Source organism: Pseudomonas sp. NPDC085632 (genome assembly GCF_044541255.1).
Classification (GTDB): domain Bacteria; phylum Pseudomonadota; class Gammaproteobacteria; order Pseudomonadales; family Pseudomonadaceae; genus Aquipseudomonas.
This window is the reverse complement of sequence record NZ_JBITSX010000009.1, coordinates 15,762-73,432: the sequence shown is the minus strand read 5'-3', so window position 1 is coordinate 73,432 and position 57,671 is coordinate 15,762. Positions and strand designations below refer to the sequence as shown.

Below are 57,671 nucleotides of genomic sequence, written 5' to 3'. Positions count from 1 at the left end.
GCGAAACCAGTGTTCCTGGCCGACATGCAGGCCGCTGGCCTTGAAGTGGAACCACTGAAAATGAGCGCTGCGGGTATCCGGGCGAATGGCCAGAACCGGATTGAGCGGGTTGCTGATGTCGATGACTTGGATGTTGCCGCTGTCGAAGTTGGCGCTGATGTCGAACGAAGATTTGGCCACGGTCATAATCGATTCCTGAATATGATTTTTATGGCCGTTACTGTACACGCAGGCAGGGCTGAAACCGAGGGGAATTGCGGGGTGTGGCGGGGGGCGTCCTCCATGACGCGCAAGCAGCTTAGAGACTGTGCGATTGATTCTCAAGTGCTAATTGTCATTAGTTTGCCCCAATGTGGCGGGGTCCGGCTTGCCAAGCGATATTCTTTTGATATTATCCGCGCCATCGAATTTGCAGCACCTGAAGACTTCATTAGCCTGAAGCCACAAGCCCGAAAAACGGGCAAAAAAAAGACCCGGCAAAAAGCCGGGTCAAAAACCGTGATTAGCCTGATGAGGAGATAGTCCAGAAGACCGACCTAAGGTCTCTGGTCCATCGACTGATCTCGCGACCAGCTGCTTGCAATAATAATCATTATCATTTGCAAGTCAAATGTTTTTATCTGCGCGATGGGAAAATTCTTTCCCGTCCGTCCGCACTCCCGTTCCTCAGGCTTCATCGCCATCGAGCGAATGGTCGACCATCGCCCGCGCCATATCCACCATGTGCACCACTGAAAACGCCAGATCGCGACTTGCGCCTTGCAGGTTTTCGGCTGCCTTGAACGCAGTGGCCGCTGCACAGCGCAGCAAGTCCGACGCATGCACCAGAGCTTCTTCGCCACTGAGATGGCGCCTGACATCGAAAAAACGTTCGTCGACCGCCGGTTCTGACACAGCTGGTTTCAAGTAATAGTCCAGCGCTCGCTGCGCCGCCGCATTCCCTTGGGGCGAGGTGAAGGTGGTGTCCATTTGCAGGTCGGGCAAGTCTTTGCTGCTGATATTCATGATGAAGAGGCACTCCTTGGTCGATTGAAAATCCGTGCCTTCAGAATAGTACTCTGTGTAGTTGTGACCAGAATTTAAATACTACAATATGTGTTTTGCTGGCCGAAGGCGTCGACGTAAGGTGCTGCACATGGATAAATGGATTGAGTTGGTCAAGGCCAAGATGAGTGAACTCAAAATCACTCAAACAGAGCTCGGAGAGCGCGTCGGCATGTCCCAGGGCGGGATCGGCCATTGGCTGAACAAGCGTCGCGAACCCGGCATCACTGAAATGAACCGCGTGTTGCAGGCGCTGGGCATGGATTTCCTCGAAGTGGTGCTGGTGATCCGTGAACCGCAAGCAATGGCGGAAGACGAGATGCCGCTGGCGCAGAAGTACAACCCGTACTTCCGTTACCCTGTCAGCGATTGGCAGACGACGTGCGAGGTGCGCGAAAACGATCCGGCGTCCTACGCCAAGGCGTCCGGCAAGCAGCGTTTCGAACTGACGGATTACCACGCGCGTGGCCCGGCGTTCTGGTTGACGGTGACAGGGGATTCAATGACCGCCCCCAGTGGCCAGAGCATCGCCGAAGGCATGCTGATTCTGGTCGACCCGGCAGCGGAGGCGGTGCCAGGCAAACTGGTGATCGCCCAGTGGTCCGACAGTCCTGAAGCGATTTTTCGCAAACTCGACGAAGAGGGCGGCCAGCGTTACCTGGTGCCGCTCAATCCGACGTGGCCGAAGGCCCTGCTGACCGATGAGTGTCGAATCATCGGTGTTGTGGTTCAGGCAACGGCGCGTTACTAGTCAGATCGATCCTCGCCAGGCGTAGGATCGATCCTTACATTCACACTTCTTCCAGTTCAACCAAAGCGCTGCCTTCGCCAACCATTTCACCTTCCTGGCAATACAGTGCTTTGATCACCCCGGCATGCGGCGCACGGATGCTGTGCTCCATCTTCATTGCTTCCAGCACCACCAGTTGAGCACCGGCCTCGACCGATTGCCCGGCCTCGACCAGCACACGGACAATGCTGCCATTCATCGGCGCAGTCAGGCCACCCTGATGACTGTGACTGGCTTCGACGGCACTGATCGGGTCATGCATCTCGATGCGCCGCAACTCACCTTCCCATTGCAAATAAAGCGAATCACCTTGGCGGATAGCCCGCAACGTACGACGTATGCCCTCGTGCTCGACGATAAGTGCTTCGCCGGCCAGTCTGGCGTGGTCAGCGGCACGCAACGTCAAAGCGCGATCCTGCCCCTCACAACTCAAATGCAGGGTGATTTCCCGTGGCAGTCCCGCACGCAAACCGCTGTTGAGTGACCATGGCGAAGCAGGGTCATCCTGGCGTGCCAACTGCGGCAGGCTCTGCGCCACCGCCTGAGCAGCCGCGTTCCAGAACGCATCGCTCAACGCGCTCGGAGCAGGCAGCAACTGCTCCTGATAACGCGGAATAAACCCGGTATCCAGTTCTCCCGACGCGAACGCAGGATGCCCGATGATCCGCCGCAAAAAGTTGATGTTGGTTTTCAAACCGCCGATCGCAAACTCGTCGAGCATGCTCAACAAGCGCAACCTGGCCTGCTCACGGTCCTCGCCCCAGGCAATCAGCTTGCCAAGCATCGGGTCGTAGAACGGCGAAATTTCATCGCCTTCTTCGACCCCGCTATCAACGCGGCGCCCCGGCCCTTGCGCCGATTCGCGATACAACGCCAAACGCCCGGTCGCCGGCAGAAAATCATTCGCAGGGTCTTCGGCGTACAAGCGCACTTCAATCGCATGACCGTTTAATGGCACTTGATCCTGGGTGATCGGCAATGCTTCACCACGGGCAACGCGGATCTGCCAGGCGACCAGGTCCAGTCCGGTGATGGCCTCGGTTACAGGGTGCTCGACCTGTAGTCGCGTGTTCATCTCCATAAAGAAGAATTCGCCGCGCGCATCCAGCAAAAACTCCACCGTACCGGCGCCGACATAGCCGATTGCTTGCGCTGAACGCACGGCCGCTTCGCCCATGGCGCGGCGCAGTTCCGGGGACAGGCCCGGTGCCGGTGCTTCTTCGACGACTTTCTGATGGCGTCGTTGAATCGAGCAATCACGCTCGTTGAGGTACAGGCAGTTGCCATGTTGATCGGCGAACACCTGGATTTCCACGTGACGCGGTTTGAGCAGGTATTTCTCCACCAGCATCCGCGAATCGCCGAACGACGACTGCGCTTCACGCTGAGCGGAGGCGAGGGCTTCGGCCAGTTGGCTGACGTCCTCGACTACTTTCATGCCTTTGCCTCCGCCGCCGGCCGTGGCTTTCAGCAGCACCGGATAACCGATGCGTTCGCAGGCATCGCGGAAGGTGTCGAGATCCTGTGCTTCGCCGTGATAACCCGGTACCAAAGGCACACCGGCGGTTTCCATCAACGCTTTGGCCGCGGACTTGCTGCCCATGGCATCGATGGCGGAGGCGGGCGGGCCGAGGAAAATCAGCCCGGCGGCTTCGATGGCGCGGGCGAAGCCGGCGTTTTCCGAGAGAAACCCGTAACCCGGATGAATCGCCTGAGCGCCGCTGGCCTTGGCCGCTGCGATCAATTTGTCGATTTGCAGATAACTGTCGGCCGCTTTGCTGCCACCGAGGTCGACGCGGATGTCCGCTTCACGACTGTGCCGCGCCTCACGGTCGGTGGCGCTGTGCACCGCAACGGTGGTCAGACCCAAGGCTTTGGCGGTGCGCATCACGCGGCAAGCGATTTCGCCACGGTTGGCCACCAGCAGGGTGGTGAGAACGGGTGCGCTCATCAACGCGGCTCCTTGGTGGTGGTTGCGGCTTGCCAGCTCGGCGGACGTTTTTGCAGAAAGGCGCGCAAGCCTTCCTGGCCTTCAGGGCTGACGCGGATACGGGCGATGGCATTTTCGGTGTAGCGACGCAACGCAGGTGTTAACGCGCCATTGCCGACTTCACGCAGCAAATCCTTGCTGGCGCGCATGGCGGCGGGGCTGTTGAGTAACAGGTTGTTGATCCACTGTTCGACTTGTTGATCAAGTTCGGCGGCTGGATAGCTCTCGGACAATAAACCGATTTCCCGTGCGCGTTGGCCGCCAAAACGTTCGGCGGTCAGCGCATAACGCCGCGCCGCGCGCTCGCCGATAGCCTGTACAACGAACGGGCTGATGACCGCCGGCGCCAGGCCGATGCGCACTTCCGACAGGCAGAACTGCGCATCATCGGCGCCAATCGCCATGTCGCAGCAACTGATCAGCCCCAATGCGCCGCCAAACGCCGCACCTTGCACCACGGCGACGGTGGGAATTTTCAGTTTGGCGAGGTTGTACATCAGTTCCGCCAGTTCGCGGGCGTCATCGAGATTGGTGTGATAGTCGAGCTCGGCCGATTGCTGCATCCACGCCAGGTCAGCGCCAGCGCTGAAATGCTTGCCACGGCCGCGCACCAGCAGGAAACGCAGGCTGGCGTCGCTGGCGACTTTGTCCAATGCAAGGATCAGTTCGCGGATCATCTCGGCGTTAAACGCGTTGTTCTTTTCGGCGCGGTTGAGCCACAGCGTCGCGAAACCCCGTGGGTCGCTTTGCAGTTCGAGGGTGTTGAAGTCGCTCATGAGATTCTCCCGATCACATCCGGAACACGCCGAAGCGGCTCGGTTCGATTGGCGCGTTCAGCGACGCGGACAGGGCCAGGGCCAGCACATCGCGGGTTTGCGCCGGGTCGATGACGCCGTCGTCCCACAGGCGTGCGCTGGAATAGTAAGGGTGACCCTGCTCTTCGTATTGGTCGAGAATCGGTTGTTTGATCTCGGCTTCCTGCTCGGCACTGAACGCCTGACCGCTACGCTCAGCCTGTTCGCGTTTGACTTGTACCAATACGCCGGCTGCCTGTTCGGCGCCCATCACGCCGATGCGCGCATTCGGCCACATCCACAGGAAACGCGGATCGTAAGCGCGCCCGCACATGCCGTAGTTACCGGCGCCGAAGCTGCCGCCGATGATCACGGTGAATTTCGGCACTTTCGCGCAAGCAACGGCTGTTACCAGTTTCGCGCCGTGCTTGGCGATGCCGCCGGCTTCGTATTTCTGGCCGACCATGAAGCCAGTGATGTTTTGCAGGAACAACAGCGGAATGCCGCGCTGGCAGGCCAGTTCGATAAAGTGCGCACCTTTCTGCGCGGCTTCGGCGAAGAGGATGCCGTTGTTCGCCAGAATCGCGATCGGATAACCGTGCAGGTGTGCAAAGCCACAGACCAGCGTGGTGCCGAACAGCGCTTTGAATTCATCGAACACCGAACCGTCGACCAGTCGCGCAATCACTTCGCGCACATCGAACGGCTGTTTGGCGTCGGCCGAGACCACGCCATACAACTCATCGCTGGCGTACAGCGGCGCAATCGGAGCGCGCTGTTGCAGTTCACCGAGCTTGCGCCAGTTGAGGTTGGCGACGCTGCGGCGGGCGAGGGCGAGGGCATGTTCGTCGCTCTCGGCGTAATGGTCGGCGACCCCGGAAATCTTGCAGTGCACATCGGCACCACCCAGATCCTCGGCGCTGACCACTTCACCGGTCGCGGCTTTCACCAGCGGCGGGCCGGCGAGGAAAATCGTCGCCTGATTGCGCACCATGATCGCTTCATCCGCCATTGCCGGCACATACGCACCGCCGGCGGTGCAGGAGCCCATGACCACGGCGATTTGCGGAATGCCCATCGCGCTCATGTTGGCCTGGTTGAAGAAGATCCGCCCGAAGTGCTCACGATCCGGAAACACTTCGTCCTGACGCGGCAGGTTGGCGCCGCCGGAGTCCACCAGATAAATACACGGCAGACGGTTCTGCTGAGCGATGGTTTGTGCGCGTAGATGTTTTTTCACTGTCAGCGGGTAGTACGACCCCCCCTTCACCGTCGCATCATTGGCGACGATCATGCATTCGACGCCTTCAATCCGACCAATCCCGGCAATCACACCAGCGGCAGGAACCTCTTCGCCATACACGGCGTGGGCGGCCAATTGGCTGATTTCCAGAAACGGCGAGCCTGGATCGAGCAAGCGGTTGATGCGCTCACGTGGCAGCAGTTTGCCGCGCGAGGTGTGGCGTTCCTGGGCTTTCGCGCCGCCACCCTGCGCCACTTGGGCGAGCAGGGTATGCAGGGCGTCGACCTGTTTGAGCATCGCCGCACTGTTGGCGGCGAACTCCGCTGAACGGGGATTGAGCTGAGTGTGCAAGGTAGCCATGGCCAGCTCCGTTTAGCGGGTTTCGTTGAACAGTTCGCGACCGATCAGCATGCGACGGATCTCACTGGTGCCGGCGCCGATTTCGTACAACTTGGCATCACGCAACAGACGACCCGCCGGGAATTCGTTGATGTAACCGTTACCGCCGAGAATCTGGATCGCATCGAGGGCCATTTGCGTGGCGCGCTCAGCGGTATAGAGGATTACTCCGGCGGCATCCTTGCGCGTGGTTTCGCCACGTTCGCAAGCCTGGGCAACCGCATACAGATAGGCGCGACTGGCATTGAGTTGGGTGTACATGTCGGCGACCTTGCCCTGGATTAGCTGGAACTCGCCGATACTTTGGCCGAACTGCTTGCGGTCGTGGATGTACGGCACGATCAGGTCCATGCACGACTGCATGATCCCGGTTGGGCCGCCGGACAGCACGACGCGCTCGTAATCGAGGCCGCTCATCAGCACTTTCACACCGCCGTTTAGCACGCCGAGTATGTTTTCTTCCGGCACTTCAACGTCATCGAAGAACAGCTCGCAGGTGTTGGAGCCGCGCATGCCGAGCTTGTCGAACTTGTTGCTGCGGCTGAAGCCTTTCCAGTCGCGCTCGACGATGAATGCGGTGATGCCGTGGGGGCCTTTTTCCAGATCGGTCTTGGCGTAGATAACGTAGGTGTTGGCGTCAGGGCCGTTGGTGATCCAGGTTTTGCTGCCGTTGAGGACGAAGCGGTCGCCGCGTTTGTCGGCGCGCAGTTTCATTGAAACCACGTCGGAACCGGCGTTTGGCTCGCTCATCGCCAGCGCGCCGACATGTTCGCCACTGATCAGCTTTGGCAGGTATTTGGATTTCTGTTCGTGGTTGCCGTTGCGGTTGATCTGGTTGACGCAGAGGTTGGAGTGCGCGCCGTAGGACAACGCCACCGAGGCCGAGCCACGGCTGATTTCTTCCATCGCCACCACGTGTGCCAGGTAACCAAGGCCAGCGCCGCCGTACTCTTCCGGCACGGTGATGCCGAGCAGGCCCATGTCGCCGAATTTGCGCCACATGTCGGCGGGGAACAGGTTGTCGCTGTCGATCTGCGCGGCGCGCGGAGCGATTTCCTTGCCGACAAAGGACTGAACCTGATCGCGCAGCATGTCGATGGTTTCACCGAGGGCGAAGTTCAGGGATGGATAGCTCATGGGGCACCTTTTGGCTTTTTTGTAGGGTGGGGAGGGCGGTCACTCGGCTCTCACCTTTACGTTAACGTAAGCTCGCGGCGAATGACTGTCAATCACCCTTTACGTTAACGTCAACTTAGGCGAGAGTAAGGGCAGTTCAAGATTGAAACGGAGTAGACCTTGGGGGAGCGAGCTTGCTCGCGAAAGCGTCAGATCGGTCAACATGGATGTTGAATCCGCTGGCCTCTTCGCGAGCAAGCTCGCTCCCACAGGCGTTAAATCCGGCAAAACCCACTAATAAAGACAATAGGGGTCGTCATGGATCAACCCAGTGCAAACCCGCAGCGCAGCTATACCCGTGGTTCTCAGGACAAAGCCTTGCTGGCGATGACCATCGGGCAGAAGTTCGATCAGACCGTCGCGCAATATCCCGACGGCGAAGCGCTGGTGGTGCGCCATCAGCAGTTGCGTTATTCCTGGCGACAACTGGCCGATGCGGTGGATCTGCACGCCAGAGCGCTGCTCGCTCTGGGTTTGCAAGCGGGGGATCGCCTCGGTATCTGGGCACCGAACTGCGCGCAGTGGTGCATCACGCAAGTCGCCACTGCAAAAATCGGCGTGATCCTGGTCAACATCAACCCGGCCTACCGCAGTTCCGAACTTGAATACGTACTTAAACAATCCGGCTGCCAATGGCTGGTCTGCGCCGGGGCATTCAAGTCCTCCAACTACCACGGCATGTTGCAGGGACTGGTGCCGGAACTGGCCGAGCAATCCATCGGCCAATTACGCAGCGAACGTCTACCGGAATTGCGCGGGGTGATCAGCCTCGATGCGCAGCCACCGTCAGGTTTTCTGCCGTGGTCGCAATTGGCCGACCTTGCAGCCAGCGTTTCCCTCGAACAACTAAACGAACGCAGCAGCAGCCTGCACTTCGATCAACCGGTGAACATTCAGTACACCTCCGGCACCACCGGTTTTCCCAAGGGCGCGACCCTCAGCCACTACAACATCCTCAACAACGGTTACATGGTCGGCGAGAGCATTGGCCTGACGCCGCATGACCGGCTGGTGATCCCGGTGCCGCTGTATCACTGCTTCGGCATGGTCATGGGCAACCTCGGCTGTATCACCCACGGCAGCACGATGATTTACCCCAACGATGCCTTCGATCCATTGCTGACCCTGCAAACCGTCGCCGCAGAAAAAGCCACCGGCCTCTACGGCGTGCCGACCATGTTCATCGCCATGCTCGACCAGCCACAGCGCGGCGAATTCGATCTGTCGAGCTTGCGCACCGGGATCATGGCGGGTGCCACGTGCCCGATCGAAGTGATGCGCCGGGTCATCAGCGAGATGCACATGAGCGAAGTGCAAATTGCTTACGGCATGACCGAAACCAGCCCGGTGTCACTGCAAACCGGGCCGAACGATGAGCTGGAACTGCGCGTGACCACCGTCGGCCGCACGCAGCCACAACTGGAAAGCAAGATCATCGACGAAGCCGGAAACCTCGTGCCACGCGGCACCATCGGCGAGCTGTGCACTCGCGGTTACAGCGTGATGCTCGGCTATTGGAGCAATCCGCAGGCCACCGCCGAAGCCATCGATGAAGCGGGCTGGATGCACACCGGTGACCTGGCGAGCATGAACGAGGAGGGTTACGTCAACATCGCCGGGCGCAACAAGGACATGATCATTCGTGGCGGCGAGAATGTTTACCCGCGTGAGCTGGAAGAGTTTTTCTTCAACCATCCGGCCGTGGCGGATGTTCAGGTGATCGGCATACCGTGTTCGCGTTACGGCGAGGAGATTGTTGCCTGGATCAAATTTCACCCCGGCCACAACGCTTCCGAACTGGAACTGCAAACCTGGTGCAAGGAGCGCATCGCGCACTTCAAGACGCCACGGCACTTCAAGTTCGTCGAAGAGTTTCCGATGACGGTGACGGGCAAGATTCAGAAATTCAGGATGCGTGAAATAAGTATCGAAGAGTTAAAAACAATCGAACGGTAACCACCATCCCTGTGGGAGCTGGCTTGCCAGCGATGGCGTCAGGTCAGCCAGCATCTATGTCGATTGGTCTACCGCAATCGCTGGCAAGCCAGCTCCCACAATGTTTCGTATGATTTTTTAAGGAATCACAGAAAGCACAAAGGGGAGCCGAGGCTCCCCTTTAATTTTGTCGTCGCGTGCTCTTTTTTATTATTGAGGGTCGGTCTGTTGTTGTTTTTGGCAACCGTGGCCCTTTACCGCTGTTTTTGGCGACCCCCATCCGGGGTCAAGAGCAAACGTATTTTTTTGAGCGCTGATCTGCTTTCTCGCTAAGCGATCCAACCGATTCGGGAGCTACCTGAAGGTAGTTTTATTGTTCTCTGCCCGGTTGCGGGTCACTCCTGAGAGCACCCTGAAAAGCACACCTTCTCCAAAAAAATCTGTTAGCTGCGTCTCTGCCGTGTTGTTTTTGTTATGTCAGAGTCGGTACGTCTTATTTTTATTGGTTTGCTGCTTTTTATTCTTGTTATGCCATAGAGATAGCATTACGCGTGCCAACTTTAAAAAAACCTTATAAATCAATGATTTGAAAATTTTCAGGATTTTTCGATCAGGCGAAACCAGACAATTTGTTTCCGTGTTACTCGCTTCAGCCCACATTCCAGACTCATCGGTAACACCTTCCCCCTCACTGTGCGCTGCGAGCCTTGGCTACGCGCGAACCGTTCGGACGACCCAGCACCGCGCTGATCTGCTGACCCGCGGCAATCAAGGTGTCCAGGTCGATTCCTGTCTCGATGCCTAGGCCGTTGAGCAGGTACACCACATCTTCAGTCGCAACGTTACCGCTCGCGCCTTTGGCGTACGGGCAGCCGCCAAGGCCCGCGATAGAGCTGTCGAATACTGAAATGCCTTCAAGCAGACTGGCATAGATATTGGCCATGGCCTGACCGTAGGTGTCGTGGAAATGCCCGGCAAGCTTGTCGCGCGGAACCTGCGCCGACACCACTTCAAACAAGCGGCGAGTCGCGCCCGCCGTGCCAGTGCCGATGGTGTCGCCCAGCGAAACCTCGTAGCAGCCCATCGCATACAACTCGCGCGCGACCATCGCCACTTGCTCTGGGGCGACCGTGCCTTCGTACGGGCAACCGAGCACACAGGACACGTAACCGCGCACGGTAACGCCATGCTGTTGCGCTGCCTCCAGGATCGGCGCAAAGCGCGCCAGGCTTTCGCTGATCGAGCAGTTGATGTTGCGTTGCGAGAAGGCTTCGGAGGCAGCGGCGAACACCGCGACTTCCTTGACGCCAGCGGCGATGGCGTCTTCGAAGCCGCGCAGGTTCGGCGCGAGAGCACCGTAGGTCACGCCGGGTTTGCGCTGGATTTGTGCGAACACCTCGGCGGAACCGGCCATTTGCGGCACCCATTTGGGCGAAACGAAACTGCCGACTTCTATATAGCCAAGGCCGGCGGCGCTGAGGGCGTCGACCAGTTGCACCTTGTCGGCGACGCTGATCGGCTGGGCTTCGTTCTGCAGGCCATCGCGCGGGCCGACTTCAATCAGGCGTACTTGGGAGGGGAGGGACATGGGCTGACCTGCTGATTATCTTGAATTCATGGATAACCCTGTGGGAGCGGGCTTGCTCGCGAATGCAATCTGTCATTCAACATCTATGGTGATTGACCCGGCGCATTCGCGAGCAGGCTCGCTCCCACAGGGGATTTGTTTTGTTTGTCAGATCGCCTGCTGGCTCTTGAGCGTTTGCTCCAGCGCCTGCACGCAACGCTCTTCGGCGGTATCCAGCTCGAGCTTCATCTGCTCAATGTCGAGCAACTGCTGCTCCAATTGTTCGCGGCGCTCAGTGATTTTCGCCAGCATGCTGTTGAGCTGTTTGGTGTTACCGCTGGACGGGTCGTAGAGTTCGATCAATTCGCGGCATTCGGCCAGCGAAAAACCGATGCGCTTGCCGCGCAGGATCAGCTTCAGGCTAACCTTGTCGCGGGGCGAATAGATGCGTTCCTGGCCACGGCGCTCAGGGCTGAGCAGGCCTTGCTCTTCATAAAAGCGGATCGCCCGGGTGGTGATGTCCAGCTCGCGGGCGAGGTCGGAGATGCTGTAAGTCTGGCTGCTCATGGAAGCGCTCGAAAAAAGGTCTTGGCGCTAAGCTAATGGCAGGTTGACGTTTACGTCAAGCAAGAAAAAGATCGCAGCCTTCGGCAGCTCCTACAGGGGCATGGATTCCAAATGTAGGAGCTGCCGAAGGCTGCGATCTTTTGATCTTTCCTTACACCACCTGCTTATCGAGCTTCTTCTCCTGCGCCGTCACCTGCTGGCACAACTCGATCATCTGTTCGCGCATCCAGCGATTCGCCGGGTCCTGATCGGTGCTTTCATGCCAATACAAATGCGTCTCCACCGGCGGCACATCATTCACTGGCAGATTAAACGCCTGCAGCTCATGGCGACGGGCAAAGCGCTCCGGCACGGTCATCACCATATCCGTCTGCTGCATCACCTGCGACGCCATCAGATAGTGCTGCGAGCGCAAGGCAATCTTGCGCTGAATGCCCATTTTGCCCAGCGCCAGATCGACATACCCCAGGCCACTGCGCCGGCTGGAAATATGGATATGCGTCAGCGACAAATAATCATCCAGTGAAAGCTTTTCCTTGCCCGCCATTGGATGACCTTTGCGCATCGCGCAGACGTAACGGTCTTCCATCAGCTTGACGTGGCGCACCTGCGGGTCGGTGTTGAGCGGCGCATCCACGGCGAAATCCAGACGCCCGGCGGCCAGTTCCTTGGTGGTTTCGCGACGTTTTGACAGGAAACTTTCGATGATCACCGTCGGCGCCAGGCGGCGCAGACGCTGGAACAGCGGCGGTAGAATCACCGCCTCGGTGAGGTCGGTCATGCTGATGCGGTAGGTCTTCACCGCTTGCGCCGGGTTGAAAATGCGGCTTTCCTGAACCGACACGCGCAGCAGCGACAGCGCGTTGCGCACCGGGCCGATGATGTTCTGCGCCATCGGCGTCGGCACCATGCCCTGCGCCGTGCGCACGAACAGCGGATCGTTGAAGGTCTCGCGCAACCGTGCCAGAGCGTTGGACACCGCCGGCTGGGTGATGCCGACAATCTGCCCGGCGCGGGTCAGGTTGGCTTCGGTGTAAATCGCGTCGAAGACGATGAAAAGGTTGAGGTCGACCTTACTCAGATTCATAACGCGGCTTCTCTTGTTATTTAGGGCGGTGTTTTGGGGGCTGGCAATCAGCCGATCATATATCGGTGATGAATGTTTATACACGCCGAGAATAGGCTAGGTAAATTATCAACGCTGTTCTAGCATCGATTGCATGACTTGAACAACCTCTGCCCAAGAAGGTAATTGATCATGGATTTCGCTTATTCGCCCAAGGTGCAAGAACTGCGTGAGCGCGTGACCGCGTTCATGGACACTTACGTTTACCCGGCCGAAGCCGTGTTCGAACGCCAGGTTGCCGAAGGCGATCGCTGGCAGCCGACGGCGATCATGGAAGAGCTCAAAGCCAAGGCCAAGGCTGAAGGTTTATGGAATCTGTTCCTGCCGGAATCGGAACTCGGTGCCGGCCTGAGCAACCTCGAATACGCGCCATTGGCAGAAATCATGGGCCGCTCGCTGCTCGGTCCGGAGCCGTTCAACTGCTCGGCGCCGGACACCGGCAACATGGAAGTGCTGGTGCGCTACGCCAACGAAGAACAGAAACAGCGCTGGCTCGAACCGCTGTTGCGCGGCGAAATCCGCTCGGCGTTCGCCATGACCGAACCCGACGTAGCTTCTTCCGATGCCACCAACATGGCCGCCCGCGCCGAGCGCAATGGTGACGAGTGGGTTATCAACGGCAAAAAATGGTGGACCTCCGGCGCCTGCGATCCGCGTTGCAAGATCCTTATTTTCATGGGCCTGAGCAATCCCGATGCACCGCGTCACGCTCAGCACTCGATGATCCTCGTGCCGGTCGATACCCCCGGGGTGAAAATCGTCCGTCCGTTGCCGGTGTTCGGTTACGACGATGCACCACACGGCCACGCCGAAGTACTGTTCGACAATGTGCGCGTACCGTACGAGAACGTTTTGCTCGGTGAAGGTCGCGGTTTCGAAATCGCACAGGGTCGTCTTGGCCCAGGCCGCATTCACCACTGCATGCGTTCAATCGGCATGGCGGAACGTGCATTGGAATTGATGTGCAAACGCTCGGTGAGCCGCACTGCATTCGGTAAGCCGCTGGCACGACTGGGCGGCAACGTCGACAAGATCGCCGATTCGCGGATGGAAATCGACATGGCACGTCTGCTGACGCTGAAAGCGGCGTACATGATGGACACCGTCGGCAATAAAGTGGCGAAGAGCGAAATCGCGCAGATCAAAGTGGTTGCGCCGAACGTCGCGCTGCGGGTGATCGACCGGGCGATCCAGATGCATGGCGGGGCTGGGGTGTCGAACGATTTCCCGCTGGCCTACATGTACGCCATGCAACGTACTTTGCGCCTGGCCGATGGCCCGGACGAAGTGCACCGTGCGGCGATCGGCAAATTCGAGATCGGCAAGTATGTGCCGAAGGAAATGCTGCGTAGCGAACGCTGATCCAGCACCGCGTTATCGTTCATCGCTGGCAAGCCAGCTCCCACAGTGTCCGAGTCGTACACAAAATTCATGTACGCTCAAAAAACCTGTGGGAGCTGGCTTGCCAGCGATGACGTAAGCAGGTTCAACACATCAACATCAGGCTTAATACACCCAAACCTCAACCCGCCGATTCTTGATCCGTCCCTCATCCACATTGTTCGCCGCCACCGGCATCAACGCGCCAAAGCCGCGAACCTCACGCAGCACCACGCCGTTCTTCACCAACTCACGCCGCACCGCCATCGCCCGCAGCTTCGACAGCAGATCTGCCCGTGCCGGGTCATCTTTGGCATCACCAAACCCAACCAATGTCACCGAGCGTTCAGTCTTGTCATGACGCTTTATATAGTCGAACACTCGTGCCAGATCCTGGCGCGCCTTGTTATCGAGATTCGCGCTGCCTTCTTCAAAGCGGAAGTTCACGGTCAGACGCTGGGCGTGACGGCTGAGGGATTGATAGCCCTCGGGCATCAGCGCGTTCGGCGCGACGGTCATCGCATGCACGGTCTGACTGATAAAGCCGCTAGCCGCCACAATCGCCTGACCCTGACGGCTTTGCGCAAACGCCACCAACGCCTGCGCCCAAGGATTGTTGCTGTCGGGTGGCAGATAGAAGAACAAACGCCGTGACAGCGGATAGTCCTCGGTGGCTATCAGGCTATTCAGCGGCAGCATCGATTGCGACGCGCCATCGGCAATCGCCACGGCTTTGGCCTGACGTACGTAGGGCAAACCGATGAAGCCAATGCCTTGCGGATCCGCGCTGACGGCGTCGGATAATTGCTCGCTGGATTCAAACCGTTTCGCGGCGCTGTTCAGACTTTTCCCACGCCTGCTAAGGACCAGTTCCTTAAACGTGTCGTAAGTACCGGACTGATCATCGCGCGCATATAAATGAATCGCACCGCCACGCCCGCCAAGATCCTCCCAGGTTTTCACTTCGCCGGCGAAGATCCGCGCCAGTTGTTCGGTGTCCAGTTGTTGGAGGGGATTGTCGGGATGAAGGATGATCGCCAGACCGTCGATGGCGATGACCTGTTCGGCGGCGGGGTTTTTCAGATCGCCCAGCGATTGCAGGGCCTGCAATTCACTGTCCTTGATCTCGCGAGAGGACGCTGCCAGATCGGCGCTGGCATTTTTCAACGCGGTGAAACCGGTACTGGAACCGTGGGCGGCGACTTCAACGATCACGCGTTTGCCTTGAGCGGTCTGCCCGACGATGCGCAATTCATTGGCGGTGTCCGGGGTTTCGCGGTGGATTTTCAGCAGGCCTTGTTCCTGCAGCAACCCTTCAACCAGCGCCGGGCCGAGTTCGGCGCCGATGGTGTTGGAACCTTGAATGCGCAGCGCGGGGCCGTTTTCAGGAAGGGGCAGGGCAGCGGCGGAAACCGATAGCCACGCACTCAAGAGAAACACGCACAGAACACGCAGGGTCATGCCGGCACCGAATCAAGCCAAGGGGATTGCCGGGGAGATTAAGTCAGGCGCATGACCAAAAGATGACAGATCAAAAGATCGCAGCCTGCGGCAGCTCCTACAGGGAATGCGTACCAATGCAGGAGCTGCCGCAGGCTGCGATCTTTTGCTTTTAGCTCAATTCAAGCCAGATCGGCGCATGGTCGGAAGGTTTTTCCATCCCGCGCAATTCATAGTCGACACCGGCGGCCTTCACCCGTGGCAACAAACCATGAGAGGCCAGAATCACATCAATCCGCAGGCCACGCTTCGGCTCATCCTCAAACCCACGGCTGCGGTAATCGAACCAGCTGAACATGTCGGTCACGTCCGGGTTCAGGTGGCGATAACTATCCGTCAGACCCCAATCCTTCAGGCGTGCCATCCACTCGCGCTCTTCCGGCAGGAAGCTGCACTTGCCGGTTTTCAGCCAGCGCTTCATGTTGTCCGGGCCAATGCCAATGTCGCAGTCTTCCGGGGAAATGTTTACATCGCCCATCACCACCACGGGCTGTTCGTTGTGGAACTGGCTTTCCAGCAACGCTTGCAGATCGCTGTAAAAACGCTGCTTGGCGGGGAATTTGGTCGGGTGGTCGCGGCTTTCACCCTGCGGGAAGTAGCCGTTCATGATCGTCACCGGCACGCCATTGGCGTCGGCGAAGGTGCCCCAGATAAAGCGGCGCTGGGCGTCTTCTTCGTCGGTGGCAAAACCTTTGTGGATCGCAATCGGTTCCTGACGCGACAACATCGCTACGCCGTAGTGACCTTTCTGGCCGTGGAAATACACGTGGTAGCCGAGGGCGCGGACTTCTTCGAGCGGGAATTGGTCGTCGTGAACCTTGGTTTCTTGTAGGCCGATGACGTCCGGCTGATGTTTTTCGATCAGCGCTGCCAGCTGATGCGGACGGGCGCGCAGTCCGTTGATGTTGAAGGAAACGATCTTCATGGTCGGCAGTCCTGGCAAAAGGGCGATGCTAGCTGACAGGGGGGAAATGGGCCAGTGTGGGAGAAATCATTTTGGTCTGTGGGATTTTTGTTGCATGGGCCGGCCCCATCGCTGGCAAGCCAGCTCCCACAGTGATTGCGGCGTCCACAAAACCTGTGGGAGCTGGCTTGCCAGCGATAGCGTGCTCCCAGTCGATGAAGATCCAAGGTTGGTCTATACCTGTGGGGAACTGTCCCACCGCCAAAAGGTTCGTACCAACAAGAGCGCCGCCACTTGGACGCGCCCCGGGGAGAATCACCGTCATGCCTGAAACCCAGACCGCCATCGCCGACATTCATATGCTCGACCGCGGCTATTCCCGCGAAGCCCGCTCGCTGCTCTATCAGGCGTATCGCCACGAGCCGACCTTCGGCTACCTGTTCGAAGCCGAGCGCCCCGGCTATGAACAACGCGTGCGGGCGACGGTGCGTGAGCTGGTCAAGCAACATTTTCTGCAGGACTTGCCCGCCATCGGCCTGCTGGTCAACGACCGCCTGATCGGCATCGCTCTGATCGCGCCGCCACAACGCCGTTTGGGCATCACTGAAAGTTGGGCCTGGCGCCTGCGCATGGTGCTCAGCACCGGTTTCCGCTGCACCCGCCGCTATCTCGAATACCATGATGCGGTTTCCGCCTGCGTGCCGACTGATTCGGTGCACATGCTGCCGCTGCTGGGGATTCACCCACAATTTCAGGGCAAGCACTTTGGCGAACAACTGCTGACGGCCGTGCACAACTGGTGCGCGGTCGACGAAACCTCGCAGGGCGTGGTACTCGACACCGGCAACCCGCGTTACCTGGAATTCTATAAAAGGCAGGGTTACCAAGAGATCGGCGAAGTTGCCGTCGGCCCGGTGCGCGAACATGTATTTTTCCACGCCAATCCGCAGGTGTTACAAACTGCAACAGCATGACAATCGAACTTCTTGGGAAATTTCCTGTTCTATCACGCTCCCAAGCCCGTGATAGCATCCGCGCCTATGAAGTTTCCAGGAAGATTTACCAGTGGCGTGCTCATGCTGTTAACCAGCTGCGCGGCGCTGGCGCAAAGTGAATTGGATGTGCGGATCAAACCGTCCAACGATGAACTCAAGGCCAATATAGAAGGCTATATCGGCAGCCTCGGCGATCGTGACGAAGAAGCCCTGCAGCGCTTCAGTCGCGGTGCCGAAGAGCAGGCGCGCAAAGCGGCCCAGGCGTTGGGCTACTACCAGCCGCAGATTGAAAGTGACGTCAAGGGCGGCAACAAGCCGCGTCTGGTGCTGAACATCGATCCCGGCGAGCCGATCCGCCTGCGCAACGTCACCATCCGTGTCGACGGCCCGGCTGCCTCCCTCAAATCCTTTCGTGTGCCGAAAAGCGACGTGCTCAAGTCCGGCGCGGTGCTCAATCATGGGCGTTATGAAGACGCCAAAAGACTTATTCAGAATCAGGCCTCGCGCTTCGGTTTCTTCAGTGGCCATTTCACCCGCCAGAAACTTATGGTCGACCCGCGCGCCGGTGTCGCCGACGTTGAATTGATCTACGAAAGCGGCCCACGTTATGCGCTGGGGAAGGTCAAATTCGAAGGCGACACGCCGTTTGACGAAGACCTGCTGCAACGCATGGTGCCGTTCAAGGAAGGCGAACCGTATGACTCCGAGCTGATCGCCGAACTCAACCGCGACCTGCAATCGAGCGGCTATTTCGAAGGCGTGCGCGTCGATGCCGCACCGACCACGGCGAAGAATGATGTGATCCCCGTGGACGTCAAACTCGACACGCGCAAGCCGCGCACCATGGGCCTGGGCCTGGGTTATTCGACCGACGTCGGCCCGCGCATCAAAGCCAACTGGACACGCCACTGGGTCAACCCGCAAGGCGACAGCTATGGCTGGGAAGCCGAGCTGTCGGCGCCACGGCAAAACGTCGGGCTGTTCTACGACATTCCGCTCGATCCGCCACTGACCGACAAATTGCGTTGGGCCGGCGGCTATCAATTCGAAGACATCGACGGCTCCGACACCTTGAGCAAACTGCTGACCTTCGGCCCGGAATGGCACAGCAAATTACCGAGCGGCTGGCAGCGGGTGATTTCGCTGAAATGGCAGCGCGAAGAATATGAACTCGGCGACGACTCCGGCCTGAGTACCTTGCTGATGCCCGGCATCAGTTACTCGTATCTGAAAAGCGACAACCGCATCGACCCTCACAACGGCTATCGCCTGAGCTTCGAAAGCAAAGTGGCGAAGGAAGGCCTCGGTTCCGATAACAACCTTCTATATGGTACGGCGCTGGTCAAAGGCTTGACCACGGTATTCGACAAGCACCGCTTCCTCGGTCGCGTGCAGGTCGGCGGCAGCGCCACCAACGGCTACAACTCGGTGCCACCGTCACTGCGTTTCTTCGCCGGTGGCGATCAGAGTGTGCGCGGTTACGACTACCAGAGCCTGTCGCCGAAAAACTCCGATGGCGACCGAATCGGCGGCCGTTACATGGTCGCTGGCAGCGTCGAGTATCAATACTCGATCGCCGAGAAATGGCGCGTCGCGACTTTCGTCGATCAGGGCAACTCCTTCAACAAACTCGAACTGCCGAACCTCAAGACCGGGGTCGGCATTGGTGTGCGCTGGGTCTCGCCGGTGGGGCCGATCCGCCTCGACCTGGCCCACGCACTCGACGACGATGGCGGCATCCGGCTGCACTTTTCCATGGGGCCTGAGCTGTGAAGCGTGGTTTGAAAATAACGGCACTGACGCTGTTGGCGCTGGTGTTGTTGATTGTATTGAGTGTCACTGCCGTACTCGGCACGGCGGCCGGCAGTCGCTGGATGCTGGGCCTCGTGCCGGGCCTCAGTGTCGAGAATTTCCAGGGTCGCCTCGGCGGGCAATGGAGCGCCGATCATCTGGTGTGGCAACAGGACAGCAGTCGCGTCGAACTGAACAAGGCGATTTTCGCCTGGTCGCCGCTGTGCCTGACGCGCATGACCCTGTGCATCGAACAGCTCAAGGCTGATCAGGTCATTTTGCAGTTCCCGCCGAGTGCAGAAACCACCGAAAGCGGCCCGATCAAACTGCCGGATCTGCAATTACCAGTGGCTATCGAGCTGGGCGACGTGCAGGTCGGCAGTCTGTTGTTCAATGGCAGCGAACAGCTCAAGGGCTTGCAACTGGCGGCGCACTGGACTGCGCAAGGCATGCAGATCGACAGCGTGAAATTGCAGCGCGACGACCTCAGCCTGAACCTGTCCGGCACACTCACGCCGACCGGCAACTGGCCGCTGAACATCGCCGGTGACCTGACGTTGCCATCGCCGGGTACTGGGCCGTGGACACTGGCGTTGAAGATCGACGGCGACCTGTTGAAAACCCTCAACCTGCACGCCGACAGCCGGGGTTACCTCGACGGCCAGTTGAGCGGCGAACTGCAACCGCTGGCGGAAAACCTGCCGGCCAAAGTGCGTATCACCAGCGATGCGTTCAAACCGAGCACTGACCTGCCGGACACCCTGCAGCTCAATCAACTGCTGCTGACCGGCGAAGGCGACCTGAAAAACGGTTATCAGCTCAACGGCAACGCCACGCTGCCCGCCGACAAAGGCCCGGTGGCGCTGTTGCTCAAAGGCAAAGTCGACGCCAGCGGCGCGCAGATTGCCGGCCTCGACCTGACGGCCAACGACAAGCAGAGCCTGAAGCTCACTGGCAGCGTCGATTGGAGCAAAGGCCTCAGCGCGCAAGCCAATATCAACTGGCAGGATTTCCCGTGGCATCGGCTCTATAACGAAATCGACGAGCCCCAAGTCGCCTTGCGTACGTTTACTGGCGAAGTCTCCTACACCGACGGTCAATACCTCGGTAACTTCGACGCCGCACTGGATGGTCCGGCCGGCGCGTTTACCCTGAGCAGTCCGTTCAGCGGCAGCCTTAAACAGATCGCTTTTCCGCAACTGAAAATGCAAGCCGGGCAGGGCAAGGCAGAAGGTCACGTCAACGTGCAGTTCGCCGATGGCATCGCCTGGGACACGGCGCTGGATCTGTCGGCGCTCAACCCGGCGTACTGGGTCGCCGAATTGCCGGGTACGTTAGCGGGACCGCTGAAAAGCACAGGCGAAATGAAGAACGAGCGCCTGAGTCTGACCGCCGACCTCGACTTGAAAGGCAAACTGCGCGGTCAACCGGCGATCCTCCGGGCCAAGGCTGACGGCGCCGGCGAGCAGTGGAACCTGAATGCCCTGCAAATCCGCCTCGGCGACAACAGCATCAACGGCAAGGGCAGCCTGCAACAGAAACTCACCGGGCAGATCGATATCAAGCTGTCGCGTCTGGCCCAGCTCTGGCCGCAACTGCGCGGGCAAGTCATCGGTCAGGTCAACGTCGCCGGTACGTTGAAGGCGCCGCAGGGCAAACTCGACCTGCAAGGTTCGCAACTGGCCTTCCAGGACAATCGCCTGCAAAGCCTCAACCTCGATGCCACCCTCGACAGTGCGCAGCGGGCAAAGATCGATCTGAAGGGCAGCGGCATTCAGGCCGGCGACACCAACCTGGGTGTGCTGACCGCGAGTGCTCAGGGCGACATCAAGAACCAGAAACTCAACCTCGACCTGATCGGGCCGAAGCTGAAACTTGCCCTTGGTCTGGACGGCAATCTGGACAAAGGCAACTGGCGTGGGCGCCTGGCCAGCGGCGACATTCAGGCCGGCGGCCAGGACTGGAAACTGCAGAATCCGGCCAAACTGGAACGTCTGGCTGACGGCAAGATCAACTTCGGCGCGCATTGCTGGATGTCCGGCGATGCCAGCCTGTGCGGTGAAGATCAACGGCTGATGCCGGAGCCGAAACTGCGCTACCACCTCAAGCAGTTCCCGATCGAAAGTCTGGCGCAATGGTTGCCGAAAGATTTTGCCTGGAAGGGCAAGCTCAACGCCGATCTGCAACTGGACCTGCCGGCCAGCGGCCCGAACGGCGTGGTCAGCATCGACGCCAGTGGCGGCACCTTGCGCATGAAGGAAAAGGATCAGTGGCTGGACTTCCCGTACCAGACGCTGAAACTTACCAGCAAACTGACGCCGAAACGCGTCGATACAGAACTGAATTTCGTCGGCGGCAAACTCGGCGAACTGATGGTGCAGGCGCAGCTCAATCCGCTGCCGAAAAACAAACCGCTGAGCGGTTCGTTCCGCCTCAGTGGGTTGGACCTATCGGTCGCGCGGCCATTTGTGCCGATGGTTGAAAAACTCACCGGACGCCTGAATGGCAGCGGGACGATTTCCGGCGGACTGCTGGCACCGTTGGTCAACGGCACCGTGCAACTCAGTGACGGCGAAGTGTCCGGCGCCGAGTTGCCGATGGAGCTGCAGAACCTGCAACTCACCGCCCTGATTGCCGGCGAATCGGTACGCCTCGACGGTGGCTGGAAAAGCGGTAAGAGCGGGCAGGGCAGCCTCAACGGTAACGTCGCCTGGGGGCAGGCGCTGGTGGTCGATCTGGCGTTGAAGGGCACGCAGTTGCCGGTCACCGTCGAGCCGTACGCCAAGCTCGAAGTGGCGCCGGATCTGAAGATTTCCATGGCCGGCGACGAGCTGAAAATCGCCGGCAAAGTGCAGGTCCCCAAAGGCGAAATCACCGTGCGCGAATTGCCGCCGTCAACGGTGAAGGTTTCCGATGACACGATCATCGTCGGCGCACAGACCGAAGAGGGCAAACCACCGCTGGCGATGAAAATGGACATCGACGTGATTGTCGGTGAAGACAAACTCGCGTTCGCCGGTTTTGGTCTGACCGCCAACGTCAAGGGTCATGTGCACATCGGCGACAACATGGACACCCGTGGCGAGCTGTGGCTCAACGATGGCCGCTACAGTGCCTACGGCCAGCGTCTGTCGGTGCGCCGCGCGCGGCTATTGTTCGCCGGTCCCCTCGATCAGCCGTATCTGGACATCGAAGCGATCCGCCAGACCGACGACGTCATCGCCGGTATTCGCCTGAGCGGCAGCGCCGAGCAGCCGACCACACAGATCTTCTCGGAACCGGCGATGAGTCAGGAGCAGGCCTTGTCCTATCTGGTCCTCGGCCGTCCGCTGAGCACCAACGGCGAAGACAACAACATGCTCGCGCAAGCGGCGCTGGGGTTGGGCTTGATGGGCAGTTCCGGGGTCACCAGCAGCCTGGCCAAGGATCTGGGGATTCAGGATTTCCAGCTCGACACCGCAGGCAGCGGCGATGCCACCAGTGTGGTGGCCAGCGGCAATATTACCGAGAAGCTCAGTTTGCGTTATGGCGTGGGCGTGTTTGAACCGGCAAGCACCATTGCGCTGCGCTACAAGCTGAGCAAGAAGGTTTACGTGGAAGCGGCCAGTGGCGTGGCCAGTTCGCTGGATATTTTCTACAAGCGCGATTTCTAAAGCGCGTGCTTGCCTTGCCAGCGATGGCGTCGTCTCAGTCAGTCGCTGTCGCGCGGCACACTAGCGATACCCGCTCATAGTTCAGCGCCTTATTGCGCTCCGGCAGTGTGTAAGGCGCTTCACAGCGCTGGCCTTGCCAGACGATGACGAGGCTGCCGGCGTCGTCCTCGACTAGCGCCAGTGCCTTGCCGCTCGGGTCGGAGATTGCCAGTTGCTTGCCCGTGCCATCTTCAAGGGAAGCACCAAACGGAATCGCTCGGTGCTGCGCATCGAACAAGGCAAATTGCACGCGGCGCCCGGTCTTGCTTGCATAGCGTGCCAGCACCACTGCACCACGGCGCGGCACCACTTGCCGGGTCGCATTATCGATTTCGATATCGGCGCCCAGATCACGGGTGTCGAGGTTGATCCAGTTGACCCGATAGGGTTGCGCATTGGGCACCACGGCATAGCCATTACGCCCGGTTTTCGCCCCGGAGAAACTGCCGATCTTTACTCCGGAGACGCCTTCGACCTGCGCCAGCGCAAATGTCTCACCGACGGTTTGCCCGAGGTTGATCCCGCCGCCGTGGCCGACGACCGAGCCGGCCAGATTGAGATTCTGCGAGCTATAGCCGCGCCCCTGGCTGTACCCGGCGCTGATGTCCATCACCGATGTTCGCGTGCTGATATTGGCCGAACCGCTGCTGCCTCCGGTGCTGCTGTTGCCGCCTTGCACCGAGTAATAGGTGTCGCTGTCTTCCGTCAGGTAGCCGTTGATCCCGACCTGAGTGCTGTCGGTGGCTTTCTGTGTACTCGCGGAGACGAACGCCCTCGGCGCGCGAGGTTTCGAACCCAGCGGGAACGACAGTGACAGGTTGACGAGAGTGTCGTTGTTCGACGGCCCATAGTTGCCGACATCCTTGGTGTAGGTGGCGCCGAGGTTGTAGCTGACATCACCCCAATAGTTGCTGTAACCCGCCGACAGACTTTGCGATCCGCCGCGGCCCCAATAGCGCTGGTCACTGGCATTCAGGTAGACGCTGCCATATTGCTGATCACGCCCCAGGCTCTGGTTGACGGTCAGGTCGGTGCGGGTTTTCGAGTTGCCCGTGCGTTTTTCGCCCTCGTGGCTCAGTTCCTCGACGTGGTCGGTGAGGGTGCGATAACCCTCGGTCGAATAGCGATAGGCGGCGAGGGTGAAGCTGGTGTCGGTGCCGGTAAAGGTCTTGGCGTACAGCGCCCGCAAGCTGTTGCCCTTGACCGCTTGGCCAAAGGTACGACTGGCGGAATGGGTGACGTCGAGCGACACGGCACCAATCGGCGTATTGCGCCCCGCGCCCACGGACAACGCCTGGAAATCCTCGGTCACCTGCACGCCGACGATGCCGGACAAGTTGCTGCTGATGCCATAGGCCAGCGTGCTGCTGACAAACTGCGGCGACTGTAGATCGTCGCTGTTGCTGTTGTAGCGGCCAGCGGAGAAGCTGTACTTCAGTTGACCTTGACGGACCATGATCGGCAGGCTGGAAAACGCCTGCACCGTCACCCGGCGCTGACCGTCGGCCTCGATAATCGTCACCTCCAGATCACCGTTGGAACCGCTCGGATAGATATCGCTGATTTCGAACGGCCCCGGCGGCACGTTGGCGCTGTAGAGCATGTAGTTGTTCTGACGAATTTCCACAGTCGCGCTGGACTGCGCAATCCCGCGAATCACTGGCGCATAGCCGCGCTCGCTGTCGGCGCGCATGCCGTCGTCGGAAGCCAGTTTCAGGCCGCGATAGCGCACGCTGTCGAACAGGTCGGCATCGGAGAAAATATCCCCGGCGCTGAACTGGCCCTTCAGCGCGGTCAGGTCATGTTGCAGATAGCTGCGGTTGCTCTTGAACGTACTCGGCTGGTCGGTGCTGCTGTTGAAGTTGGACTCGTTGCGCAGGCGCCAGCCACCGAAGTTGATGCCGTTGCGCAGGCCGACGTTATTGGAAATCGTGTTGGCGGTCTGCGTGCTGTTACGGTTGCTGCTCAGCTGATAGTTGATGAATGCAGCAGGCACGCCTTCGTCCCACAGCTCCGGGTCAACGTAACCCCGCCGACCGCGTTCCATGGCGCTTTGCGGCACGCTGACCAGCAGGCGCAGGCGCGGCACGTCGTAACGCACGCTGGCATGCTCGATCAATGCGGGCAGGTCGAGGCAGGCGTGCGGATCGTCAGCATCCAGTTTGCCGCTAGCCTGCAACTTGGCGATGTCGACGCCTAACTGCTGGACCATTTCCAGGGTCAGGCAGGCCTGGATCTTGCCGCTGCCGGGGTGGCGTCGGAAGTCGATGTCGCGACGACCGACCAGCGTGTCGTTGCTGTAGAGGTCAACCCGGTAGTTGCCGGGGAGTACGCTGTTGCTGGCGAGCAGCGATTGCACATCGACGGTGGACGCGGCGCCTTGCAGAAACGACGTGTTGAACTGTTCATCGCCGTCAGCCTGGCACGCCGTGCTGATAGCCGAGGCGATCAACAACGATGCCAGGCCGTCGCGTTTGAGTAAAAACATGCAGGAACCCTATATCACCTCCGATACGAACTAACGGAGCGAAGAGAAATACAGTGAAAGTGCGCGATCAAAGCGACTCGCGAGTTATGGAGATTCGTTCTTTGGACGAGCGCGGGTTTCGGCGCTGTTGGAAAGTTGCGCGGTAAAACGATCTTGAGCGCCATAGTCATTAATACTGCTGAACAACAAAGTTGGCGTGTTCGTCGAGTGAAGTTGTTTCAGGGCGAACTCTTTGCGTTCGCCGGGGGCGATCATCATCGAATCAAACGGGTGCTCGCTGAGTGCGCCGGATTGCAGGGTGATATCGGCAATCGACACGTGATAAAGACCGGGGTTGTTCACCACCAGCACGCTTTTGCCGGCGCGCTCGGCCAGGCGCCAGGTCAACTCACCCGGTGCAAGGTAGGCGTTGTTTTTCAGGCCCGCGGGGCGGAAGAACACCTTGATGCGCTGACGTACGGCGAGCTGCAAGGTGTTCTCGGTCTTCGCGGTCTGGGGGATTTCCTGCACGTTGAGCCAGACTACTGATTCGCGGTCGGTCGGCATGCCGGTGCCTTCGTAGATGACCCGCAGTATTTGCTGTTCGTCGCCGCTGACGCGCACTAACGGCGGTGTGACTGCAAACGGCACGGAAGCGGTTTCGCTGGCATCGGTGTCGATCCAGGACTGGATCAATACGTCTTCACCGCTGTTACGGACGGTGATGCCGGCTTCCTTGTGCTGGCCGTCGAAGATCAGGCGGGTGCTGCTCAGGGAAATGCCGGCCGTGGCCTGAGTGACCACGAACAGGCCCAGCAGGCCCGCGCAAAATGACAGTGAGTGACGATAAAACATGATGGCTACCGCGCAGATGATTGAAAGCACGGGGCCGCGAGGCCCCGCACCGGGCTCGAAAGTTCGCGCGGGTTATTCGTATTGGAGGGTGAACGGCAGGGTGGCATCGCCACGACCGGCAACAGCCAGTTTCGGGTCAACCGTAGTGACGTAGGCGGCCGAAAATTTCAGCGTGGTATTGCTGTCCTGCAGGGTGTTTTCGATCTTCGCGGTGGCTGGCGAGCTCAAGTCGATCACGGCGCCATTGGCGTCGAGCAAGGCGATACCGATACCTTTTGCAGCCCCCAGGCCGCTGATCAGTCGCAGCACTTTAGTGCCAGGTTCGATGCCCGAACCGGCGCCTTTGGTCGGTTCGAAGAGCATCGCAACCTTGGTGCCAGCGTTGCAGTTGATCTTCATGTCGAAGTTTTCGACGCTCAAGGTGCCGTTGCCTTTCGGCGCAGTCGCGGTGCCCATGTCTTTGATCGACACTTCACCCATGGCGACCGAAATGGTCTTGTCCTTGCCGGCGCTTTCAACCGAACAGGCGTCGTTGTTGATGGTGCCGGTGAAGTTGATGGTGCCGCTGCCCGCCTTGGTTGGCGTAACCGGTGGGTCGGCTGCCAGGACATTGCCGGCCGCAGCGAAGATCGAAAGGGCGAGAAGCGTTCGGGACAACTTTTTCATGTTGCTTTTTCCATTGGTTGGGGAGAAGACAACACAATAAAACGCGCATTACCGTTGGAACATCAGACGATCCTTAGAAGTTCGGAGGATTTCGGAAAGTGTCTTTTAGTTAATTGAACAAGTTGCGTTCGATGCAGTAAGTCATCAACTCCTGATCACTGCTGACTTCCAGTTTGCGCATTGCCGAGACTTTCTGCGTACTGATGGTCTTCGCACTTCTGTTCAAGTTGCGGGCAATGTCGTTAACGCCCTGGCCCTGAACGAACAAACGCAGGATTTCATGTTCCTTGGGCGACAGCCTGGAAAAACGTTCGTCCAGATCAGCACCGTCGTTTACCACTGACGTCGGTGCGGGGGCCTGCCAGCGAACCGGGCTGCCTTTGGCAATTGCTTTGAGAGCGGTGGCTATTTCGTCGTGCAGCTGGTTTTTCTGAATGACCGCCAGCACCCCCAGCTCCTGCAGGCGCGTGAGGATCAAGGGGTTGGAGATCATGGTCAGCACCAACACCCGAACCTTGGGAAAATGCCGCGTCAGGTATTCCACCAGTTTCAGGCCGTCACCGTAGGGCGACTCGGCGGGCATGTTGAAGTCGGTGATCAACAAATCCACAGGCCGGGTCTCCAGCAGCTTGATCAGCTCATCGGAGCCAACGGCTTCGCCCACCACGCGAAAGCGTTGATCACGCTCGACCAGTTCCCGTACCCCCAGCAGCACGATGGGGTGATCATCGGCAATGACAACGTTGAAGGTTTCCATGAGTGATTTATCCAGAGTGAAGTTATTCGAGGGAGTCGAGCAAATCATTCAGCCGCGCCAGGTGTTGGCGTACTTCCACGGCCAGCGCGGGCGTCACGGCCATGCCGGTCAAGCGACATTCCAGTTCGACGAACGCGCTGGCCAAGATGTTGATCTGCACCGCTCCCAGAGCCCCTGCCATGCTGTGCAGTTGCTGCGCCACGCTGTTGGCGTCGGCCGCATCCAGTGCCGTCAGGGTGGTCTGAATGTCCTGACGCAGGGTGGTGACAAACAATTCGCGCATTTTCGCTGAAAGCGCCGGCGGGGCGTCGATAGTCGGCGCCAGGGCGATTTTGCAATGCTGCTCCAGTTGCGCGCGCAACGTCGCGAGGTTCAGCGGCTTGACCATCCACGCGTTCATGCCGACGGCGGCACAGCGTTCGCCTTCTTCGCGCAGGGCATTGGCGGTGACGCCGATGATCGGCAGCGTAGTGTCCTGTTGGCGCACTGCCGCGGCGAGTCGGTAACCGTTCATGACCGGCATGTTGACGTCGGTCAGCAGCAGATCGAAACGGCCGGGCACCCACTGTGCCAAGGCCTGTTCGCCGTTCACGGCGACGATCACCGAGCAGCCCAGTGCTTCCAGCTGTTCCTTGATGATCGCCGCGTTGATCACATTGTCTTCGGCCACCAGCACCTGCAGATTCAGTGGGCGGGTCTTAGCCTGCAACGCGGCTGGGCGCTGCGCACTGGCGCCGTGTTGTGCCAGATAAATCGCCCAGGCAATCGCGCGCACATCGTCGGCGTCGACCGTCCAGTCTGCACTGCCTGGCTGCGCTGGATTGGGGCCGCCCGGCATGGCGACGATCCGTGGCCCGCTCCAGTGCGGAGCGTTGTCGAGAGGCGTGAGGTCCACCAGCAGCGCCGAGGATGGTGGCATCTCGGACGTCACCAAGTGGCAGTCCAGACCAAAACGCTTGAGCCAGGCGATGAGGTGCAGCGCCAGTTCGTTAACGGGTGCACGAACATAAACGGCGGGGCTTCCGGCCTCGAACGCGGGGCAGTCGGCCAATGCGCCCGGCCTGTTCTCCAGCGTGAGTTGCAGGGTAAAACTGCTGCCCAGTCCCGGTTCGCTGACCACGCTCAATTTCCCTAGCATCAACTCGCACAGCCATTTGCAGATGGCCAGGCCCAGACCTGCGCCGGCCTGACTGTCGGCATCGTTGACCTGATAGAAGGGGTCGAACAATTGCTGTTGCTGCGCTTGGGAAATTCCCACCCCCGAGTCGCTGACCTGCCACTGTACTTCGGCAGTGTCGGCGGTGGTTTGCAGCACCCGCACGCGCAATACCACGCGGCCGTTGTCGGTGAACTTGATCGCGTTGCTCAGCAGGTTGTTGAGGATCTGGCGGATGCGCAACGGGTCGCCGCGCAGCCGATCCGGCAATGTTGAATCGATGCAGGCATACAGTTGCAGGCCTTTGGCGCGGGCGAAGGCGCTGTAAGTCCGCACGACATCTTCAGTCAGCTCCAGCGGGCAGAAGTCCTGAAGCTCAAGGGTCATCTGCCCGGCCTCGATCTTCGACACATCGAGCACATCGCTGATCAGCTTGAACAGGCTGGCGGAGGAACGCTGGATGGTGTCCAGATAATCCTGCTGGCGCGGCGCGAGCGGCGTCAGCCCGAGCAACTCAAGGGTGCCCAGTACGCCGTAGAGCGGGGTGCGAATTTCATGACTCATGGTGGCGAGGAAGCGGCTCTTGGCCTGGTTGGCCGAGTCGGCGGCCTGACGGGCTTCTTCAAGAGCGGCGGCGTCTTCGATATGCCGAGTCACGTCATGCAACGCACACAGCCAGGCATCCTGGCCCTGATAACGGGTCGAGACGAAGGCCACATGCTGATGACGCCCATCGATCTCGAGATCGGCATGGCCGGACTCGCTGTGCGCCTTGAGCAGGCTCATCAACCGGCTGCTGTCGTGCCATTGCTGGGCGCGCTGGTTTTCCAGGAGTACGTGGTGATCGCTGCGGCGGATCACGCACAGGCCGGTTGGCGCGGTGTCGATCACCGCCCGGCTGAATGCCTCGCTTTCGGCGATGCTCGCGTGCGCACTTTGCGCCGGCAGTATCACGCGCGCGGTGTACCAGCGATTGATGGCCCGACCGCAACCGAGCAACGCCAGCACCACCGCCACGAGGCACAGCAATGGCCACAGCGCATAGCTGAGGAAACTGCGCAGGCTGATGATGTAGATCGCGGTCCAGTGTTGCTCGCCGGGGCTGCTCAGCTTGAACACCAGGCCGTCACGGTCGAAATTTATCCCCTCATCCAGCGCCTGGTCGGACCTCTGTGCGCCGGTCAAGACCAAACCGGCCGGGGTGATCAAGGTGAAGTCATCGTAAATCGACCACTCCATCAAGCGCTCGATGTTGTTGACCTGCGACAGCTTCAGCAGCGTGCCGAGCACCACCCAGGAATCGGCACCTTCAATGGTCAGCGTTGGCTGCAGCAGATTGATCCTGACGTAGGCCAGCAGCGTCGGTGTTGCCTCGCTGTCCTGAGTAGACGGGTAGGGTGCCCAATGCACCTGATGATCGGCCGCTGATGAAGACTGTTCGCGTGTGTGCTGGTTCACCTGGCTCATCACTTGCGCAAACGCGCCGATCTGCATCGGGCCTGCACCGCGCAAGCGCCCGGCGGAGGGCACCGCCACGTCGAAGTTGTCGGGGCCATTGAGCAGGATCACTTGCGGCGACTGATAGTGCGATGCCGCCCAGAACGCGCTGTAGTAGGCAGCCAGATAACTGCCCAGCGCGAAAACCTTGGGGTATTGGTCGGCGGCGATTCTCTGCGGATCGATCTTTACACTGAACGGCAGTGAGAACGGCAAGCCACGGCCCTCATAGACATTCGGGCCTTCTTCGGGCAGCAGCTTTTGCGAATAGGTAGGCAACACCACCAAAGGGAAATATTGGCCCTTGGCACTGGCCTGGGAGATATCGCGCAGGAACACTTCCTGCTCATGGATATTTTCCATCAACCGGGCGAAGTGAAACTGCAGGGTGTCGCGCTGCTCCTCGAGCATGCGCTGCACCCCCAGATAGCTGATGCCCAACAGCAGCAACACCAGTGCGCCGAGCAGCAGCAGACTTTTGTTCAAACGCAGCGAACTGCTGGCCAGTTTGTCCAGAAATGCATTGGTATGCGGCATTACAGCGCCTGACCAGTGGTGATGGGGCAGCCTTGGGACACAGTGACCTCGGTAGCGAGCGACGTTCAACAACCGCCATGTGCCGCTCAATAGGCAGTCGCCGGCCCGTCGTGGGTCAGCAAGTGCTGGAACTGATCGGCTGAAACGGCGTGGGAGATCAGGAAACCCTGAACCTGAGTGCAGTCGATTTTACGCAGCAGAGCAAGTTCTTGTGCGGTTTCTACGCCTTCGGCCACCACCGTCAGACCCAATTGGCGACCGAGGCTGACAATGCTGGTCAAGGCCTGCGCCAGTTCGGCGTTGGCGTTGCAGCCTTGCACCAGTGCGCGGTCGATTTTCAGTTCGGTGAACGGCGCCGACACCAGGTTCATGTACGAGCTGTAGCCCTTGCCGAAATCGTCCTGCGACAGACCGAAACCCTTGATCCGCAGACGGCAGGCGCCGGCGTAGAAGTTGCTGATGTCATCGGGCACCGAGCACTCCATCAATTCGAAACAGATTCGCGCGGGCAGGCCTTGATGGGCCAGCACGAAAGCAAGGATGCGGTCGGGCAAGTCGTGGCTGTTGAGCAAGTGCGTGGGCAGATTGACCGACACCGGAATGTCATAGCCTTGTTCGCGCCAGATGGCTTGGGCGGCAATCGCTTGTTTCAGCACGCACCAGAGCAACGGCTCTTCGAGACCGAACGCAATCAACGCTGGCAAAAACACACCGGGCAACAGCGTGCCATGTTCAGGATGATTCCAGCGAACCAGTGCTTCGGCGGCGACGATCCGCCCATTGCTCAAGGCCTTCTTCGGTTGAAACCAGGCTTGCAGTTCACCGTTGTCGAGGGCGTTGCAAATACTCTGGCGATCAATGCCGGGATGGGGCGCCGCCGGAATGTTTTGGCGCAGCGCCTGCAATTGATCAATCAGGCAGCGCAGGGCGGCAGCATTCACTGGTTTGGAAATCAGCCCGATGACTTTCACTTGCAGGTTGCTCGCCACCAGGCTCGCGCCCATCAGCATGCGCCGTGAGGCTGCGCTCATGATCGCCAGTGCCGGGCGCGAACGCTGCGCGGCGAGGCCCTGAATAAATTGCACACCGTCCATGCCCGGCATCAGCAGGTCGGTGAGCACCAGATCGAAGTCGCGTTGTTTCAGGCAGTCCAGTGCTTCTTCACCGTCCCTTGCGCACGCCAGATCGAAGTCGCCCAACTCGCTGAACAGGTTCTGCAAGTACAGGTGCTGAAAAGGGTGGTCTTCGACAATCAGAATGCTACAGGGCTTCATGGGCGACTCGTTCGTAGGGAGCCAGGACAGTGAGCAAGGCTCGTAGCGTGAAAGGTTTGACCAGGCAGTGATTCATGCCCGCAGCCAGGCACAGCGCGTCCTCACCACGTAGAGCGTTGGCGGTGGCGCCGATGATCGGAGTGGTGCAACCCAAGCGCCGCAGTGCTTGGGCCAACTCGTAGCCATTGAGACGGGGCATGTTGACGTCAGTCAGGACGATGTCGAACGCAGCATCGCGCCAGTGCGACAAGGCCTCCTCGCCATCGCTGGCCAGCGCCACGGTGCAGCCCAGTTCTTCGAGCTGATCGCGCAGGATCAGTTGATTGATGACGTTGTCTTCGGCCACCAGAATGTGCAGATGCAACGGGCGCATCGCGAGGGGTTCAGTGTCTTGCGGGCGGTGGACGATCTGGCCGCTCTGGGCCTGGCGAACGGCGCGCTGGATTGCCAGCAGATCATTCAGATTGACCTGCCAGCCGTCGCCGCTGAACTGCGGCTCATGGGCGCCGTCACCGCTGGCCAGCACGCGCGGCCCACGCCATGCCAGGCTCGGGCGTTGTCCGAAGGCCGCGGGATACAGTTCCAGCAGCACCGCCGTCGCATCAGGCTCGATGCCGTCCGGTGCGCCGATATGTGCGCGGGCACCCCAGCGGCGCAACCAGCCGCTGATGCTGTCGGCCAGTTCGCGGATCGGTGAGACCACATAGACGATGTCCGCTGCCAATGGCAGCAAAGCGGCGGGTGGTACGTCGCAGGAGCGTTGCTCCAGCGGCACGCTCAGAGAAAAACTGCTGCCCAGACCAGGCTCGCTGACCATACGCAGAGTGCCATTCATCAAGTGGGTCAGGCGCAGGCAAATGGGTAGGCCCAGGCCGGTGCCAGCGACCACATTGGTGTTGCCGGCGGTCTGGTAGAACGGCTCGAAAATAAACGCCTGATCGTCATGGGCGATGCCCTTGCCGGTGTCGGAAACCTGCCATTGCAGGCTCACGCGTTCGCCTTCGCGAGCGAGCAGTCTGACCCGCAATACCACGCGCCCGGAATCGGTGAACTTGACCGCGTTGCTCAGCAGATTATTGAGGATCTGCCGTACGCGGCTAACATCGCCCAGCAGGCACTCGGGCAGTTGCGGATCGAGGCAGGCATAGAGTTGCAGGCCTTTGCTTTGCGCGGCGGCGGCGTAACCCTGCACCACCTCGCGCACCAGTTCCGGGACAGAAAATTCGCTCAGCTCCAGCGCCAGTTGCCCGGCCTCGATCTTCGACACATCCAGCACGTCGCAAATCAACTGCAGCAACGTGGCCGACGAACCCTCGATCGCCCGCAGGTAACTTTGTTGCTGAGTGTCCAGTTGCGTGCGTGCCAGCAATTCCAGGGTGCCCAGCACACCGTAGAGCGGGGTGCGGATCTCGTGGCTCATGGTCGCCAGAAACAAGGTTTTGGCTTCGTTGGCGGCATCGGCCGATTGGCGCGCCTGTTCCAGCGCTGCTTCGATCTGTCGCCGAGCGCTGATGTCACTGAACGCACAGAGCAACACGTCTTCACCTTTGTAGCGGGTCGGCGCACAGCTCAGGTATAGGTGACGACCGTCGGCAGTCTCGAAGTAATCGGTCAGGCACGGCGAGTGTTGGTCGAACGCATCGCGGATCCAGCCAGCGCCCAGTTGCTCGCTGCACTGGCCCAGCCATTGCCGCGCGAGGGTGTTGTCCAGCACCACTTGACCGTCACTGCGGCGCAACACGCACAGCGCCACCGGCGCAGTCTGAATCACGTCGCGGCTGAACAACTCGCTTTCCACCAGCGCCTGAATACGCTGGATCGCCGGGGTGATGAAGCGATGCTCCAGACGGCGAACCAACAGGCACACCAGGCTGATACTCACTACGCAGAACAGCAGCGCGCCAAGCATTTGTGGCCATAACGCGTGTATCACCGCCAGCAAGTCGATGGAGTAGGTGAGCTGCCAATCCGATGATTTCAGTTGCTTGCGCAACACCAACTGCTCGGGCAGCCAGCCATTGCCGACGAAGCCGAAGAAATCCTGTTGCCTCAGGAGCGGCAGGTTCTGTTCCGGCGGAGGTCTATGGCTGTTGCTGAACAGCGGTTTGCCTTGTGAGTTGAACATGGTGAACTCGCCGGCACTGTGGTCGTTCAAGGCGCTGGAGACTTCACGGTCGTCCATTTCCAGGCCGAGCCAGCCGGAGTGGATGTCGCGTTCGTCCAGGCGAATGAAAATGTACAACTGCGAGTGCCCGTCTGCCGCCTGGGTCAGCCACAGTTCCGACAATGTCGCCGTGAGCTTGAGCGCCTCCAGTTGATCCAGCGTGGCCTGTGGCAAACCGACGACCAGCGGTGTCGCGTTATATAGCCGCAGTACATGACCGCCGTTGCTGACATACAGCAGATTGAGCTGTTTGGCTTTCAGGTAATCGCGCATGCGCTGGGTCAGCCAGATGCTCCACTGTTTGCCCGGCGTTTGCCCCAGCAGCAGACGGATTTCCTCCTCGGACACCGGCACGTTTATTTTCGCCTTGCGTGTGGCCGACAGGCTCAGGCTTTCCAGCAGCGCTTCACGGGTGGTGAAAAACGTATGCGCCTCAGCGATGGCGCTGCTCATGTAGCTGCGCCGTTGAGAAATCTCATTGTTGAAGGTAAACAGCAGGAAGCTGTAGACGCCGCCGAGAATGCCCACCAGCAGCACCAGGGCGAAAATGCGCAGCAGACGCCGCGCCGCATCGGGCGAGGACAGGAGCGGGCTGATCTGATGGAGGTAGTTCTTCAATCTCATCCCGGCACTCTAGGGAGGGCAGGGAGCGGGGAACATCAGACGATCCTTAGAATGCTAGAGGTAGTTGACGATGAAGGTGACTTCGGTGTTGGCGCTGCCGGCCTTGAGTTCGCCCGTGGGCAGACGGTAGTACGCGGCGGTTAACGGGATCTTGAAATCGGTGCCGGTGGTGGTAAAGGCGTTGAACGGGTAGGTGGTATCGAAGGCGATCGGCTGCCCGACGTCGTTCATCAATTGCAGGCCGATGCCGCTGGCGGTGGAGGTGCTGTTGAGCGCGACGATGCCCTTGGTCGCGTCGATGACGGGCGTGGTGGCTTTGAGTGAATAGGTGACTTTCTTGATGCCGGTCTGGCACTGATTCAGGGCAATGTCGAAGCGCACGATGCGGGGTTTGGCGCCCGCGTCGCTAAACTCCTGGAGTTGATAGTCATCGCCCATCGCGACCGGGACGGAAGGGGTCTGGCAGGACGCCGCATTCAACACCAGCGCATTGGCCAGATTGAAGTTATTCAGAATCAGCTCGCCGGCTTTCAGGCTGGCCAGGTTGCCGGCCGGTATCGTGATCTGCGCCGCCAACGGGCCTGACTTGATGATTTCCAGGCGGATCGAGCCTGGCATCACGCCGTAGCCTTTTGGGGCGACCGAAAAGAGCGAGGGCTCATAGCGATCCAGCATACCCATCCAGATACGGAACGACAGCCCGGTCTTGCCCAGCGGGAAGGTCCTTACGGTACCGGTCGGAGTGCCAAACGCGGGATTGACCGCTATTCCGTAGAACGAGGTCGCATTGCACGACCAACTGTGCGAGTTCGATTGCTGTGCGGTTTCCTGATAAACCACCGTGCCATCCGGTGTATCGGCGGGGATGCTCAGACCGCCATTGGCCAAGCTTGCGCCGTAACTGAGCGTTTGCGTGGAGGGAGAGCCGCTGAAGGTGCAAACGGCTGCCATTGCGTCCGACGTGCAGGCCAGCAGCGTCGCCGCGACAAGAGTGAGCAGGGGGCGTTGCAGTGTTAGACGCTTCATAAAAGGGGCTATACGTGTCGGCCAAAGAGCGGCGTACGTTAAACACGCCGTTTGCCGATGGACATCAGGCGATTCTTAGAACACGCTCCCGCGCCTGCGCAAACGCGGCGATGTATTAGACTCACCCCAGCCTGAAATCCGTACTGGTCGTACGGCCCCGGCGCAGCAGAGAGGTCATATGGTCCGCTTGAGTATGGTCTTGCTCGGTCACGACTTTGTCCGCAAGCGTTGGTCCGCACTGGCGCTGACGGGCATTGTCTGGGGCGCGGCTGGAGTGGGCATCTTCATTGATGCGCTGGACGGGGTTTTGTATTTCCCGCTGCATCTCTTCGGCTATCTGTTGTTGCTCGAGGCGCTGATCCTGCTGCTGGTGCCGGCACCACAAGCCGGAACTGCTGCGGCCTTGCGCAGAGCGCGCGGACTGGCGTTTCTGTTGCTGGGGCTGCTGATCGTCGACCGGCAACACGCCGCCGGGCTGATTCTGGCGGTGCTGTTTGGCGGGGCTTTTTTGCTCGATGGCGGTTTTCGGCTGGCGGCTGCGCTGGTGGTGCGCTTCGTCGGCTGGCAAGTGTCGCTGCTGGCGGGGTTGTTCGAAATCGGCTTTGGCATGTTTATCCTTGAACCGTATCCGACGCTGTATAAGGGCACGGTGCCGTTCTGCATTGGCATGAGCCTGTTTCTCTCAGGCTGTGCCTTGTTGCGGCAAGCCGTGCGCTTCAAAAACCAGCCGCCGCTGACAAGCCCTTTGTCGGTCAGTGCGCCGGCCAGCAGCGATGCGTTGGTGATTCACGTCTGGACCCCCAGCGGCACCGTTGATGACACCTTGGTGCGCAATCGCCTGCTCAACCGCTACATCGCAGCGGTCGACATCAACGGTGTGATCTCCGCCGGCCATGCGGCACTGGAATGCGGGCCGGACATTTACATCAGCCATTACCCGCAGGACGACATTGATCGTTCGGCGGGGGATTTCGTGCGCTTGCTGCGGGCGACGCCGAACAACGATGTCGCCGGCAGGTTTCTGCCCGACTATGCCGGCGAGGTGGCGGACTGGTGTCCATCCTCAGTGCAGGTCAGCTTTGCCCATTACGACGCCCGGCGCCTGCATGCGTTCTGGACGGAGTATCGGCAGAACAGCACGTACAACCTCACCAGCCGCAATTGTTCCAGTGCTGTCGCCCATAGCCTCGAAGCCGCGTTGGAAGGGGCGATGAACCGCGGCCATTCGAGCATGCTGGATTTCGCTCGAGTGATTTTCAGTCCCGAGTTCTGGGTCGCCGCGCAAGTGCGCAAGCGTGCCGAGGTGATGGCCTGGACGCCCGGACTGGTGCTCGACTATGCGCGAGCGTTGCATGCTGCCATCGAGCCGGCGCCGCCGGGCTGGCACAGCATTTATGCGGTGAGCAAACGTGCCTTTGGGTATGTGGCGACTGCCTTGCGGGGGCGCGAGGTGCATCCTGTGCAGCCGCCACCTGTGCATCCTTCCGACGATTCCTGACCGGCTTCACACCGAGTCGCTCCAATCGCTGGCAAGCCAGCTCCCACAGGTTCCTCTGGCGTACATGAATATTGTGTACGAAACGGACCCTGTGGGAGCTGCGGTGCGACGATTCGACTTGCCAGCGATGGCGTCCGCCTGTGCGACACAAAACCCAACTCCACTGGTCAACTAATTACCAAGCTTCCTAACTATTCCATTGACATTCGCTGCCTAGGCAGTAACATCTCGACATACATTCACTGCCTAGGCAGTTATTAGGTGAGCAAATGAAGCATTTCACCCCGGACGAATTCAAACATTGCCATCTCGGCCTGTTGCTTGGCCGTGCGGCGCTGCTCAAGGACCGGATCATCGACACGCACATGGAACCCCACGGCATCACCGCCGCGCAGTTCAAGGTGTTGATCATCATGGCCCAGTACGGCGTCGATACCCCGGCCGAGCTGTGCCGGCATCTGTCGCTCGACAGCGGTTCGATGACGCGCATGCTCGATCGTCTGGAGCAGAAAGGCTTTCTGGCTCGCCACCGCAGCGAAGGCGATCGCCGTCAGGTGCAGTTGAAACTGACCGAGCAAGGCCAGCAACTGGCCGATCGCCTGCCGCACATCGGCGCCGACGCGATGAATGAACTGGCGGGCGCCGTCACCCCGGACGAGTTGAAGACCCTGGAATACATCCTCAAGAAAATTCTGCTGGCAGCGGGTGACCCGATCACCCTCCAGCGCTTAGGTGAACACAATGAGCGGTAAAACCTTGCGCAGCAGCCTGACGCTGGTGCTGTCGGCGATGATCCTCGCCGGTTGCGCCAATTACAGCGGCCTCGACACTTCCGGTGCGAGCCTCGATGCGAAAACCCTGAAAACTGGCCAATCGCTCAGTGGCGTAACGCTGTCGCCGGCCGCCTGGCCGAAAAGCGACTGGTGGACCAGCCTCGGCGATCCGCAACTCGACGGCTTGATCCGCGAAGCACTGCACGACAGCCCGGACATGCAAATCGCCGCCGCCCGCGCGCATCAGGCCAGCGCCGCCGCGTATGCCGCCGACGCCGAGCGCTATCCGACCCTCGACGCCAGCGCCGGCATCAGCCGTTCGCGCCTGGCCAAGGATCAGGATCCGCTGGGGCAGGGCGATGCCTACGCCACCGTGCGTAACGTCAGCGCCGGGTTCAATTACAACTTCGACCTCTGGGGCGGCCAGCGTGATGCCTGGGAAGCTGCACTCGGTCAGGCCCGCGCCGCTGAGGTCGATCGTCAGGCTGCACAACTGACCTTGGCCGCTGATGTCGCCCGCGCTTATAGCGATCTCGGTCAGGCGCACATCGTTTATGACCTGGCCAACGACGATCTGAAGCGCACCAAGCAGATGCTCGACTTGAGCCAGCGTCGCCTCAGCTCCGGGATCGACAGTCAGTACCAGTTCCAGCAAACGCAAAGTCTGGAAGCCAGTTCCGAAGCCAGTCTGATCGATGCCGAAAAACGCCTGAACAGCGCCAAGATCGCTTTGGCCGTACTGCTCGGCAAAGGCCCGGATCGCGGCAACGAAATTGCTCGGCCGAAAGTCCTGCAAGCCAGCGCTGTCGCCGTGCCCTCAGTGTTGCCGGCGGAACTGCTCGGTCGTCGGCCGGACCTGGTTGCTGCACGCTGGCGCGTAGAAGCCGCGAGCAAAGACATCGACTCGGCGAAAACCCGCTTCTATCCCAACTTGAACCTGTCGGCCTCGGCCGGTGCCGAATCTTTGTTGGGTGACGCGATGTTCGGCTCGGCCAGTCGCTTCTTCAACATTGCCCCGACCATCTCGGTGCCGATCTTCGACGGCGGACGCCTGCGCGCCAACCTCGATGCCCGCGACGCCGATTACGATCTGGCGGTGGCGCAGTACAACAAAAGCCTGGTGAAAGCACTGGGCGATGTCAGCGACACGATCAACCAGTTGCGAGACATCGGTCGGCAGATCGGTGCGCAGCAGCATGCCACCGACATTGCTCAGGATTCTTACAACACCGTCGTCCAGCGTTACGGTTCCGGCATCGGCAACTACCTGGACGTGCTCAGCATCGAGCAGCAATTGCTGCAGGCCCAGCGTCAGTTGGCCAACCTCAATGCCGAGCAGATCGACCTGTCGATTCAACTGATGCAAGCGCTGGGCGGCGGCTTCCAGGGTGACACCCTGACCGCAGCCAACGCCCGCCCAGCCACGCAGCACAACTAATTCAAGGTAATTGTCATGGCCACTGCCGAAAATACCCAAGCTCAAGGCAACACCCCGGACACCGGCAACCCGCGCAAACGCAAAGTCATGCTGTTGGTGCTGGCCGTTGTGGTTGCACTCGCCTGCGCCGGCGTCTGGGCGTATCACGAATTCATCGGGCGCTTTAACGAAAGCACCGACGACGCCTACGTCAACGGCAACGTCGTGGAAATCACCCCGCTGGTCACCGGCACCGTGGTCAGCATCGGTGCTGACGATGGTGATCTGGTTCACGAAGGCCAAGTGCTGATCAACTTCGACCCCAACGACGCCGAAGTCGGCCTGCAAAGTGCGCAAGCGAAACTGGCGCGCACCGTGCGTCAGGTGCGCGGCTTGTACAGCAACGTTGACGGCATGAAAGCCCAGGTCAACGCGCAACAGGCCGAAGTGCAGAAAGCCCAGGACAACTACAACCGCCGGAAAAACCTGGCGCAGGGCGGGGCGATTTCCCAGGAAGAACTGTCTCACGCTCGCGACGACCTGACCTCGGCGCAAAACGCCTTGGCCAACGCCAAACAGCAACTGAAAACCACTAGCGCGCTGGTTGACGACACTGTGGTGTCATCGCACCCGGACGTGATGTCGGCCGCCGCCGATCTGCGTCAGGCGTACCTGACCAACGCCCGCAGCACCTTGATCGCGCCGGTCACCGGTTACGTCGCCAAACGCACCGTGCAACTCGGTCAGCGTGTGCAGCCGGGCACGGCGTTGATGGCGGTGATTCCGCTGGATCAGCTGTGGATCGACGCCAACTTCAAGGAAACCCAACTACGGGACATGCGCATCGGTCAGCCGGTCGATATCGAATCCGACATCTATGGCAGCGACGTGAAGTACAGCGGCACCGTCGACAGCCTCGGCGCCGGTACGGGCAGCGCGTTTGCCCTGCTGCCAGCGCAGAACGCCACCGGTAACTGGATCAAGATCGTTCAGCGTGTGCCGGTGCGCATTCATATCAACGCCGAAGAACTGGCCAAGCACCCACTGCGCGTCGGTCTGTCGACCAATGTTGAAGTGAACCTGCACGACCAGAGCGGTCCGGTGCTGGCGCAGCAACCACCGCAAAAGGCCTCGTTCAGCACCAACGTCTACGACCGCCAACTGGCCGAAGCCGACGCGATGATTGCGCAGCTGATCCACGACAACAGCGCTGCGGTGAGCAAAACCGCGCAACGCTGAGATCACACCTGACCCTGTGGGAGCGAGCTTGCTCGCGAAAGCGGCGCGTCATTCAGCACTACTGTGTCTGACTGACCGCCTTCGCGAGCAAGCTCGCTCCCACAGGGGCAAGGCGTCAACCCGGTTTCATAGGATTCACAATGAGCAATAACGCCTCTTTCACGCCGCCCAGCCTGTTGCTCAGCACCATCGGCCTGTCGCTGGCGACGTTCATGCAAGTGCTCGACACCACCATCGCCAACGTGGCGCTGCCGACGATTTCCGGCAACCTCGGGGTGAGCTCCGAGCAGGGCACCTGGGTGATCACTTCGTTCGCCGTGAGCAACGCGATTGCGCTGCCGCTGACCGGTTGGCTCAGCCGCCGTTTCGGTGAGGTGAAGCTGTTTTTGTGGGCCACGATTCTGTTTGTGCTGGCCTCGTTTCTCTGCGGTATCTCGACGTCGATGCCGGAACTGATTGGCTTCCGTGTGCTGCAAGGTCTGGTGGCCGGGCCGCTGTATCCGATGACGCAAACCCTGTTGATCGCGGTGTATCCGCCGGCGAGGCGAGGCATGGCCCTGGCGTTACTGGCGATGGTTACGGTGGTCGCGCCGATTGCAGGTCCCATTCTTGGTGGCTGGATTACCGACAGTTACAGCTGGCCGTGGATCTTCTTCATCAACGTGCCAATCGGCATCTTCGCGGTGATGGTGGTGCGTTCGCAACTGGCCAAACGTCCGGTGGAAACCAGCCGTCAGCCGATGGATTACGTCGGGCTGATCACCCTGATCATCGGCGTCGGCGCGTTGCAGGTGATCCTCGACAAGGGCAATGATCTGGACTGGTTCGAGTCGAACTTCATCATCATCGGCGCGGCGATTTCGGTGATTGCGCTGGCGGTGTTCATCATCTGGGAAATGACCGACCAGCACCCGGTGGTGAATCTGCGGCTATTCGCCTACCGCAACTTCCGCATCGGCACGCTGGTGTTGGTGCTGGGTTACGCCGGGTTCTTCGGCATCAACCTGATCCTGCCGCAGTGGTTGCAGACGCAGATGGGCTACACCGCGACCTGGGCCGGTCTGGCGGTGGCGCCAATCGGCATTCTGCCGGTGCTGTTGTCGCCGTTTGTCGGCAAGTACGCGAACAAGTTCGACCTGCGCTTGCTGGCCGGGCTGGCGTTTCTGGCGATTGGCTTGAGTTGCTTCATGCGCGCTGGTTTCACCAATGAAGTCGACTTCCAGCACATCGCACTGGTGCAGCTGTTCATGGGCATTGGCGTGGCGCTGTTCTTCATGCCGACCTTGAGCATTCTGATGTCGGACTTGCCGCCGAGCCAGATTGCCGATGGTGCCGGTCTTGCCACATTCTTGCGGACGTTGGGCGGCAGCTTTGCGGCGTCGCTGACCACGTGGATCTGGATTCGCCGGGCGGATCAGCATCATGCTTATATGAGTGAGAGCATCAGCACCTTCGAGCCGGCGACGCGCGAGACCTTGAATCATTTGGGCGGGGCGAGCCAATCGGCTTATGCGCAGATGGATCAGATTTTGACCAGTCAGGCGTACATGCTCTCCACCGTGGATTACTTCACGTTGCTGGGCTGGGGCTTTATGGGGTTGATACTGATTGTGTGGCTGGCGAAGCCACCGTTTGCTGCCAAGGCAGGGCCGGCGGCTTCCGGGCATTAAGGTCAAAAGCCCCTCACCCTAACCCTCTCCCAGAGGGAGAGGGGACTGATTGAGGTGTTCTTTCGAAGTACACCGACTTGCGATACCTAGCCAAACTCAGGTTTTGAACAGCATGAAGATCGGCTCCCTTTCCCCCTCGCCCCCCTGGCGGAGAGGGCTGGGGTGAGGGGGTAGCGATCTTCAGCCGTGCGGCAAAGCCAGCGGCGGGGCAAAGTCGAACGGTGCCAAGGCGTAGCCGCTTTCATCCACTTGCAACGCCCAACCCTGACGATCCCAATCCCCCAGCACAATCCGCTTCGCCGCCTGCTCACCGAGCTGCAGCTTGTGAATCGCCGGACGGTGGGTGTGCCCGTGAATCAGGGTTTTCACGCCAAATGCCTGCATGATCCGCGGAATCTCTTCCGGCGTGACATCAACGATGTCATTGGCCTTCATCCGCGTCTGTGCCTTGCTCTCGCTGCGCAGTTTGCGCGCCAGTTTGTGGCGGCTGCTCAGCGGCAGGTTGCGCAGGACAAACAGGGTGATCGGATTACGCAGATAGCGGCGCAGCTTCATATAGCCGACGTCGCGGGTGCAGAGGCTGTCGCCGTGCATCAACAGCACCGGCTCGCCATAAAACTGCACGACACTCGGGTCCTTCAACAACGTACAGCCGGCCTGCTTGCAGAAGGCCTTGCCGAGCATGAAGTCGCGATTGCCGTGCATCAGAAAGATCGCCGTGCCGCTGTCGCTCAATTCGCGCAGGGCCTGGCAGATGGAACGCTGGAAGGGCGTCATGGCGTCGTCGCCAATCCACGCTTCGAAGAAGTCGCCAAGAATGTACAACGCACTCGCCGAGCGGGCGCGTCCGGCGAGCAAATCCAGAAACGCCCGGGTAATGTCCGGGCGCTCCTCTTCCAGATGCAAGTCTGAAATCAGCAATATCACGCTTCGATGATCTCGGCTTTCTCGATGATCACGTCGTCTGCTGGTACGTCCTGGTGGCCGGACTTGGAAGTGGTCGCCACGCCTTCGATCTTGTCGACAACTTCGGTGCCTGCAACGACTTTACCGAACACTGCATAACCCCAACCCTGAGCGGTCTTGGCGGTGTGGTTGAGGAAGCTGTTGTTGGTGGCGTTGATGAAGAACTGCGCCGATGCCGAATGCGGGTCCATGGTGCGCGCCATGGCCAGGGTGTATTTCTCGTTCTTCAGACCGTTATCGGCTTCGTTCTGGATGCTGGCGCGCTTGTCTTTCTTTTCCTGCATGCCAGGCTGGAAACCGCCGCCCTGGATCATGAAACCCTTGATCACACGGTGGAACACCACGTTCTCGTAATGACCGGCCTTAACGTATTCGAGAAAGTTGGCAACGGTGATTGGCGCTTTTTCCGCGTCCAGTTCGATGACGATGTCGCCGAAGTTGGTGGTCAATTTAACTTGAGTCATGATCGCTACTCTTTAGAGGAATTCGTGGTTTTGGGACATCGAGCCCCCAAACCGGTTCAGCCAGCGTGGGCCAAGGTGCGCAGTTTAGCGTGACAGACGCGAATTTCGAGGTTGTTTTTCAATTCCCGGCGATTAAATGCGCTCCTTTATAGGCCGCGCTCTGTCAGCCCCTTGACAGCATCGGCTATGATAGCGGCTTTGTTTTGTCTGGCCCCTCTGCGGCCGCGCACCTGTAAGTCAAGGATCCTATGAGCAAGCCCACTGTCGACCCTACCTCGAATGCCAAGTCCGGCCCTGCCGTGCCGGTCAATTTCCTGCGGCCGATCATCCAGGCAGACCTGGACTCGGGCAAGCACACGCAGATCGTCACCCGTTTCCCGCCTGAGCCCAACGGCTACCTGCACATCGGCCACGCCAAGTCGATCTGCGTGAACTTCGGCCTGGCCCAGGAGTTCGGCGGCGTCACGCACCTGCGTTTCGACGACACCAACCCGGCCAAGGAAGATCAGGAATACATCGACGCGATCGAAGCCGACGTCAAATGGCTGGGCTTTGAGTGGTCCGGCGAAGTGCGCTACGCCTCGCAGTATTTCGACCAGCTGCACGATTGGGCCGTCGAGCTGATCAAGGCCGGCAAGGCCTACGTCGACGACCTGACCCCGGAGCAGGCCAAGGAATACCGTGGCAGCCTGACCGAGCCGGGCAAAAACAGCCCGTTCCGCGACCGCTCCGTCGAAGAGAACCTCGACTGGTTTGCGCGCATGCGTGCCGGTGAGTTCGCCGATGGCGCCCGCGTGCTGCGTGCGAAGATCGACATGGCTTCGCCGAACATGAACCTGCGCGACCCGATCATGTATCGCATCCGCCACGCGCATCACCACCAGACCGGTGACAAGTGGTGCATCTACCCGAACTACGACTTCACCCACGGTCAGTCGGACGCCATCGAAGGCATCACCCACTCGATCTGCACCCTCGAGTTCGAAAGCCATCGTCCGCTGTACGAGTGGTTCCTCGACGCATTGCCAGTGCCGGCGCACCCGCGTCAGTACGAGTTCAGCCGTCTGAACCTCAACTACACCATCACCAGCAAGCGCAAGCTCAAGCAACTGGTCGATGAAAAGCACGTGCATGGCTGGGACGATCCGCGCATGTCCACGCTGTCGGGCTTCCGCCGCCGTGGCTACACGCCGAAATCGATCCGCAACTTCTGCGAAATGGTCGGCACCAACCGTTCCGACGGCGTGGTTGACTTCGGCATGCTCGAATTCAGCATCCGTGACGACCTCGATCACACCGCGCCACGCGCCATGTGCGTGCTGCGTCCGCTGAAAGTCGTCATCACCAACTACCCGGAAGGCCAGGTCGAAAACCTCGAACTGCCGCGTCACCCGAAAGAAGACATGGGCGTGCGCGCACTGCCGTTCGCCCGGGAAATCTACATCGACCGTGACGACTTCATGGAAGAGCCGCCAAAAGGCTACAAACGTCTGGAACCGGCCGGTGAAGTGCGCCTGCGCGGCAGCTACGTGATCCGTGCCGACGAAGCGATCAAGGACGCCGACGGCAACATCATCGAACTGCGTTGCTCGTACGATCCGGAAACCCTGGGCAAGAACCCTGAAGGCCGCAAGGTCAAAGGCGTGATCCACTGGGTGCCGGCTGCCGCCAGCGTCGAGTGCGAAGTGCGTCTGTACGATCGCCTGTTCCGTTCGGCCAACCCAGAGAAGGCTGAAGACAGCGCGAGTTTCCTCGACAACATCAACCCTGATTCGCTGCAGGTACTCACCGGTTGTCGTGCTGAGCCATCGCTTGGCAATGCACAGCCGGAAGACCGTTTCCAGTTCGAGCGCGAAGGCTACTTCGTTGCCGATTTGAAGGACTCGAAACCAGGTCAGCCGGTATTCAACCGTACCGTGACCCTGCGTGATTCGTGGGGCCAGTGATTCAGCGTCAAGGAAATTAAAGTGCTGACGATCTACAACACGCTCACCAAGAGCAAAGAAGTCTTCAAGCCGCTGGATGGCAACAAGGTACGCATGTACGTCTGCGGGATGACCGTGTACGACTACTGCCACCTTGGCCACGGCCGCAGCATGGTCGCGTTCGACCTGGTGACCCGCTGGTTGCGGTTCAGCGGTTACGACCTGACCTACGTGCGCAACATCACCGACATCGACGACAAGATCATCAACCGCGCCAACGAGAACGGTGAATCGTTCGAAGCGTTGACCGAGCGCATGATCGCCGCGATGCACGAAGACGAAGCGCGCCTGAACATCAAGAAGCCGGACATGGAACCGCGCGCCACGGATCACATTCCGGGCATGCACGCGATGATCCAGACCTTGATCGACAAGGGTTACGCCTACGCTCCGGGCAATGGCGACGTGTACTACCGCGTCGCCAAGTTCATGGGCTACGGCAAGCTGTCGCGCAAGAAAATCGAAGACCTGCGCATCGGCGCCCGCATCGAAGTCGACGAGTCGAAACAGGACCCGCTCGACTTCGTGCTGTGGAAAGCCGCCAAACCGGGCGAGCCAAGCTGGGAATCGCCGTGGGGCGCCGGGCGTCCGGGTTGGCACATCGAGTGCTCGGTGATGTCCACCTGCTGCCTGGGCGAGACCTTCGACATTCATGGCGGCGGCAGCGACCTCGAGTTCCCGCACCACGAAAACGAAATCGCCCAAAGCGAAGCGGCCACTGGCAAGACCTACGCCAACGCGTGGATGCATTGCGGCATGATTCGCATCAATGGCGAGAAGATGTCCAAGTCCTTGAACAACTTCTTCACCATTCGCGACGTGCTGGCAAAGTACCACCCGGAAGTTGTGCGTTACCTGCTGGTGTCGAGCCACTACCGCAGCGCGATCAACTACTCGGAAGACAACCTCAAGGACGCCAAAGGCGCACTCGAGCGTTTCTACCACGCGCTGAAAGGCCTGCCGAACGTTGCACCGGCGGGTGGCGAAGCGTTCGTCGAGCGTTTCACCACGGTGATGAACGACGACTTCGGTACGCCGGAAGCGTGCGCGGTGCTGTTCGAGATGGTGCGTGAGATCAACCGTCTGCGTGAGAGCGATCTCGATGCGGCGGCGGGTCTGGCGGCGCGTCTGAAAGAACTGGCGAGCGTGCTGGGAGTGTTGCAGTTGGAGGCGGATGACTTCCTGCAGGCGGGCGCTGAAGGGCGTGTCGATGCGGCTGAAGTCGATGCGCTGATTGCGGCGCGTCTGGCGGCACGTGCGGGTAAGGATTGGGCTGAGTCCGATCGTATCCGTGATCAGCTGACGGCGATGGGCGTTGTGCTGGAAGACGGCAAGGGTGGGACTACCTGGCGTCTGGCTGACTGACCGAACCTGCTCGGCGTGATGATCGTTCCCACGCGGAGCGTGGGAACGATCAGAACAAAACCCGCCTTGTGCGGGTTTTTGTTTGGGCGCAAGAAAAGCCCCTCACCCTAACCCTCTCCCGGAGGGAGAGGGGACTGAATGGGGGATGCTCAAGAGATACGCCGACTTGAAAAGTTTTCTCCGAATCCATAATCGACTCGGTCTTTCAGGTCGATGTACGACGCCAGACACCTCGGTCAGCTCCCTCTCCCTCCGGGAGAGGGCTGGGGTGAGGGGAAAGGTGTCAAAGCGATCCACCGACCTCAACGCTCCGTACTAAATCCATAATCGACTGGTTTTTTCAGGTCGCTGCATCACGCCAGACACCTCGGTCAGCTCCCTCTCCCTCCGGGAGAGGGCGGGGGTGAGGGTTGCTTTTGACGTTCGCCTAGGTCTTGATGTCGGCAGCGCGTTCAGCTGGATGCTGAGCGGTGACGAATATCGAATGGAGACACCATGGCCAATCACTACCGCGAGCTGCTAACAACCCCTGGCGCCACCGGGTTAGTGCTCGCGAGCTCTATTGCGCGGTTACCGCAGGCAATGATCGGCATCGGCATCATCACCATGCTGGTTGAGCAAACCGGTGTTTACTGGTTGGCCGGCGCCGTGGCCGGTACGTTCACTCTGGCCAATGCGCTGCTCGGCCCGCACATCTCCAGACTGGTCGATCAACATGGCCAGAGTCGCGTGCTGCCCGTCGTCACGGCGTTCAGCATTGCCATGTTGTTGGCACTGATCCTGGCGGTCTACAGGCGGGCACCGGCCACACTGCTGTTTGTTCTGGCAGCACTGGCGGGGACGATGCCGAGCATGCCGTCGATGATCCGCGCGCGATGGACGCAGTTGTTTCGGGGCAAGCCGCAGCTGCACACGGCGTTCTCGCTGGACACGGTTCTCACCGAAATGGCCTACATCGTCGGTCCGCCACTGGCGATCGGTCTGAGCGTGAGTTTTTTTGCCGAAGCGGGGCCACTGGTCGCGGTCGGGTTGCTGGCCATCGGGGTGACAGCGTTCCTGCTGCAACGCCAGACTGAACCCAAGGTTGTCGTCGGTCACGCCAGCCATGGCGGCTCAACCCTGCTGATCCCCGGCGTTCGCACCATCGTCCTCGCGTTGTTGGCGATGGGCGTCATTGGTGGAGCAATCGATGTTGCCGTCGTGGCGTTCGCCAATGCGCAAGGCTGGCCAGCGTCGGCGACCTTTATCCTCGCCGCCTATGCATTCGGCTCACTGGTGGCGGGCCTGACCTTCGGTGCAATGAGGGTTTCCCTGGCGATTGAAAAACAGTTCCTGATCGGGATCCTGGTTACGGCGCTCACCGGCGTGTTGCCGATTTTTGCCGCGGACGTTTATGTGCTGTCAGCGACGCTGTTTATTGCCGGGATTTCGTTTGCGCCAACGATGGTGGTGGTCATGAAGCTGGGGACGATCATCATCCCGCCGTCGCGGATCACCGAAGGGCTGACGTGGATGACCACGGGTATCAGCATTGGCGTCGCGCTCGGTGGCATGTTGGCGGGGCTGGTCATTGATGCGTGGGGCGCGCGGGCAGGGTTCTGCGTGGCCATTGGTGCGGGGTTGATGATGGTGGTTGTTGTGCTGGTGGGGTTGCGCACATTGGAGGCGGCTTCGGCTGTGCAGGTTGAGCCGGAATTTTCGCCCTCACCCTAGCCCTCTCCCGCAGGAGAGGGGACTGAATGGGGGATGCTCAATAGATACGCCGACCTGAACGTACGGTACCGAATCCATAATCGCCACGATGTTTCAGGTCGATGTTCAGCGCCAGACACCTCGGTCAGCTCCCTCTCCTGGGGGAGAGGGCTGGGGTGAGGGGAAGGGCGGTTCACTCAACCGTCAATCTGCCGCAACCGCTTATAAAGCGTATTCCGACTCACCCCCAACCGTCGCGCCAGATGCGAAATATTGCCCCCGGAAGCCTTCAGCTCTCGGTTCAATGCCTCAACATCATTCAAATCAACCCCCAACGGCGCCGCGCTCTCCACCGGCTCCATCTCCAGATCGACAAAAAAATCATCCGGTAAATGCTCCAGCCTCACCGGCTGCTCCTCAGCCATCGCCAACGCGACCTGCATCACGCTGCTGACCTGACGCAAATTCCCCGGCCACGGATGGCGGCTAAACAACTCCAGCACTTCCTGGCTCAAGCCCGCCCATTGCGTTGGTTCACGATGCTGCTCCCACAGCCGTTTAAACAACGCCTCCTTGTCACTGCGCTCGCGCAATGGCGGCAGCTCCAGCGTCAGCCCACCAATCCGGTAATACAAGTCCTCACGAAACCGCCCCAATTGCACTTGTTCGCGCAAAGAGCGGTTAGTCGCCGAGATAATCCGCAAATCCACCGGGAACAATTCACTGCTACCCACCGGCTGCACGCAACGCTCCTGCAACACCCGCAGCAACCGCGCCTGCGTTGGCAACGGCATGTCGCCGATTTCATCGAGGAACAACGTGCCTTTGTCCGCCTTGCGAATCAGGCCGATGCTGCCTTTCTGGTTGGCGCCGGTGAACGCGCCTTTCTCGTAACCGAATAACTCGGACTCGACCAGTTCGGCGGGGATCGCCGCGCAGTTGACGGCGATAAACGCCTGTTTGCTGCGAGAGCTGGCCTGATGCAGAGCTTTGACGAAGACCTCTTTGCCGACGCCGGTTTCGCCATGGATCAGCAGCGGAATGTCTTTCTCCAGCAAACGCTCAGCCTGTCGCACGGCTTTTTCCACGCGGCTGTCGCCGAAGTGCAGGGTGTTGAGGCTGATGGCGGTGGTCGCAGCGGTTTTCGGTTCAGCAACAAAAACGCGCGGCTGAATCGACGCCTGTTTCGGCCGCTTCAACAAACACTGAAAACGGTTACGCCCGGAGGTCTGCAAGGCAAACGGCAAGCCATCCGGCTGATTGATCAACTCCAGCAGCGACACCTTGAACAGGCTCTCAACGCTGACCCGTGACAAACGCACGCCGAGCAGATTATCGGCACGGCGATTGGCCGACAGCACCTGACCGCTCTCATCAAAGATCAACAACCCGGCCCACTGACTGTCGAGGTTGTTCAACCCGGTGTTGAAGGTCAGTTGAAAATGTTGACCATGGAACAGGTTGAGGATCAGCCGGTTCTCCACGGTCTGGCTCATCATCTTGACCATGCCCAGCGTGTGCGACGGCGGCAGATAGCTGTCGCTGGACACGTCAAGCACCGCAATCACCTTGCGCTCGGCGTCGAAAATCGGCGCGGCGGAACCAGTCATGAAGCGGTTGGCCTTGAGAAAGTGTTCATCGTGTTCGATGTGTACCGCTTGTTCACACGCCAGTGCCGTGCCGATCGCGTTGGTGCCGCTGCAGCGCTCCATCCAGCTCGCCCCAGCCTGAAAACCCCGCGCCAGATTCGGCTCGATAAAGCGTTGCGTGCCCCACGAGGTCAGGACCTGGCCCTGATTGTCGGCGAGCATGATCAGACAGTTGGAGTTGCTGAGGATGTTTTCGTAATAGGGCAGGACTTCCTGATGCGTGGTCTGCACCAGCGAGTGATGACTGTCGAGCAGATGGGCGATGCCGGCGGCGGGCAACTGGTCGAAGGCCGGCGTGCTCTGGTGATCAAGACCGAACGCGCGGCAACGCTGCCAGGAAGTCTGGACGATCGCGTCGTGGGACAGCGGCGGGGCAGGTGCGGCCATGGCAGTGGGCCTCTGATGCAGCATTTTATTATTGTTATGCGATCCCCTGTAGGAGCTGCCGCAGGCTGCGATCTTTTGATCCTGTTTTTTGACAATCAAGATCAAAAGATCGCAGCCTGCGGCAGCTCCTACAGGGGGATCGGTTCGCAAAAAGCGTTCATAGAGTGTTGTTCACTATTGTTCATTGTCAATCGCCCAACTGTTCAAATGTGTTCAGCAATGAACGCCCAATCCCCGCGCGTTCAACGATTTTCACGCCAAATCAACCACTTGCCAGTTCTGGCACGAAACTCGCTCCCGTGCACAGGTCGCTTGACTCCAATAATAAAAAGGCCGAGCCATGTCACTCACCCTGGAGCACGTCAGCCGTACCGTCGAGGGCCAGACCTGGATCGACGATGCGTGCCTGAAATTCGAACCCGGTTCGTTCAACGTTTTGCTCGGTCGTACGCTGTCCGGCAAAACCAGCCTCATGCGTTTAATGGCCGGGTTGGACAAGCCCGACAGCGGCCGCATCCTGATGAATGGCGTCGACGTCACCCAGCGCCCGGTGCGTCTGCGCAACGTGTCGATGGTCTATCAGCAGTTCATCAATTACCCGACCATGACCGTGTTCGAGAACATCGCCTCGCCGCTGCGTCAGGCCGGGGTCTCGAAAGAAATCATTCAGAGCAAAGTGCAGGAAACCGCGAAGATGCTGCGCATCGAGAAGTTTCTGCAGCGCTATCCGCTGGAACTCTCCGGCGGCCAACAGCAACGCACGGCCATGGCCCGCGCGCTGGTCAAGGACGCCGAGCTGATCCTCTTCGACGAACCGCTGGTCAACCTCGACTACAAACTGCGCGAAGAACTGCGCCAGGAAATGCGCGAGCTGTTCAAGGCGCGTCACACCATCGCCATTTACGCCACCACCGAGCCCAACGAAGCGCTGGCACTCGGCGGCACCACGACGATTCTTCACGAAGGTCGGGTGATTCAGAGCGGCCCGTCCACTTCGGTCTATCACCAGCCACAAACCGTGCTCGCCGCCGAATTGTTCTCCGAACCACCGATCAACCTGATGCCCGGACGCATTGCCGGCAACGAAGTGAGTTTTGCCAACTTCGTACACTTCCCGTTGAACGTCGATCTGCGTCCGGTGGGTGAGGGCGAGTTCCGTTTTGGCGTGCGCCCCAGCCACATCTCGCTGGTGCCGAGCAACGATGACGATTTGGAATTGGCAGTGACCGTTGAAGTCGCCGAGATCAGCGGTTCGGAAACCTTCTTGCACGTGCGCAACGAGCATTTTCTGCTGGTGCTGCACCTGCCCGGCGTTCACGAATACGACGTCGATGCGCCGATCCGCATTTACATCCCGACCCACAAACTGTTCGTTTTCGATGCGCAGGGCCGTCTGGTGCAAGCACCGGGCCGGCGTGTCGCGAGGGTTGCCTGATGGCCGAAATCCGTTTGCAGCACCTCGCCCACAGCTACAGCAAGACCCCGAGCGGCGCCGAGGATTACGCGATCCGCGAGATGGATCACGTCTGGGAGCAGGGCGGCGCTTACGCTTTGCTTGGGCCATCGGGGTGCGGCAAGTCGACCTTGCTCAACATTATTTCCGGCTTGCTCAGCCCCTCGCAGGGGCACGTGTTGTTCGACGGCAAAGCGGTCAACGACCTGACGCCGGAGAAGCGCAACATCGCCCAGGTTTTCCAGTTTCCGGTGGTGTACGACACCATGACCGTGTTCGATAACCTCGCTTTTCCCCTGCGCAATCAGGGCATGGCCGAGGCAAAAGTACACAGCAAGGTGCAGGAAATTGCCGAAGTCCTCGACCTGCAAAATCTGCTGAGCAAGAAGGCGCGCAACCTCACCGCCGACGAAAAGCAGAAAGTCTCGATGGGCCGTGGCCTGGTCCGTGACGACGTCTCGGCAATCCTGTTCGACGAGCCGCTGACGGTGATCGACCCGCACCTGAAGTGGAAGCTGCGGCGCAAGCTCAAACAGATTCACGAGCAGTTCAACATCACCATGGTCTACGTCACCCACGATCAACTCGAGGCCTCGACCTTCGCCGACAAGATCGCGGTGATGTACGGCGGCCAGATCGTCCAGTTCGGCACGCCACGGGAATTGTTCGAGCGGCCAAGCCACACCTTTGTCGGCTATTTCATCGGCAGCCCCGGGATGAACCTGATCGACGTGCAGCCTCAGCCCGGCGGCGTCGGTTTCGCCTCGACGCATTTGCCGCTGTCCGACGCCATGCAGCGACACATCGAACACGGGCAGTGGAAAAATCTGAAGGTCGGCATCCGCCCGGAGTTCATTCACGTGTGGGACGAGCCGTTTGATGACGCGGTGCAGGCCAGGGTCGTACACGTCGAAGACCTCGGCACCTACAAGATCATGACTCTCGACCTCGACGGCGCACCGCTGAAGGTGCGGCTGGCCGAAGACAAACCGGTGCCGCAGGGCACGGCGTACATCAGTTTTCCGGCGCAGTGGTTGATGGTCTATGCGGATGAGTTTCTGCTCGAAGCCGACGATGAGGTGCAGCCATGAACAAGGTGCAGAACAACAAGGCCTGGTGGCTGGTGTTGCCGGTGTTCCTGCTGGTAGCGTTCAGTGCGGTGATCCCGATGATGACCGTGGTCAACTATTCGGTGCAGGACATCTTCGACCAGTCCAGCCGCTACTTCGTGGGCGCCGACTGGTACAAGCAAGTGCTGCTCGATCCGCGCCTGCATGACTCGTTGCTGCGCCAGTTCATCTACTCGGCCTGCGTATTGCTGATTGAAATTCCGCTGGGTATTGCCGTTGCGCTGACCATGCCGACCAAGGGCCGCTGGTCGTCGGTGGTGCTGATCATTCTGGCGATTCCGTTGCTGATCCCGTGGAACGTGGTCGGCACCATTTGGCAGATTTTCGGCCGCGCCGACATTGGTTTGCTTGGGTCGAGCCTCAACGCGATGGGCATCAGCTACAACTACGCGGCCAACACCATGGACGCCTGGGTGACGGTGCTGGTGATGGATGTCTGGCACTGGACTTCACTGGTGGCGCTGCTGTGTTTCTCCGGTTTGCGCGCGATTCCCGACGTGTATTACCAGGCCGCGCGCATCGACCGCGCCTCGGCCTGGGCGGTGTTCAGGCACATTCAGTTGCCCAAGTTGAAAAGCGTGCTGCTGATCGCGGTGATGCTGCGCTTCATGGACAGTTTCATGATCTACACCGAGCCGTTCGTGCTCACCGGCGGCGGGCCGGGCAATGCCACGACCTTCCTGAGTCAGACCTTGACCCAGATGGCCGTAGGGCAATTCGACCTCGGTCCGGCAGCGGCGTTTTCGCTGGTGTACTTCCTGATCATCCTGTTGGTGTCCTGGCTGTTTTACACCGCCATGACGCACTCCGACGCCAACCGCTGAGGCCCGGCCATGAGCAAACGGCTTACCCCTATGAAAAAAGTTATTCCACTGCTGGTGTACATCCTGTTCCTGCTGGTGCCGATCTACTGGCTGCTGAACATGTCGTTCAAGAGCAACACCGAAATCCTTGGCGGCCTGACACTTTTCCCACAGGACTTCACGCTGGCGAACTACAAGGTGATCTTCACCGACCCGAGCTGGTACACCGGTTATCTCAACTCGCTGTATTACGTGAGTTTGAACACGGTGATCTCGCTGAGCGTGGCGCTGCCGGCGGCGTATGCGTTTTCTCGCTACCGTTTTCTCGGCGACAAGCACCTGTTTTTCTGGCTGCTGACCAACCGCATGGCGCCGCCGGCGGTGTTTCTGCTGCCGTTTTTCCAGTTGTATTCGTCGATCGGTCTGTTCGATACGCACATCGCCGTGGCCTTGGCGCACTGTCTGTTCAACGTGCCGTTAGCGGTGTGGATTCTTGAGGGCTTCATGTCCGGCGTTCCCAAGGAAATCGACGAAACCGCCTACATCGACGGCTACAGTTTTCCCAAGTTCTTCGTGAAGATTTTCATTCCGTTGATCGGCTCCGGCATCGGTGTCACGGCGTTCTTCTGCTTCATGTTTTCCTGGGTCGAACTGCTGCTCGCGCGCACGTTGACCTCGGTCAACGCCAAGCCGATTGCGGCGGTGATGACGCGCACCGTGTCGGCGTCGGGTATCGACTGGGGCGTACTGGCAGCGGCGGGGGTGTTGACCATTCTGCCGGGCATGCTGGTGATCTGGTTTGTTCGCAACCACGTGGCCAAGGGCTTTGCCCTCGGTCGGGTCTGAGGAGCTGATGATGGAATGGATGAGTTGGACTACCCCGACAGCCGCGTTCTTCATCGTCATCGGCCTGATTCTGGTCGGCATGACCACTTGGGAATTGCGTTCGCCGAGCATCCTGCGGCGAGGTTTTCTGCCGATTGCCACCACCCGTGGCGATCGCTTGTTTATCGGTCTTCTCGGCAGCGCCTACCTGCATTTGCTGGTGATCGGCGCCACCGACTGGAGCATCTGGGTGGCGTCCGCGTTGTCCCTGGTGTGGCTGTTGGCTGTGATGCGTTGGGGCTAGTCGAGTCGTTCGGCAACGCGGCTCCACAACTTAAACAGGAGGTCTCTATGTTCGACAAAAACAATAAGCTGCGACATAGCATTTCATTGGCAGCCATGCTGGCACTCAGCGGTTTGAGCGCAGTCGCTTGGGCCGATGCTTACGAGGACGCGGCGAAAAAATGGATCGGCAGTGAATTCAAACCGTCGACCCTGACGGCTGAACAGCAGCTCGAAGAACTGAAGTGGTTCATCAAGGCTGCCGAGCCGTTTCGCGGCATGGACATCAAGGTCGTTTCCGAGACCCTGACCACCCACGAATACGAGTCGAAAGTGCTGGCCAAGGCCTTCAGCGAAATCACCGGGATCAAGCTCACCCACGACCTGCTGCAAGAAGGCGACGTGGTCGAGAAAATGCAGACGGTGATGCAGTCCGACAAGAATATCTATGACGGCTGGGTCAACGACTCGGACCTGATCGGTACGCACTTTCGCTACGGCAAAACCGAATCGATCACCGACCTGATGGCCAACGAAGGCAAGAACTTCACCTCGCCAACGCTCGACATCAAGGATTTCATCGGCATCTCGTTCACCACCGCACCGGACGGCAAGATCTATCAACTGCCCGACCAGCAATTCGCCAACCTGTACTGGTTCCGTGCTGACTGGTTTGAACGCGCTGATCTGAAAGCCAAGTTTAAAGAAAAGTACGGCTACGAATTGGGCGTGCCGGTGAACTGGTCGGCCTATGAAGACATCGCCAAATTCTTCAGTGAAGACGTCAAGGAAATCGACGGCAAACGCGTTTACGGGCACATGGACTACGGCAAGAAAGACCCGTCGCTGGGCTGGCGTTTCACCGATGCCTGGTTCTCCATGGCCGGTGGCGGCGACAAAGGCTTGCCGAACGGTTTGCCGGTGGACGAGTGGGGGATTCGCGTCGAGGACTGCCACCCGGTCGGCTCCAGCGTGACCCGTGGTGGTGATACCAATGGCCCGGCTGCCGTGTTTGCCACCACCAAGTATGTCGACTGGTTGAAGAAGTACGCGCCACCGGAAGCGGCGGGCATGACCTTCTCCGAGTCCGGCCCGGTGCCGTCGCAGGGCAACATCGCTCAGCAGATCTTCTGGTACACCGCGTTCACCGCCGACATGACCAAACCGGGCCTGCCGGTGGTCAATGCCGACGGCACGCCGAAATGGCGGATGGCGCCGTCGCCGCGTGGGCCGTATTGGGAGGAGGGCATGAAGCTCGGTTATCAGGACGTGGGTTCGTGGACGTTCATGAAATCCACGCCTGAGAAACAGAAACTCGCGGCGTGGCTGTACGCGCAGTTCGTCACCTCGAAAACCGTGTCGCTGAAGAAAACCATCGTCGGCCTGACGCCGATTCGCGAGTCGGACATCAATTCGCAGGCGATGACCGATCTGGCGCCGAAACTCGGTGGTCTGGTCGAGTTCTACCGCAGCCCGGCCCGCGTGCAATGGACCCCGACCGGCACCAACGTGCCGGACTACCCGCGTCTGGCGCAACTGTGGTGGAGCCACATCGCCGAAGCGGCCAGCGGCGAGAAGACCCCGCAACAGGCGCTCGATGGTTTGGCCAAGGATCAGGACGCGATCATGACGCGTCTGGAACGCTCCAAGGCCCAAGCGGTGTGCGCACCGAAAATGAACCCGGAACGCGATGCGCAATACTGGTTTGATCAGCCGGGCGCACCGAAACCGAAACTGGCCAACGAGAAGCCGAAAGGCGAGACCGTGAGCTACAACGAACTGCTGAAATCGTGGGCGGATGCGCGCAAGTAAAAGCTGAAATGTGAAAGGCGAACGGCACCGGAAGGTGCCGTTTTTTTCGCGCCTGATCTACCGCTTTCGCTTGCAGGCAAGCTCCCACAGGTTTCTGCGTCGCTCACAAACTCCAGGCACGCCGCAGATCACTGTGGGAGCTGGCTTGCCAGCGATTCGATCTGACATTCAACATTGATATCGACTGCCCCACCGCCATCGCTGGCAAGCCAGGCTCCCACAGTTTTCTGTGATGTTCACAAACTCCGGGCACGCCGCAGATCACTGTGGGAGCTGGCTTGCCAGCGATTCGATCTGACATTCAACATTGATATCGACTGCCCCACCGCCATCGCTGGCAAGCCA

At 59.7% G+C, this 57,671-nt stretch carries 43 protein-coding genes (1 of these 43 only partly in view); 21 read left to right on the top strand and 22 right to left on the bottom strand.

All coding sequences use genetic code 11. The annotated features are described in order from the left end of the window. A protein-coding gene (locus ACIF4X_RS09670) for a M14-type cytosolic carboxypeptidase (protein ID WP_397481939.1) crosses the window boundary here: on the bottom strand, positions 1-186 show its 5' end (the start). 966 nt of this gene lie to the left of the window's left edge; the window shows 186 of its 1,152 coding nt (coding positions 1-186); the start codon lies at positions 184-186; the stop codon falls past the left edge of the window. 96 nt (positions 187-282) lie between these two features. Between ACIF4X_RS09670 and ACIF4X_RS09665 the strand changes: the two genes are divergently transcribed. Then, on the top strand, positions 283-522 hold the full coding sequence (locus ACIF4X_RS09665; protein WP_397481938.1) for a hypothetical protein: 240 nt from the start codon (positions 283-285) through the stop codon (positions 520-522). A 144-nt stretch (positions 523-666) separates the two neighbouring features. Here ACIF4X_RS09665 and ACIF4X_RS09660 read toward each other — a convergent pair whose 3' ends face one another. Continuing rightward, on the bottom strand, positions 667-1,005 hold the full coding sequence (locus tag ACIF4X_RS09660) for a DUF6124 family protein (RefSeq protein ID WP_116030176.1): 339 nt from the start codon (positions 1,003-1,005) through the stop codon (positions 667-669). Positions 1,006-1,135: 130 nt separating this feature from the next. Between ACIF4X_RS09660 and ACIF4X_RS09655 the strand changes: the two genes are divergently transcribed. Continuing rightward, positions 1,136-1,795 carry a LexA family protein gene (locus ACIF4X_RS09655; protein ID WP_397481937.1) on the top strand — a complete coding sequence of 220 codons (660 nt, stop codon included), beginning with the start codon at positions 1,136-1,138 and terminating at the stop codon, positions 1,793-1,795. Positions 1,796-1,835: 40 nt separating this feature from the next. On the opposite strand, the gene ACIF4X_RS09650 is transcribed toward ACIF4X_RS09655, so the two are convergent. From ACIF4X_RS09650 to ACIF4X_RS09635, 4 genes are read right to left on the bottom strand one after another with little or no spacing between them, the layout of a single operon-like run. Beyond that, positions 1,836-3,785 carry an acetyl/propionyl/methylcrotonyl-CoA carboxylase subunit alpha gene (locus ACIF4X_RS09650; protein WP_397481936.1) on the bottom strand — a complete coding sequence of 650 codons (1,950 nt, stop codon included), beginning with the start codon at positions 3,783-3,785 and terminating at the stop codon, positions 1,836-1,838. After that, positions 3,785-4,600, bottom strand: a complete 816-nt coding sequence (locus tag ACIF4X_RS09645; protein WP_099756674.1) for a gamma-carboxygeranoyl-CoA hydratase — start codon at positions 4,598-4,600, stop codon at positions 3,785-3,787. Before ACIF4X_RS09645 ends, ACIF4X_RS09650 begins: the two co-directional genes overlap by 1 nt. A 13-nt stretch (positions 4,601-4,613) precedes the next feature. Next, on the bottom strand, positions 4,614-6,221 hold the full coding sequence (locus tag ACIF4X_RS09640; protein ID WP_397481935.1) for a carboxyl transferase domain-containing protein: 1,608 nt from the start codon (positions 6,219-6,221) through the stop codon (positions 4,614-4,616). Positions 6,222-6,233: 12 nt separating this feature from the next. Next, on the bottom strand, positions 6,234-7,397 hold the full coding sequence (locus ACIF4X_RS09635; RefSeq protein WP_397481934.1) for an isovaleryl-CoA dehydrogenase: 1,164 nt from the start codon (positions 7,395-7,397) through the stop codon (positions 6,234-6,236). A gap of 297 nt (positions 7,398-7,694) precedes the next feature. Between ACIF4X_RS09635 and ACIF4X_RS09630 the strand changes: the two genes are divergently transcribed. After that, complete coding sequence (locus ACIF4X_RS09630) at positions 7,695-9,392, top strand: AMP-binding protein (RefSeq protein WP_397481933.1); 1,698 nt, start codon at positions 7,695-7,697, stop codon at positions 9,390-9,392. A 667-nt stretch (positions 9,393-10,059) separates the two neighbouring features. Here ACIF4X_RS09630 and ACIF4X_RS09625 read toward each other — a convergent pair. From ACIF4X_RS09625 to ACIF4X_RS09615, 3 genes are all read right to left on the bottom strand, one after another. Next, positions 10,060-10,959 (bottom strand): hydroxymethylglutaryl-CoA lyase, encoded by a 900-nt coding sequence (locus ACIF4X_RS09625; protein ID WP_397481932.1) that lies wholly within the window; start codon positions 10,957-10,959, stop codon positions 10,060-10,062. A gap of 147 nt (positions 10,960-11,106) precedes the next feature. Further along, the gene (locus tag ACIF4X_RS09620) at positions 11,107-11,505 is read right to left on the bottom strand and encodes a MerR family DNA-binding transcriptional regulator (protein ID WP_007917234.1); all 399 of its coding nucleotides are present in this window, start codon (positions 11,503-11,505) and stop codon (positions 11,107-11,109) included. A 151-nt stretch (positions 11,506-11,656) separates the two neighbouring features. Then, positions 11,657-12,592, bottom strand: a complete 936-nt coding sequence (locus ACIF4X_RS09615; protein WP_007917233.1) for a LysR family transcriptional regulator — start codon at positions 12,590-12,592, stop codon at positions 11,657-11,659. Between the two features lie 171 nt (positions 12,593-12,763). Here ACIF4X_RS09615 and ACIF4X_RS09610 point away from each other — a divergent pair, with 171 nt between their 5' ends. After that, positions 12,764-13,993, top strand: a complete 1,230-nt coding sequence (locus ACIF4X_RS09610; RefSeq protein WP_242207594.1) for an acyl-CoA dehydrogenase — start codon at positions 12,764-12,766, stop codon at positions 13,991-13,993. A gap of 144 nt (positions 13,994-14,137) precedes the next feature. Here ACIF4X_RS09610 and ACIF4X_RS09605 read toward each other — a convergent pair whose 3' ends face one another. Beyond that, a complete protein-coding gene (locus ACIF4X_RS09605) occupies positions 14,138-15,472 on the bottom strand; it encodes a substrate-binding domain-containing protein (protein WP_397481931.1) in 1,335 nt (444 codons plus the stop codon). Between the two features lie 151 nt (positions 15,473-15,623). Beyond that, positions 15,624-16,436 carry an exodeoxyribonuclease III gene (xthA, locus tag ACIF4X_RS09600; protein WP_397481930.1) on the bottom strand — a complete coding sequence of 271 codons (813 nt, stop codon included), beginning with the start codon at positions 16,434-16,436 and terminating at the stop codon, positions 15,624-15,626. A gap of 302 nt (positions 16,437-16,738) precedes the next feature. Between xthA and ACIF4X_RS09595 the strand changes: the two genes are divergently transcribed. The 3 genes from ACIF4X_RS09595 to ACIF4X_RS09585 all read left to right on the top strand — a co-directional run bounded on the left by ACIF4X_RS09595 (position 16,739) and on the right by ACIF4X_RS09585 (position 22,854). After that, positions 16,739-17,389 carry an N-acetyltransferase gene (locus ACIF4X_RS09595; RefSeq protein ID WP_141129139.1) on the top strand — a complete coding sequence of 217 codons (651 nt, stop codon included), beginning with the start codon at positions 16,739-16,741 and terminating at the stop codon, positions 17,387-17,389. Between the two features lie 66 nt (positions 17,390-17,455). Further along, positions 17,456-19,183, top strand: coding sequence for an autotransporter assembly complex family protein (locus ACIF4X_RS09590; RefSeq protein ID WP_397481929.1), 1,728 nt, complete (start codon positions 17,456-17,458; stop codon positions 19,181-19,183). After that, positions 19,180-22,854 (top strand): translocation/assembly module TamB domain-containing protein, encoded by a 3,675-nt coding sequence (locus ACIF4X_RS09585; protein WP_397481928.1) that lies wholly within the window; start codon positions 19,180-19,182, stop codon positions 22,852-22,854. The genes ACIF4X_RS09590 and ACIF4X_RS09585 overlap by 4 nt, the downstream gene beginning before the upstream one ends. Before the next feature lie 34 nt (positions 22,855-22,888). On the opposite strand, the gene ACIF4X_RS09580 is transcribed toward ACIF4X_RS09585, so the two are convergent. From ACIF4X_RS09580 to ACIF4X_RS09545, 8 genes are all read right to left on the bottom strand, one after another. Beyond that, positions 22,889-25,381 (bottom strand): fimbria/pilus outer membrane usher protein, encoded by a 2,493-nt coding sequence (locus ACIF4X_RS09580; protein ID WP_397481927.1) that lies wholly within the window; start codon positions 25,379-25,381, stop codon positions 22,889-22,891. An 84-nt stretch (positions 25,382-25,465) separates the two neighbouring features. Beyond that, a complete protein-coding gene (locus ACIF4X_RS09575) occupies positions 25,466-26,215 on the bottom strand; it encodes a molecular chaperone (protein WP_397481926.1) in 750 nt (249 codons plus the stop codon). A gap of 72 nt (positions 26,216-26,287) precedes the next feature. Further along, the gene (locus ACIF4X_RS09570) at positions 26,288-26,881 is read right to left on the bottom strand and encodes a fimbrial protein (RefSeq protein WP_095189889.1); all 594 of its coding nucleotides are present in this window, start codon (positions 26,879-26,881) and stop codon (positions 26,288-26,290) included. A 109-nt stretch (positions 26,882-26,990) separates the two neighbouring features. Beyond that, entirely contained in the window at positions 26,991-27,638 is a 648-nt protein-coding gene (locus ACIF4X_RS09565) for a response regulator (protein ID WP_397481925.1), read from the bottom strand. A 22-nt stretch (positions 27,639-27,660) separates the two neighbouring features. Next, positions 27,661-30,828, bottom strand: coding sequence for an ATP-binding protein (locus ACIF4X_RS09560; RefSeq protein WP_397481924.1), 3,168 nt, complete (start codon positions 30,826-30,828; stop codon positions 27,661-27,663). 86 nt (positions 30,829-30,914) lie between these two features. Continuing rightward, entirely contained in the window at positions 30,915-32,102 is a 1,188-nt protein-coding gene (locus tag ACIF4X_RS09555; RefSeq protein ID WP_397481923.1) for an EAL domain-containing protein, read from the bottom strand. Then, positions 32,089-34,890 carry an ATP-binding protein gene (locus ACIF4X_RS09550; RefSeq protein WP_397481922.1) on the bottom strand — a complete coding sequence of 934 codons (2,802 nt, stop codon included), beginning with the start codon at positions 34,888-34,890 and terminating at the stop codon, positions 32,089-32,091. The genes ACIF4X_RS09555 and ACIF4X_RS09550 overlap by 14 nt, the downstream gene beginning before the upstream one ends. A 54-nt stretch (positions 34,891-34,944) precedes the next feature. Beyond that, the gene (locus tag ACIF4X_RS09545; protein WP_397481921.1) at positions 34,945-35,916 is read right to left on the bottom strand and encodes a fimbrial protein; all 972 of its coding nucleotides are present in this window, start codon (positions 35,914-35,916) and stop codon (positions 34,945-34,947) included. A 178-nt stretch (positions 35,917-36,094) separates the two neighbouring features. On the opposite strand from ACIF4X_RS09545, the gene ACIF4X_RS09540 reads away from it, so the two are divergent. From ACIF4X_RS09540 to ACIF4X_RS09520, 5 genes are all read left to right on the top strand, one after another. Next, positions 36,095-37,414, top strand: coding sequence for a hypothetical protein (locus tag ACIF4X_RS09540; protein ID WP_397481920.1), 1,320 nt, complete (start codon positions 36,095-36,097; stop codon positions 37,412-37,414). A 269-nt stretch (positions 37,415-37,683) separates the two neighbouring features. Beyond that, positions 37,684-38,166 (top strand): MarR family winged helix-turn-helix transcriptional regulator, encoded by a 483-nt coding sequence (locus ACIF4X_RS09535; protein WP_397481919.1) that lies wholly within the window; start codon positions 37,684-37,686, stop codon positions 38,164-38,166. After that, complete coding sequence (locus ACIF4X_RS09530) at positions 38,156-39,625, top strand: efflux transporter outer membrane subunit (RefSeq protein WP_397481918.1); 1,470 nt, start codon at positions 38,156-38,158, stop codon at positions 39,623-39,625. The genes ACIF4X_RS09535 and ACIF4X_RS09530 overlap by 11 nt, the downstream gene beginning before the upstream one ends. Positions 39,626-39,640: 15 nt before the next feature. Next, positions 39,641-40,843 carry an efflux RND transporter periplasmic adaptor subunit gene (locus ACIF4X_RS09525; protein WP_008082123.1) on the top strand — a complete coding sequence of 401 codons (1,203 nt, stop codon included), beginning with the start codon at positions 39,641-39,643 and terminating at the stop codon, positions 40,841-40,843. Between the two features lie 140 nt (positions 40,844-40,983). Further along, the gene (locus ACIF4X_RS09520) at positions 40,984-42,513 is read left to right on the top strand and encodes a DHA2 family efflux MFS transporter permease subunit (RefSeq protein WP_397481917.1); all 1,530 of its coding nucleotides are present in this window, start codon (positions 40,984-40,986) and stop codon (positions 42,511-42,513) included. Positions 42,514-42,693: 180 nt separating this feature from the next. Here ACIF4X_RS09520 and lpxH read toward each other — a convergent pair whose 3' ends face one another. Together lpxH and ACIF4X_RS09510 are read right to left on the bottom strand one after the other, a co-directional pair. Continuing rightward, positions 42,694-43,440 (bottom strand): UDP-2,3-diacylglucosamine diphosphatase, encoded by a 747-nt coding sequence (gene lpxH, locus ACIF4X_RS09515; RefSeq protein WP_397481916.1) that lies wholly within the window; start codon positions 43,438-43,440, stop codon positions 42,694-42,696. After that, a complete protein-coding gene (locus ACIF4X_RS09510; RefSeq protein WP_397481915.1) occupies positions 43,437-43,943 on the bottom strand; it encodes a peptidylprolyl isomerase in 507 nt (168 codons plus the stop codon). The genes lpxH and ACIF4X_RS09510 overlap by 4 nt, the downstream gene beginning before the upstream one ends. Positions 43,944-44,191: 248 nt before the next feature. Here ACIF4X_RS09510 and ACIF4X_RS09505 point away from each other — a divergent pair, with 248 nt between their 5' ends. From ACIF4X_RS09505 to ACIF4X_RS09495, 3 genes are all read left to right on the top strand, one after another. Next, a complete protein-coding gene (locus ACIF4X_RS09505) occupies positions 44,192-45,889 on the top strand; it encodes a glutamine--tRNA ligase/YqeY domain fusion protein (protein WP_397481914.1) in 1,698 nt (565 codons plus the stop codon). Between the two features lie 21 nt (positions 45,890-45,910). Then, the gene (gene cysS / locus ACIF4X_RS09500; RefSeq protein ID WP_397481913.1) at positions 45,911-47,293 is read left to right on the top strand and encodes a cysteine--tRNA ligase; all 1,383 of its coding nucleotides are present in this window, start codon (positions 45,911-45,913) and stop codon (positions 47,291-47,293) included. A 495-nt stretch (positions 47,294-47,788) separates the two neighbouring features. Next, on the top strand, positions 47,789-49,006 hold the full coding sequence (locus ACIF4X_RS09495; protein ID WP_397481912.1) for an MFS transporter: 1,218 nt from the start codon (positions 47,789-47,791) through the stop codon (positions 49,004-49,006). 176 nt (positions 49,007-49,182) lie between these two features. On the opposite strand, the gene ACIF4X_RS09490 is transcribed toward ACIF4X_RS09495, so the two are convergent. Continuing rightward, positions 49,183-51,021 (bottom strand): sigma-54-dependent Fis family transcriptional regulator, encoded by a 1,839-nt coding sequence (locus tag ACIF4X_RS09490; protein WP_397481911.1) that lies wholly within the window; start codon positions 51,019-51,021, stop codon positions 49,183-49,185. A gap of 340 nt (positions 51,022-51,361) precedes the next feature. Between ACIF4X_RS09490 and ACIF4X_RS09485 the strand changes: the two genes are divergently transcribed. From ACIF4X_RS09485 to ACIF4X_RS09460, 6 genes are read left to right on the top strand one after another with little or no spacing between them, the layout of a single operon-like run. Continuing rightward, entirely contained in the window at positions 51,362-52,456 is a 1,095-nt protein-coding gene (locus tag ACIF4X_RS09485) for an ABC transporter ATP-binding protein (protein ID WP_397481910.1), read from the top strand. Further along, positions 52,456-53,565: an ABC transporter ATP-binding protein gene (locus ACIF4X_RS09480; RefSeq protein WP_397481909.1), complete on the top strand. Its 1,110-nt coding sequence runs from the start codon at positions 52,456-52,458 to the stop codon at positions 53,563-53,565. The genes ACIF4X_RS09485 and ACIF4X_RS09480 overlap by 1 nt, the downstream gene beginning before the upstream one ends. After that, positions 53,562-54,428, top strand: coding sequence for a carbohydrate ABC transporter permease (locus ACIF4X_RS09475; RefSeq protein ID WP_007912484.1), 867 nt, complete (start codon positions 53,562-53,564; stop codon positions 54,426-54,428). Before ACIF4X_RS09480 ends, ACIF4X_RS09475 begins: the two co-directional genes overlap by 4 nt. Positions 54,429-54,458: 30 nt before the next feature. Next, a complete protein-coding gene (locus ACIF4X_RS09470; RefSeq protein ID WP_371042959.1) occupies positions 54,459-55,253 on the top strand; it encodes a carbohydrate ABC transporter permease in 795 nt (264 codons plus the stop codon). Between the two features lie 10 nt (positions 55,254-55,263). Next, positions 55,264-55,536, top strand: a complete 273-nt coding sequence (locus ACIF4X_RS09465; protein ID WP_007912485.1) for a DUF2160 domain-containing protein — start codon at positions 55,264-55,266, stop codon at positions 55,534-55,536. A gap of 47 nt (positions 55,537-55,583) precedes the next feature. Beyond that, positions 55,584-57,326 carry an ABC transporter substrate-binding protein gene (locus ACIF4X_RS09460; protein ID WP_034155766.1) on the top strand — a complete coding sequence of 581 codons (1,743 nt, stop codon included), beginning with the start codon at positions 55,584-55,586 and terminating at the stop codon, positions 57,324-57,326. Positions 57,327-57,671 lie beyond the last annotated feature (345 nt).

Bases quoted from the DNA above. Each gene is read 5' to 3' on its own strand.
- ACIF4X_RS09555 (WP_397481923.1), bottom strand. From the start codon at position 32,102: ATGAAGCCCTGTAGCATTCTGATTGTCGAAGACCACCCTTTTCAGCAC.
- ACIF4X_RS09560 (WP_397481924.1), bottom strand. From the start codon at position 30,828: ATGCCGCATACCAATGCATTTCTGGACAAACTGGCCAGCAGTTCGCTG.
- ACIF4X_RS09550 (WP_397481922.1), bottom strand. From the start codon at position 34,890: ATGAGATTGAAGAACTACCTCCATCAGATCAGCCCGCTCCTGTCCTCG.
- ACIF4X_RS09475 (WP_007912484.1), top strand. From the start codon at position 53,562: ATGAACAAGGTGCAGAACAACAAGGCCTGGTGGCTGGTGTTGCCGGTG.
- ACIF4X_RS09605 (WP_397481931.1), bottom strand. From the start codon at position 15,472: ATGACCCTGCGTGTTCTGTGCGTGTTTCTCTTGAGTGCGTGGCTATCG.
- ACIF4X_RS09525 (WP_008082123.1), top strand. From the start codon at position 39,641: ATGGCCACTGCCGAAAATACCCAAGCTCAAGGCAACACCCCGGACACC.
- ACIF4X_RS09490 (WP_397481911.1), bottom strand. From the start codon at position 51,021: ATGGCCGCACCTGCCCCGCCGCTGTCCCACGACGCGATCGTCCAGACT.
- ACIF4X_RS09640 (WP_397481935.1), bottom strand. From the start codon at position 6,221: ATGGCTACCTTGCACACTCAGCTCAATCCCCGTTCAGCGGAGTTCGCC.
- ACIF4X_RS09590 (WP_397481929.1), top strand. From the start codon at position 17,456: ATGAAGTTTCCAGGAAGATTTACCAGTGGCGTGCTCATGCTGTTAACC.
- ACIF4X_RS09595 (WP_141129139.1), top strand. From the start codon at position 16,739: ATGCCTGAAACCCAGACCGCCATCGCCGACATTCATATGCTCGACCGC.
- ACIF4X_RS09580 (WP_397481927.1), bottom strand. From the start codon at position 25,381: ATGTTTTTACTCAAACGCGACGGCCTGGCATCGTTGTTGATCGCCTCG.
- ACIF4X_RS09510 (WP_397481915.1), bottom strand. From the start codon at position 43,943: ATGACTCAAGTTAAATTGACCACCAACTTCGGCGACATCGTCATCGAA.
- ACIF4X_RS09610 (WP_242207594.1), top strand. From the start codon at position 12,764: ATGGATTTCGCTTATTCGCCCAAGGTGCAAGAACTGCGTGAGCGCGTG.
- ACIF4X_RS09650 (WP_397481936.1), bottom strand. From the start codon at position 3,785: ATGAGCGCACCCGTTCTCACCACCCTGCTGGTGGCCAACCGTGGCGAA.
- ACIF4X_RS09665 (WP_397481938.1), top strand. From the start codon at position 283: ATGACGCGCAAGCAGCTTAGAGACTGTGCGATTGATTCTCAAGTGCTA.
- ACIF4X_RS09540 (WP_397481920.1), top strand. From the start codon at position 36,095: ATGGTCCGCTTGAGTATGGTCTTGCTCGGTCACGACTTTGTCCGCAAG.
- ACIF4X_RS09660 (WP_116030176.1), bottom strand. From the start codon at position 1,005: ATGAATATCAGCAGCAAAGACTTGCCCGACCTGCAAATGGACACCACC.
- ACIF4X_RS09630 (WP_397481933.1), top strand. From the start codon at position 7,695: ATGGATCAACCCAGTGCAAACCCGCAGCGCAGCTATACCCGTGGTTCT.
- ACIF4X_RS09655 (WP_397481937.1), top strand. From the start codon at position 1,136: ATGGATAAATGGATTGAGTTGGTCAAGGCCAAGATGAGTGAACTCAAA.
- xthA (WP_397481930.1), bottom strand. From the start codon at position 16,436: ATGAAGATCGTTTCCTTCAACATCAACGGACTGCGCGCCCGTCCGCAT.
- ACIF4X_RS09520 (WP_397481917.1), top strand. From the start codon at position 40,984: ATGAGCAATAACGCCTCTTTCACGCCGCCCAGCCTGTTGCTCAGCACC.
- ACIF4X_RS09575 (WP_397481926.1), bottom strand. From the start codon at position 26,215: ATGTTTTATCGTCACTCACTGTCATTTTGCGCGGGCCTGCTGGGCCTG.
- ACIF4X_RS09465 (WP_007912485.1), top strand. From the start codon at position 55,264: ATGGAATGGATGAGTTGGACTACCCCGACAGCCGCGTTCTTCATCGTC.
- ACIF4X_RS09635 (WP_397481934.1), bottom strand. From the start codon at position 7,397: ATGAGCTATCCATCCCTGAACTTCGCCCTCGGTGAAACCATCGACATG.
- ACIF4X_RS09565 (WP_397481925.1), bottom strand. From the start codon at position 27,638: ATGGAAACCTTCAACGTTGTCATTGCCGATGATCACCCCATCGTGCTG.
- ACIF4X_RS09545 (WP_397481921.1), bottom strand. From the start codon at position 35,916: ATGAAGCGTCTAACACTGCAACGCCCCCTGCTCACTCTTGTCGCGGCG.
- ACIF4X_RS09480 (WP_397481909.1), top strand. From the start codon at position 52,456: ATGGCCGAAATCCGTTTGCAGCACCTCGCCCACAGCTACAGCAAGACC.
- ACIF4X_RS09570 (WP_095189889.1), bottom strand. From the start codon at position 26,881: ATGAAAAAGTTGTCCCGAACGCTTCTCGCCCTTTCGATCTTCGCTGCG.
- ACIF4X_RS09505 (WP_397481914.1), top strand. From the start codon at position 44,192: ATGAGCAAGCCCACTGTCGACCCTACCTCGAATGCCAAGTCCGGCCCT.
- ACIF4X_RS09645 (WP_099756674.1), bottom strand. From the start codon at position 4,600: ATGAGCGACTTCAACACCCTCGAACTGCAAAGCGACCCACGGGGTTTC.
- ACIF4X_RS09470 (WP_371042959.1), top strand. From the start codon at position 54,459: ATGAAAAAAGTTATTCCACTGCTGGTGTACATCCTGTTCCTGCTGGTG.
- ACIF4X_RS09495 (WP_397481912.1), top strand. From the start codon at position 47,789: ATGGCCAATCACTACCGCGAGCTGCTAACAACCCCTGGCGCCACCGGG.
- ACIF4X_RS09625 (WP_397481932.1), bottom strand. From the start codon at position 10,959: ATGTCCCTCCCCTCCCAAGTACGCCTGATTGAAGTCGGCCCGCGCGAT.
- ACIF4X_RS09485 (WP_397481910.1), top strand. From the start codon at position 51,362: ATGTCACTCACCCTGGAGCACGTCAGCCGTACCGTCGAGGGCCAGACC.
- ACIF4X_RS09535 (WP_397481919.1), top strand. From the start codon at position 37,684: ATGAAGCATTTCACCCCGGACGAATTCAAACATTGCCATCTCGGCCTG.
- ACIF4X_RS09460 (WP_034155766.1), top strand. From the start codon at position 55,584: ATGTTCGACAAAAACAATAAGCTGCGACATAGCATTTCATTGGCAGCC.
- ACIF4X_RS09615 (WP_007917233.1), bottom strand. From the start codon at position 12,592: ATGAATCTGAGTAAGGTCGACCTCAACCTTTTCATCGTCTTCGACGCG.
- ACIF4X_RS09620 (WP_007917234.1), bottom strand. From the start codon at position 11,505: ATGAGCAGCCAGACTTACAGCATCTCCGACCTCGCCCGCGAGCTGGAC.
- ACIF4X_RS09530 (WP_397481918.1), top strand. From the start codon at position 38,156: ATGAGCGGTAAAACCTTGCGCAGCAGCCTGACGCTGGTGCTGTCGGCG.